Raw genomic sequence first — 57671 nt, 5'->3', positions numbered from 1 at the left:
AACGCGCATTTATGCAAAATCCATAGTCACCGATACTTTCCTCACGGGTGATATACAGTCGGAATTCTGTCAGCTCATGTAAGAAAAACCGACGCATGATCGCTTTACGCTCAATACATCGGTTTCTTCATCTGACCTTGACGGTCATATTCAGTTGTTTAACATCGTACTGTTATAAAATCTATGTCATTTACGATTTTTCTTATGCTGATTTGCCCAGTAAGATTTTACAGGGATTCTTCTTCTCTCTATATCCTCCATAAATTCACTATCATCAACACCGCTGTCAATAGTGAATAATTTTTTGCCATTGACATATACACGAATAGAATTTCCCTTCATCTCGCAATATGTAATATCTTCAAAGCGAAAAGTTCTCTTTCTTCCAAAAGTTGAACGCCATGTGATTTCATCTCCGTTCACTTCCAGTTTCCACATAATCATGTTCAATGAGCCGATTAAAGAAACAATAAAGAAAATACTAAAACCAATTGGTGGCAATAAATCATCTTGTTGAATAGCACTGGCTACCGTAGCTCCCCCAAAAAGAAACACCGCCAATACAAAAAACATAGTAAGTACTTTTTCGGTTTTTATTATATAATGCGTCCTAATTATTCCCTTTTTCTGTTCTTCCTCTCGTTCTTTAGCTCTCTTTTGTTGAAGATTTACAAGATATTTCAAAAGAAGAAGTACAACTAAATAGGGACCTATTTGTGTAATTATATTAAAACACATTCGTAAAAAATCATTCATTTTGCCCTCCATAGTTCCAGATATATAAAAATGATTGTTTGAAATCGAGCATTAAAAACCTCAATTTTTCATATTTTATTATACTTCATCAACTTAAAGAATGGAAGAAAAAATTTTGTGTGCAGAGTTCCTGTTCAAGCCTTGTAACGCACATTTCTGCAAAATCCATAGTCCCCGATACTTTCCTCACGGGTGATATACAGTCGGAATTCTGTCAGCTCATGAAATAAGAAAAACCGACGCATGATCGCTTTACGCTCAATACATCAGTTTCTTCATCTGACCTTAACGGTCATATTCAGTTGTGGCAGATTACAGGTAATCTACAAAAATTATTTTTTCCATATAACTTCACCACAATGCGGACACTTTTTGGGAATGATTAAATTGCTATTTTCATATTGAATTAAAGATATTTTCTTATTCTTGCGGTCACAAATATCTTTAACTTCTTTATTTACAAGACTACCTCCTTCTTCTCCTAAATATCCCAAAGTAGTCTTATACCATGGAAATTTTCCTTTACATACAGGGCATTTCCATAAAAACAGGAAAATGTATTCAAAAAAGAAAGACACCAACCACATCAAAAAGGTTAAGAAAAATATGACTAAGCAAACAAGTCTAATATAATTAGGCAACACTCCTTTTATAGGCAACATTTCTTTTAGGAAAACCGCAATCCCCCCTATAGCAAGTGATGGCACACAAATATATGGCAAAATACGAAATATTTTTTTATTCACTATACTTATCTTGTTTAATGAAGAAATATTTTTATATACAAATTCTACCTTACTTTTTTCCATATATACTGCCTCCCGAAAAGCTCACTTCTAAAATTATCTTTTGTCTATTATACTTCATCAGCCTAAAGAATAGAAGAAAAAATTTTGTGTACAGAGTTCCTGTTCAAACCTTGTAACGCACATTTCCGTAAAATTTATAGTCTCCGATACTTTCCTCACAGGCGATAGGCAACGGTCAAAACATCAGGTTTGCACCTGACATTTTAACCGCATATCAGCCCTGATTATCACAGTATCCCTGCTGGCTGTTCAGCCCATGCTTTTTCGCATATTCACTGGCTTTCTGTCTGCGTTCCTCGCTGTAAGGCGGCAGGAAGCGGATAGACAGACGGGACTTTGCCAGCACATAAGAAACACCGCCTTGAACATTGGATTTTTCCAGTCGGCAAAGGTCAGGGTACTTCTTAGCAAAAGCAGCCAACCTCTTTTTCAATCCGGCGTTGTGGGTGTAGATATTTGCCTTGTCCTCGCCCTCATTAAAGAGAACGATTGTTTCTTTCTCAATCTTCGTCAGTCTCGTCATAGCAGCCCTCCCTACGGTTTTTCAACACCCTCAGCCTGCGGTAAAAGCAACGATACCACCTTTCAACACCCTCAGCACTCAGCTTGACGGAAAGCATATAAAACAGCTTCTTCGCCGCCGGATCGGGTGCAAGGGCAGCCACCATACGCAAACGCTCGACAGTTGCTTTCAGGTTCGGACAGCCAAAGGCATAAAGGGCTTCCATTTCATTCCGGTTCATCTTCATTGTGTTTTCCTCCTTAAAGTTTGATAAATGAAAAGCGACAGACACTTCATAAGGAAATACCTGTCGCTTCGTTGACGATATAAAATTGTTGGTTTTGGACTTGATAAAATCAGCAGTAAATCATTTCCTGTCTGATGATTTCTTCGGCTCGGTTACGGATAGAGTTCATGGACTGTACCCACAACATCTGATTGTCTGCTTTCATGGTTTCGGTCACACCCTCGGCTTGTTTCATCTGCTCAATGATAAGGCTGCACCTTTCCGCTGCCTGTTCGTTCAGGTCAGCAAGGTAAGTATGCAGTTCGCCGGATAAACAGAGGGCAGATAACCTTGCAGGGCGGTACTGCTCCAAATATGTCCTGTGCAGTCTGCCCCACATACCGATAGGGCGGTGTTCCTCCGGCAGCTTCAAGTCCGGCACATAGTAATCGCCCACAAGAACATAGTCCAGACCATTGCTTTCATCATGGATTCGTGGTTTCAATTCTGTCATGCTATTTTTTCTCCTTTCACTTTTTGCCGATTTGATTTGCTTGTGGCGTTCTGTTCAAAACACACATTGCTATCAGAGCTTTTTTCTTCTGGTATACGCTCATGCTCCGCAAATTCTTTTGATTTCTCACGAATCTTTTTCATATACTTACGATTGGATTCTCGTTTTCTGCGAAGTCGTTCCGCCTCTTTTTCAGCAGCAATCCTTTCTTCCTCTGTTGGTTCATGCTGCTCCACAGGTACTTGAAATTGCCCGACATAGTTAAGATATATCTCCACCTCTGTGGTGCGGTCTGCACCTTTTCCTTGTGGCTCGTGAACCAGAATTTTGTCGATAAATTCATTTATCATGGCAGGAGTAAGTTCTGTAATGTTCTCATACTTTTTGACCAGCTTTAGAAAACGCTCCACATTATTTTGACCGCCTATAATCCGTTGCATATCAGCGGTGTCAGTCTCAATAATCTTGTTCAGCTCGTTCTGCTCATTTTCATAATCAGTAAGCATACTCTGAAAAAGTCTGTCCGGCAATCTTCCAATCACATTATCTTCATAGATTTTCCTGATAAGCATATCCAGTTCGTGAACTCGCTTCTGATTTCTTTCAATGCGGTTTTTTACAGTTTCAGAAATAGCAATATCTTTCATCGCCGATTCTTCTTGCAGAGAATAGACAAACTCCTGCTCATTCAAAGAAACATAATGGCTTTCCTTTTTTATCCGAATAAGTACTGCTTCTTCTTTATCCTAATCTTCCACATTATTTATCAATCACATTACAGATATTTTTTCATCCTTTAATCTCATTAGCAAAACTTCTACATTTTCATTATATCTGTCTATTTTTATTGGTTTTTCTCCTTTTACATAAATAATTATGTACTCCTTTTCTATTATACTTTTGTGTTGCTCAACCTTTGTAATCTCTTTAAATTCAACTGTCCGCATTTTCTTTAGAAAATCTTTCTTATAAAGTTTGTCTTGTACTTCCAGTTGATCATACCAATAGACACCGCTGTAATAAAGCAACAGTAAATCTATCACTCCCAGCAACAGATACATCCAAATTTTCCCATCTCGAGTCAAAAATAATACAATTGTAAAAAAAGTATAAATGCAGAAACCTATGATAGGCAATATTTTCCGGATAATCATTGGCTCTACGATGCAGTGCTCTTTCGTAGATGGAATCAATTCTTCTTCATCTATCCCCCTTTTTTTCAAAATAATTAGTAAATCATAAACATCTCCTTCTGCATCCATTTCATACTGGAATATCTTTTTCTCCCCTTGATAAAAGCGATATTGATTTCTTCTCTTTCCTACGCATCTTGTAATATCTTCAATTCTATATTTCCTTGTAATTCCTAATGCAGAACGGTAGATAATCTCTTGTGTGTCATATTCTATCTTCCATATGTATCCATATAATGTCAGAACAATTCCTAATACTGTAAATCCTATAGATACCAACAAACAAATCAACATAAAATAACAATTTTCTATCTGTTGTACAAATTCCCATTTGAAGATCTGACTTAAAATAAAAGCAATAGTTGTACAACCAAAAAATATTCCGCATGGTAATCCTACTTTCAAGATGCTGGGTGCTGTAATTATATATTTTTTTGTCTGCTTTCTGGATTTCTGCTTTTTTGTTACCTCAACGTCTTTCTGTTCCTTATATTTTTTCATAGCGTATTCAGCTATTCTTATGGATAAAAGAATGCTGATTACTGGTACAAGTTCTTTAATATTCATAGCTGGTCTCCTATCCCATTACTCCACAAATTTCTAACGTTTCTTCACCATCTTTATCGACCTTAATATTGTTGCTTAATATCAACATTATCCAATCATCACTGTTTTCTATTGGCAAAAAATCTTTTAACATATCTTTAATATATCCTTTTATATTTGCATGCCCTTTAATTACATATATGTCAGTTTCATATTCCAGCTGATTAGCAAGTAGTTCTTTACTATTTCCAACTATTGATGATTGAGCGTATTTTTTTAATAATTCTTTGTGTTTTAAGGCATACGAACTATCAACTCTTCGTCTGAGTCCGCTTGGAGTCTTCCCACTTGCTTTTATTTCATCTAATACTTTTTTTCTCGCATCTCTTGTCTTTGCATTTGCAGATATTTCCTGAGCAGTCGGTGTTTTTCCTGCCTTAGCATTTCGTATACTGGTAAATTTATATGCAATCCCACCAACAACACCACTAACCATCGCATCTTCTGCCACCTGTCCTATATCTATTTCCCCACTTTCCCCATACTGCTTCAACACACTGTTAATTCCTCCTCCAACTCCAGCCGATAATCCTACAGCTACTGATCCTACACCCGGAATCGCACTTACTCCTGCAACAATTCCGCCTTCAATAGCACTTCCAAAAAAAGAACCAACATTAAATTTTTTCTGTTTTCCTCTCGCAATATTTATCCCTTGCGATATTAAATTTATTCCTGCTCCTACACCTGCTCCAATAGCTGCTGTAGCTAAAATCGCTGTTATCAGAAATTTTCCATTCAGATCAATGTATGCTAACGGGTTTTCAGCACAGTATTGATACTTGTTAATAGAGTAAGGGTGTCCCGTAACTCCGCCTACGAAATCTTCACTAACAAATCTTCCGACTTCCGCCTGATACTCTCTTGCCTGCGCATAATAGGTTCCTGCTACATTGTCTCTCTGGTAGCCTGTATAGCCAAACACTTGCAAGACTCCCTGGTTCCCATACAGATCCTCTCCAAAAGCTCCGTATCCATAGGTTTCTCTGGTAAATCCGCTTTCATCTTCAATACGTAGTGGGCTTCCCAGTTCGTCCTGAAGGTAATAGTTCCTTTCCCCATTCTCTTCATACGCTGCCACATTCCCGTCCCAGAAGTATCTCTGGCTCCGGTTTTCCTCTGTCCGCTCCAGAAGGTTATAATACTGCCTGGTCAGGTCCAGGGTATAGGTGATCTGCCGGCTGTTTCCGATTTCCATGCCGATCCTGCTTTGTGGGTCCAATTTCTCCAGCTTCTCTTTTGGAAGGACACCTTCCTGCTTTCCTATCCGGTGTCCCAGTCCGTTGTACTGGTATCTTGCCTGTTTTCCTGCCGCATCCACTGCTTCTTCCAGACGGTTGATGGCACCATAGACATACTGTTTTTTCCATGCCCCATTTTCTTGGATGCCGGTTAGGTTTCCTCTCTTATCGTAGCCGTACTCTTTCCAGACTTCTCTATGCTTTTCGCTCACCATCTGGTTGAGGATATTGTACTGGTACGAAGTCCTTTCGCCATTTTCTTCTTTCCATGTACGGTTTCCAAAGGCATCATATCCATACGCTGTCTGTATCTGTCCGTCCTTTTGGATTTCTGACAGTCTGCCCAATGCATCATACCCATAGCTGATGATCCGGCCTCCCTCTTTTAGTTCGAAAAGTCGTATCTGCTCATCATAGCCATAGTGCACGGTTTTTCCATCTGTATACAATTACATTCCTTCAGGATATATGATATTTTTCCCTTCTTTTTCCATTCGTTTCATAAAGTTAGAAAAATGCTCACACATTCCATCTACAAAAAAGGCTTTTTTCTTTCCCCCTTCCACATATATTTTCATTCCTCCTCTAGTCACTTTCCCATAACTAATATCAGAAAATTTCCAATGACGTTTAAAAATAAATGCTTTCACCACAGTAATATCATCACCATCTACAATGATATCCCATACCCCTTTTATAGGAGCTACCATGAGTAAAAAACCCGGAATTATTACAACTAATATAAAAATCACCATAATTGGTAATGGGATGTCCTGATTTTCTACTTGAGCAAAAACCAAGGCACCAATGACTATTATCATTACTATAGTTCCCAATCCTGCAAAATCTAGTGGAGCTCGTACGACAAATTTTTTCAATGCTCCTGTTTTTTTCCTACTTTTTTTTGCTAATAAGTCCATTATTCCCGTTACAATAAATGCTACAATAAGAATTCTTAAAAAAAGCATACTCTTTCCTCCTACTATTCTAGGCATAATACAGCTTCTAGTTCCTCGTTTGTAATAGTTTTTAGCATTTTATCTAAAATTTGGTTGGTATAATTTTTTATTTCATTTGTTTCCGTTACCCATTCCTCCCCTTGATTATAAATATCATTTAATATACGTTTAAGTTCCTCTTTTATATTTATTCCTGGCATATAACTTGATTGTAAATCTGTAACTTTATCAATTACTTCCATTCCAGATACTCCTATAAATCCATTCATATATGTACTAAATCTTGGTTTAACAATCTTGTTATTTTTCCAAGCATTTCTAGCACGTGTAATTTGACTTCTATAGTACCTATCAGATTTAAAAATTTTATTTCCCCACTTAGTACCTTTTATTTTCCCAAAATTTCCCTCTATTTCTTTGATACCGTCTGTCGTTTTTTCATTTAACCATTTTTTTGCCAATTGACGCTGTAATAAGTACCTGACACCTCATCTCTTTGGTAGCCCGTATAACCAAACGGCTGTATCTTCCCCTGGTTCTGGTACAAAAATGGTATTATTTTCTATTCTTTTTTAATTGATTGACATAATAAGATTTTACTGGTATTCTTCTCCTTTTTATATCTTCCATAAATTCTGTTTTGTCTATATTGCTATCAATCGTAAATAACTTTTCTCCATTTACATACACTCGAATAGAACCTTTTTTTCTTTCACAATATGTAATGTCATCAAAATAAAATGTCATCTTTTTACCAAATGTGGAACGCCATATGATTTTATCTCCATTCACTTCAAGTTTCCACATTATCATATTCAATGATCCGATTAAAAAAACAACAAATGCAATACCAAACACAAAAAGAGGGAAGAAATCTTCCTGTTGAATAACACTTGCCACCACCAAACCACCTGTAAAGAAGATTCCTATAATAAATATAATAGTTAATATTTTTTCTGTTTTTACTACATAACAAGTTCTAATAATACCCTTTTTCTGTTCCTCTTCCCTTTCTTTAGCCTTTTTTTGTTGAGCTCGTCCAATATATCCTAAAACAGCGAACACAGCCAAATATGGCATCATTTGTATAAATATTTCAAAAAACATATATGTTCCTCCATTTTCATTTTACTTCCTATGCTTCACATCGTTCAACATTATTTATTCCTTGTGTGGTTCCTAATTGTAATATCATTACTTTTTCCTGCAATTTTTTCCCAAAATTTTCCCCTATTTCTTTGATACCGTCTGTCTTTTTTTCCTTTAACCATTTTTCTGCTAATGAATCCTGTAGTTCTTCAAGTTCAGATACCTTTTTTATTGCACGTTGATAACTTTTTCCATGTTGCCGTTTTTTGTCATATCCCGCCTTATGTAATTTCGCCTTATATACATCGTCATTTGTTTTTCTCAATTGTTCTTGAACCGTAGGTCCTTTCCCTTTAATTTTATATTTTCCAACACCATAAGTTACGGCATCAATACCTCCAGCTATCACTACTGAGTTCCAATCAACCTCATTCAATTTTTTATCGTCTGCATAAATTTGAGATGCAACACTAGTAGCTGCTCCTGTAGCACCCGTAGCAAGTATGCCACCAACTATTCCAATTCCACTTCCTGCAATTCCACCTTTTACAGCACCACTTACTGCATCTACCGCCACTTCTTTCAAGTTTACCTTTCTATCCAAAACCACTTGTGTTACTATTGATGAAATTCCAGATACTAAAAAACCAATCCCTGCTCCTGCAATTATTGTTGGAAATTCCCCATCATAATCCACATATTTAAAAGGATTATCCCAACAATATCCATATCTATTAAGTGTTTCTGGATACTCAATAAAGCCGACAATCAAATCCTGCCCTGCAAACCTTCCGTTCTCTGCGAGATATTCTCTCGCCTGGGCATAGTAGGTTCCTGCTATCTCATCTCTTTGGTATCCCGTATAGCCAAACGGCTGTATTTTCCCCTGGTTCTGATACAGGTCTTCCCCAAAGGCTCCGTATCCATAGTTCTCTTTGATTGTTCCAACGCTGTCCTCAAGCCTCAGCGGGCTTCCCAATTCGTCCTGAAGGTAATAGTTCCTTTCCCCATTCTCCTCATACGCTGCCACGTTCCCATCCCAAAAGTATCTCTGGCTTTGGCTTTCTTCTGTCCGCTCCAGAAGGTTATAGTACTGTCTGGTCAGATCCAGGGTATAAGTAATCTGACGGCTGTTTCCAATCTCCATGCCGACTCTTCTCTGCGGGTCCAGCTTCTCCAGTTTTTCTTTTGGAAGGACACCCTCCTGCTTTCCTACCCGGTGTCCCAGCCCGTTATACTGGTATCTTGCCTGTTTGCCTGCCGCATCCACCGCTTCTTCCAGACGGTTCATTGCTCCATAGACATACCGCTTCTTCCATGCCCCATTTTCAAGAATAGCGGTTAAGTTTCCTCTCTTATCATAACCGTACTCTTTGCGGATTTCCCCCTGTCTTTCGCTTACCAGCTGGTTCAGGGCATTATACTGATAAGAGGTTTGTTCCCCGCGTTCTTCTTTCCATGTACGGTTTCCAAAGGCATCATAACCATACTGTGTCTGGATTTCTCCGTCCTTTTGGATTTCTGACAGCCTGCCCAGGGCATCATACCCATAACGGTACTGTCCGCTCTCACGCTCCAGCCCTCTTCTTTCCTTGGTGATTCCGGTCTTATTTCCCAAAAGGTCATACAGATAGGTGTAGCGGTCAAGGATGCCCTCCTGGTCTTGATGCAACAGTTCTGTCAGCTGGTCTTTTTTGTCGTAAGCATAGGTGGTCTTTGTTCCATTCGGGAACTGTTTTTCACACAGTCTTCCCACCGGATCATACCCATAGGTAATGACGCTGTCTCCTTCTTTTAATTCCGAAAGCCGGAGCTGCTCATCATAGCCATAGAAGACCGTTTTTCCATCCGGATAGGTAATGCTTCTTCTCTCTCCTGCTTTTCCATAGGTATAGGATACTTCCCTTCCATCCGGGTACTGCACCTTTTGTGCCCTTCCCAGTGCATCCGGGGTGATCCTTGTGCTTCCCAGCCAGTCCTGTATCTCAATCAGCTGCCGGAGCGGATTATAGGACAGTTTCACTTCCTTTCCGTCTGCATACTGGATACCGGATAAGTCTCCCTGTTTTGTATAAGCATACTTGGTCAGATACCCTTCCTTATCCAGTTTTCCAAGAAGCTGCCCCTTTTTATCATAGGTATAGGTTTCCTTCTGTCCCAGTGCATCGACAGTTTCTGTGACCTGTCCCCGCAGGTCTCTGGTATAACGGGTGATCTGACACAACCGTTTCCTTCCATTCTGTCTCTCTGCTTCCAAAAGTTTTGCATCCATACCGGATACTTCTGTATCCTCCTTCAGGATTCCCTCTGCACCATACTGGCGGATCTCAATGAGCCGGTCACAGACATCGTACCGATATTCCGTTTCATTTCCAAGGGCATCCGTCACCTTCGCAAGCTGCCCGCTTAAGGTATAAGCATACTGTTTGAAATAATCAATATCAATCATAAGCAGAGACAATGGCTTACCTGCCAGTTTCTTTTTATTTTTTTTCATATACCCTGTCAAATACTCACGGTTATACAATCTGCTCATGTGATCGGTGTAGCTCTTTTTTCGCCATTTTATCAGCAAAAATACAATATCAGCTAATATAATAATTCCTATGACACTTATAACTGTAATGATGATTTTTCTGATTTGATGCTGTTCCGTCAAAGAATAATATTGATGAATTTTTTCCGAATATTCTATATAATCAGTACTTAACTGCTGATTTTTAAGTTCAATCACTTTCACATATTGTTCACGGGTTGCGATATATGCATCCGTATTATTTTCCTGCATATAAATATCTGCCATATCAGAATAAGCATTTTTTTCGAGTCCAAGCCCCGCATCTGCTGAACATCTGACAATCTGCTGATACAACTCTAATGCTTCATCAAATCTTCCCTGTTCCTTATACCATCTTGCATAGGAATAATCTAAATACACATCCTTATTCAAAGAATATTCCACATCATCTGTGTTCAGCAACTCCTTTGCAGTTTCCAGTTCATACTCTGCCTGTTCAAGATTGCCCTCATCTATATACAGCTGTGCTCTTAGATTTCCCCGCAGAATTTGGATATCATCTTTCTGTGCTTCTGGTAATTTAGGTATCAATTCATCTAGCTCCTCCAGCACAGAAAGCACTTTTTTATGCTGTCCCAGCTCAAGATATGCGGTTCCTTCATTGACCAAAGCAAGACTGGCATCTGCCACCAGGTGATCATCCTCTCTTTTTCGGAAAATCTCCAAAGATTGCTCATAATATTCGATTGCTGCTTGATACTGTTCCAATCCATAAGCATTATCTCCAAGCACTGCAAAAAATTTTGACATGTATTTGGAATGATTCGGAATCAGAGGAGAGGATTCCAAGATCTCAAGGCCACGCCAACAATATTGTAAAGCAGCGGAATAATCCCCTGCTATCGAATATAATTGCCCAATGTTTCCATACAGCCTAACCTTACTTTCAGCTTTCAGTCCCTTCACATTTATCACATACTCTTCTAAAAGTCTGGCACCTTGCTTGTTATCCTCCTGGTTTTCCAAAAATATGGATGCGATTCTCCAGCATAGATCAACGTTATTTCTATACTCTTTTGATTGTGCCATATAATGTAACGCTTTTCGACTGTTTTCTGCGAAATCTTCTATTTCTCCTTCATCATATTGAAGCGATTCATTCAGTAGAACGTATGTATAGATTTTGATAAAATCATCGTCTTGTTCTTGAATTTTTTCCGCCGCTGAAGTAAACTCTTTCACCGCCGTCCGATAATCCTCCTTTGCATAAGCAGTTACACCTGCCAGAAAATCATGCTGACTGTTTTTTTCTGAAGACTGGAGATATGTTTTTATCTCGCTATATTGCTTTGTTTCTATCTCCTCTCCTTCTACGATAGCCTTTGCATAAGACAAAAGGGATTCCGCTTCACTTTCACGTGGTTTACTGATAAGCAGAACAATTGCCAACAACATTACTATTCCTACTATCAAAAATCTAATTTTCTTTATCATTCGTATCTCCTGACAATTTTTTCATTCATTTTTATCTCCCTCTATCTTCGGATGGAAACGGCCATACGGTGATAGGTATGGCGGATTCCACGGATAACCTTTCCGTATTCCAAAATATTTTCAGGCAAAGCCATTCCGCCATATCCCGCATCTCCAAGATGATGCAGATCTGTTCCTGTCATTTTACACATTAACGCAATTTCTTTTATCGTATCTGTGTCCGCTCCCTCCTGAGAGGTTCCGATTGCTGTCAGTGTCATCTTTCCAAGACTGTGCGCGCACACTACTAAACTCCTCACATATTCCATCGTAATCCCCGGCACTGTTCCAGGCGCCGGAAGCAAGATAATATCAGCTCCTGCCTCTGCGAAAGCACGTACATCTGCTTCCGTTAAAATATGTTCTCCACACTCAGATAAAATTCCGGACGCATGCATTTTTCCGGCAATCAGCACCACCTGTTCTCCCAAATGCTCTCTGTAAAGCTTCAAGGTATCCGTAATCGCCGCATTTGTGACCCCAATTCCCGGATTTCCGGTTAGCACAATGAAATCCACGCCCATTTCCACTGCTGTTTTTGCATTTTCAAGTGTCGCTACACGTCCGCCGGAAAGTTTCCACATCTCATTTGTCTCAACACTGCTTTCTTTTCCTTGTTCCAATGGCTCCAAATTAATTCCGACAGGTCTTCCCGTCAATTGTTTTATTTTTCGAATAACTTCTCTATCCTCTGTCTTAGGCAATCCCTGAATCACTGGATGATTGACATCAAACATATTCAAAAGAATCATATCTGCTCCCATCGACGCCACAAATTCTGCGTTTGTCACATCCCCCAGCATCGGTTGTAATATCCCGATTGTCTCACACACAAGAACTCTTCCCTCACTTGCGGAAATTGCCTCAAGAAGTTCTTTCTTCTTCATATTCTCAAAATCTGATGCCGTACAATCTAAAAATCGTTTCATAATCTTCACCATTCCTCTCGTTTTAATTCATAGTCTATAATTATTGCATTTCACCAGCCCACTCAAATCCTTTTTTAGCTGCAATTACAGCGATGATTTCATTGATTACCGCCGCTGCCGCAATTGTTCCCTGAATAATTTTCGCACAGTCCGGTGCCAGTCCTGCTAATACAGACACTGCAATTCCAGTAAACACAAGCGATACTCCTGAATGCGGCAAAAGGGTAAGTCCAAGCTATTTTTTGACACTTTCAGGTGATTTTGTAACACTCGCTCCAAAATATGCCCCAAAATATTTACCTGCAGCACGGACAATGATATAAATCGCAGTAAACATACCTGCACCTAAAATCAAATGATAGTCCAAAGGAGCTCCAAGATTCAAGATCACAATAATCATCGCAATTCCTAAAATCGGGTTGAATCCCTGCATAATCTGCTCCAGTCTCTCCTCTGTAACCATATTGGAAAATGCGGCTGAAAAAGCCATTCCCATCAACATAAAGTTCAAAACCGGGCTTGGCATCACGAAATGGTTAAACACAAATCCAACAGCCGATGTCACTAAAATCATCCCGATTAAGGTAGCCATCGTTGCAAATGCATTCTATTCTCTTTTCAATAGCATTCCTGCAAAAAATCCTATCACCGCTCCTATTATTAACGGAAGGATCACAACCAAGGCAATCATATACGCCGGAAGTTCACCTGACGACGGATTCCCCACAACGATTGCAATTGTCGTAAAGAACACAATACATCCTACAATATCATCCAGCGCAGCCATCGGAATCAGTGTTCCGGTAACCGGTCCTTTTGTGTTAAACTCTCTGACGATCGATAATGCCGGCGCCGGCGCAGTCGCCAACGCGATTCCTCCAAAAATAAACGCCAGATAGACCAGAATATCCGATAAATAGAATACCACGCCGAATACCAACGAGACAACAAAAAATGTTCCCAGTGACTGCGTAAGTGTTGTGATGACAATCGATTTTCCGGAACGTTTGATTTTGTTCCAGACAAGTTCCGTTCCTATCATAAGACCGACTGCACATTCCAATACATGTACGACAATCTGATACCAGCCTGCATCCAAAGTTTCCTGATTCATCACTGCAAACGCATGCGGTCCGAAAACCATCCCCGTAATCAGCCATCCCAAAATGGACGGCAATTTTAATTTGGAAACCAGCTTTCCGATGCCCAACGCAAGAATTACCATAATCAATAAACGTAATATTTGTACTAACATTTTGTATCCACTCCTCCTGTCTCTTTTGCGATTCCATATAACATAATGTTCAGCATTTGTTCTAATTTTGATTCATGATTTTCTATAACCGATTTTATTTCATTGTCTTTATCCGATTTCTCGCGGAAATATCTGTTAAACATTTCTTGAAACATAATAAAATATTCTAGCGCAAAATCTTCTGAAATTCCTTCTCTCAGTTCCAGACGCCCGAGCAGATTTCGATACCGTTTTGCAAGATACATGTCATATCCCTTTTTCAACTGCCGGATATCCCCTTGGAGATGCTTCGGAGGCTGCAGGATACTGTCAAAGAATATATTGCAGCAATACGGATTCTCTGCGAAAAATACTTGTCTGGAATGTAATATTTCCTGCAATTCACTTTGTACGTCCGTAAAATCGTCCTCTGTCCTTTGTAAATATTCCGTCATCTGTGCATAACACTGCCCGACACATTGCAAATACAGCTGATCTTTATTCTTAAAGTTGTGATAAATCAAACCTTTTGAAATCTGATTTTCAATGCACATCGTATTGAGCGATGCCGCATCATAGCTTTTTGTTCCAAATTCTTCCATTGCAGCCGCCATAATTTTTTCTTTTGTTCGTTTTGTTTTTTCACTTTGTTTCAAAATAATCCCTCCAATAAAATAAACCATATAGTCTATTATGCAAATAATAGACTATATGGTCAATATATTGTCAACTATTTTGTCACTACTCCATCACAAAACTTCCAAGATCGTATACCTCTATCTCGCCATCTGTTTCAGACTGTAAAAATCTTACTTTCTGGTTCAATTTCTCACTGTATACTCTTGTCGTCATCACTTCCTCACCATCATTAATAAAAATCTCAATGGCAGAAGTATCTGAATACACAGTCATATTCTTAAGACTGTCCAGCTTCACTGTGCGCTGTTTTCTTCCATGCCCGCTTTTTCCAAGTTCCAGCTTCAGAATGTGATCCTTGTAAGTCAAAGTCACATCGTCCCTGAGACCGAGTATCATCGCAGCATTCTCATCGTCTCTCTTTACAGACAACTCAAAACAGCAGTCTGTCGTCGTCCACTCACCAAAAGATGTAATACTTGTGACCATTTTATTTTTTCTCAGACTTTTTAATTCTTCTAATGGCTTCTGTATTAGCTTTCCATCTTGATATGTTAAAACTCTCGGCATTGTCAGTGCATGGATCCAATCATATTCCACTGTTGCATCATTGTCATAATCCGCATCAGGAATTCCCATCCAGCCAATCAGAATTCTTCTGCCGTTTTCATCAAGAAACGTCTGTGTGGCATAGATGTCAAACCCTTTATCCAATTCATGAAATTCCCCAAGTTTATATTTCTTATTTTCAAAATCCATCTCAATCGGGAAATATCCGCATTGATACACATTCTGATAATCATGTCCGCTCTTTGGAACCCCCTGCGGGCATGCAATCAAAATTTCCTGTCCATCTACTTCAAATAAATCCGGACATTCCCACATATAGCCGAATTTTTCTTCTGGCGCAATCCGGTCAAAATACTTCCATGTCATCAAATCTTCTGATTCAAACAGAAGCACACAGCCTTTTGACTCACAATCCCTTGCTCCCTGAACCATATAATATCTGCCGTTCTTCGCAAATATTTTCGGGTCTCTCACATGCTTTGACATATCTGCCGGATAGTCTGAATTCGTCATCACAAGTTGTTTTTCACCTGCATGCACGCCATCCTCACTTACCAGATGAATCGTATTCTGCTCTCTTCCTTCTAATATATAATCGTAGTCCTTGTCTTGCAATTTTACATTTCCGGTGTAAAAATAATGGATTTTGTCTCCGTCCACAAATGCCGACCCACTGTATACACCGTCTCTGTCCCAGTCACAATCCGGAAACAGGAACGGCTCGCACTCCTGAAAATGAATCCAGTCTGTTGTCGTATAATGTCCCCATAGTTTCGTTCCCCAGCCTGCCAAAAACGGGGTGTATTGGAAGTAAATATGATTGATGCCCTGAAACTCACACAAGCCATTTGGATCGTTCATCCAACCGGTCGGCGGCATCAGGTGAAAATGTAAGCGGTTCTCATCTTTCTTCACCGTCTCTCTCATATATTGATAATCCGGTATTTGCTTTACATAATCTTCTCTGTTCATCATAATATATAACCTTCTATTCCTTCTACTTTTATCTTATTTGTGACTCTTTTTCCATGCTATTTTTCCAAAACAGATTGTGCAGATCGCTCCGATCGCCAATGCGATCAAATGTGCGATAATATAGTTCAGATATCCGTGATTTGCCGGGTTTGCAATCGCAATTCCCGGAACAGCAGTTGTCCCGAATCCAAATGCCGTCAATTTTGAGAAATACACATACGCACCTGCCGCAGCACCGCCGATACATCCTCCAATCAAAGGATAACGATATCTTAAGTTTACCCCAAAGATTGCCGGCTCACTGATTCCAAATAACGTAGAAAGGAAACTTGGAATACACAATTCTCTGGCTTTTAAATTTTTCCAGTTTACTGCCAGATATCCAAGCACAGCTCCACCTTGTCCCATCAGGGCAACTGACATCAGTGGATTGATAAAGTTCGTTCCCGTACTTGCAATGAGCTGCGCTTCCACGGCGCCGATAATATGATGCAGTCCCGTAATAACTACCAGCTGCTGAATTCCTGCAAACAGTGCATAACCGAATACTCCAAGGTTGTTCGTTCCCCATACCATTGCATCTGTAATTCCATTAGAAAGAATTCTTCCCACCGGTCCGATAACTGTAAATAACAGAACGGTAGAAATAAACACCGTCAGCAATGGCGCAACTAAAAGTTTGATCACATCCGGTATCTTTTTGTTGAAAAAGACATCAAGCTTTGCAACCACATATCCCATCATAAGCGCGATAATAATTCCGCCCTGGAATCCCACCAATTCAATCTTGAATCCAAACAAACTGATGATTTCCGGCTGCGCCAATCCCTGTGCTGCCTGATATGCATTTGCCAAAGATCCATCTAACATAATCGCTCCTACAACCATACCAAGCACCGGATTTCCGCCGAATCGCTTGGTCGCTGAATAGCAGACTGCCATCGGTAAAATAGAGAAAATTCCGTTGGATGCGAGACTCACCAGTTTATTGATCGCATATAGTGTATCGTATTTTTGAACAACTTCCAGACCTCCAAGCACACCTGTCAGTCCCATAAGAAGCGCTGCCGCCAACAGCGCCGGCATAATTCCGATAAATACATCCGACAATGCCTTTACCACTGCCTGAACCGGGTTTTGTTTCTTTGCACTTTCTTCTTTTAATTCCCCAAGAGACATATTTTCTGTATGCGTATATTTTGCAAACACTTCATAGACATCGTTTACCGTTCCTGCACCGAAAATAAGCTGCAGCTGGTTTCCTGCCACAAATGCCCCTTTTACTTTATTGATATTTTCTAATTTTTCCATATCCGCTTTATCATTGTCCTTCAAGACAATTCTAAGTCTTGTTGCACAGTGTGCAGAGCCTTGGATGTTATCCATTCCTCCTACACCATTCACAATTTCTTCCGAAATTTTCAGATACTCTTCTGATTTGTTCATTTTATTACCTCCTATGTTTTGGAACCGGTTTCTTTTATACATATTATATTTTCTACATTAACAAATGTCAATAAACATATATGATAAAAAATATTTTTGGAATCGGTTCCAAAAATACACTCTTTTTTTTGTATAAAATACACAAAAAGAGTTCGAACCCGAACTCTTTTCACACAACCTATCTTGCCTGTTTTACACTTTTTCTTTCTACCAAATGATACGGTATAATCTGTACTCTGCTCACCGGTTTCCCCTGTATCATCTGAATGATCGTCTCCGCACTGACTTCTCCCCAGTTCTCCCAGTCAAATGCAACGGTAGTCAGCGGCGGCGTCAGAAGCTCACTTGTCTCATAATTGCCAAATCCCATAACCGACACTTCTTTTCCGATCGCAATATTTCTCTTTGCCAGCGCTTTGTACACTCCCTCTGCGATTCTGTCTGTCGCACAGATAACTGCATCGGGAAGTGCTCTTTCCTGTAATAATCTTTCCATATTTTTCACTGCATCCTCATAGAAAAACGTCGTCTCCACCAACTCGATCTGTGGAACCTGGCATGACTGCAGTCCATCTGTCACACCTTGTTTTCTCTGTTTTCCAACAGCAGGGTCTTCTTCTCCCACCCAGAATACAACTACATCCTGAACTCCTTTGCTTCCCAGATATTTTCCCGCATCCAGACCTGCATGATAATCATCGTATACAACTGAACTCCCATATGGAAACCGTTGCCCCAAAAACAGGATTGGAATCTCCGACTGTTCTACAATCTCCCGATGCCGGTTCGTGATACCGGTTGACAATACCATCATCCCATCTACATTCATTCTTTTGAGTCTTTCCATACACCGTACTTCTTCTTCTAAATCATTTCCTGTATGCATGATCATCGGCGTATAACCTGATTTTTTCAAATATGCCACAATCACTTCTACAAGACGCGGTGTTGTAACCGAGTTAAATCCCGGCACAACCAGTCCGATAATCTGACTGTTCTTTGCACTCAGTCTTGCAAATACATTCGGCTCATAGTGATTCTCCTCAATTACTTTCTTTATTTTCTGACCGGTCTCATACCGTACGCTTCCACCATTCAGGTAACGAGAGACCGTACTTTTTGCCACCCCAGACAGCTGCGCAATATCATTGATTGTCATTTTATTTCCCATCTCTATCCGATCCTTTTACATTTCTATTCTCCCCCTATTATACACACTTTTCCCTTGTTATTCTATATAAAATTGTCTATAATAATGACATCACTAGAAAAGGAGATGTATCACAATGAGAGCTTACGAGCGACTTTTAAAATACGTCGTAGTACGTACACCAAGTGATGAGAACAGCGAGACCGTTCCTTCATCACAATGCCAGTTCGATTTGGCAAATATTTTAGTAGAAGAGTTAAAGGCACTTGGCATCGACAATGCGTATGTCGATGAAAAATGTTTTGTCTATGGAAAATTAGCTGCTACACCGGGTTACGAGAACGCTGTCAAACTCGGATTTATCGCACATATGGATACGGTATCTGATTTCTGCGATCACGATACCACACCTGTTATCACAGAGAATTACAACGGAGAGGACCTTGTACTCGGAGCAAGCGGTCGCGTATTAAGCGTGAAAGACTTCCCTCACCTTCCTTCTTTAAAAGGGCGCACTCTGATCACAACAGACGGAACAACCGTCTTAGGAGCAGACGACAAAGCCGGTATCGCTGAGATTATGACTATGTTAGAGCGAATCATTACAGAAAATATTCCACACGGACAGATCTGTGTTGCATTCACACCGGATGAGGAGATTGGTACTGGCGCACAAAGCTTCAATGTAGAAATTTTTGATGCAGACTTTGGATTTACTTTAGACGGAGACACAGAAGGTGAGATTCAATATGAGAACTTTAATGCCTGCAAAGCAGATTTTGAAATTACAGGCTTTAACGTACATCCAGGTTCCAGCAAGAATGCCATGATCAACGCAAGCCTTGTTGCTATGGAGATCAATTCTTTGCTTCCTGGCACAGAGACTCCTCGTGACACAGAAGATTATGAAGGATTCTATCATCTGATGAGTATGACAGGAGAGGTTGCCTCTGCATCACTGCACTATATTGTGCGCGACCATGACGCTTCTCTGTTCGAGGCAAGAAAGAATACTTTGAGACATATTGAAAAGATCATGAACGAAAAATGGGGTGAAGGAACTGTGCGTCTGACACTCACAGAGCAATACCGCAATATGGCAGAAGTGGTCGCAACCTGCATGCACCTGATTGAAAATGCCCAACTTGCCGCAAAAGCTGCCGGAATCACACCACTTGTAATTCCAATTCGCGGCGGTACAGATGGATGCCAGCTAAGTTTCCGAGGACTTCCTTGTCCGAATCTTGGAACAGGCGGTCACGGATATCACGGACCATATGAACACATCACAGTTGAAGGAATGGATCTCGCAACAGATATGGTTTTAGAATTAGTAAAATTATATGCAAAATAAAAACAACGACGGGGAAGCGTGACGCTTCCCCGTTTCTATATTATCAATGCGGTTTGAATCCTTCCCCGCGCACTTCATTTGATTCCATCGTCACTAAGAATGCCGCTCTGTCCACTTCTTTTACCGCTTTTTGTACCATGTGCATCTGCTTGCTGCTGCATGCACACATCACAACTTGCTTTTCTTCTTTTGAGTAGCTTCCTACTCCTTTTAGCAGTGTAGAGCCTCTCTGTGTCAGTTCATCAATTTTATCCGCAACTTCCTGACCATGTTCTGTCACAATCAATGTCAGTTTTCCCGCATCCATACCATACATGACCTTATCGACTACTACCGACAAAATATAAGTCGAGATCAAACCATAGATAATCTTATCCACATTTCCACCGATCAGCACACCACTTGTAAGTACAATGGCAAAATCCAATACAATAATAATCTTTCCAAGTGACAGATGTGGTCTCAAAACTCGAATCGCCATAATGACGAAATCTGCACCACCTGTGGAAGAATCTCTTAGATAAATAAGTGCATATCCAAGTCCTGAAAAAATGCCCATGCAAATGCAGGAAAGCATCAAGTCTCCCTCATATACCGGAAACATCGGAGCGACAACGTCCATAAAAATCGTAGAAATCACCATCGTCTTTAAGGATTTCAGCAAAAAAGTCTTTCCCAACAGCTTATAACAGATGATAATGATAGGAATATTTAAGACTGCCGTCATAACACCAATCGGAATCCCAAAGAAATGATAAAATATAATCGCAATACCGGAAATACCTGCTACCGGAAATCCGGACGCGACCGCAAAATTATAAACCCCCACTGCAATAAAAAAACTTCCTACTATATCTGCCACTATATCCAATCCAACTTCTTTTACTTTACCCGGTCTCATATAACTCATACCGCCCCTTTCTATATCATATGTCATCTTTTAGCATTTTTTCCCAAACAAAAAGCACCTACGAATCATACAGATATAATTCGCAAATGCTCTTCTAAATATTACTATACTCTTCTATAAAAAAACTGTCAATACTATTACGCCTAAATTATGGAATTTTTAAAAGCCAAAATCATCTCATTTGTCAGACTGATATTTCTTTCTGTCACAGGAATCTCCTCCCGCTCGAACCATTCCGCCAATGCCAGCTCCTCTTGGTCCAATGTAATTTCCGAGTCTCCGTCCAAATTCGCAAAAAATCCCATCAAAAGCGTATCCGTAAAGGACCATGGCTGACTTTTGTAAAACCTGATATTTTTTACTTTCAGCCCGACTTCCTCCATCACCTCACGTTTTACCGTCTCTTCAATCGTCTCTCCAATCTCGGTAAACCCTGCAAGCAATGCATATTTTTTATAATCACGGTCCGCATATTTTGACATCAAAATCCGGTTCCCATCCGTGACTCCGACGATGACCGCTGGCGAAATCTTCGGATATTCCATCTGATGACAATTCTCACAGTATAACATCCGCTCTTTTTGATCTTTCTTCAACGGTTTTCCGCATTTGCCACAGTATTTTCTGCTTTTATACCAATTATAAAGCTGGAATCCCGTAATTCCTGCAAATGCCAGATGCCGTGGTTTTGCATGTCTGAACTGCTCCTTATGTATCATCTGAAAATTACCTGCTGCATCATAAGTGAGATGTTCTGTCAAATAAAATCTCATCTGGTCAATTGAAAACAGATACGTATACTGCTCATAAATATCTGGATTTAATTTTTCCAACTCACCAAATGTTGGAAATGCTATCTCTTTCCCTTCATATTTCACAAGCACTTCCATATCGTGACAGTAAAGCACAAAACTGTCTTTATCCGGTGCTTTTGGATCATATGCATTATTATAAACATATGGTTCTATATCTTGTATCATCTTTTCCTCAGCTCCTTTTTGTGTTCTAAAAGTCCATAACAATTGTATCACACTTCCTCCCAATCGCAAACGGAAAAATCATTTTGCATTTTCCCGATGTTTTTTCTATAATAAATAAAAACGACCAAAACAGAAGGAGGAATATTTCCATGAAAATTGTTTTTTTAGATGCGAAGACGATCGGAGACGATATCGACTTATCCGGATATGAGGAACTGGGCGAAGTGGTCAAGTATGACTTTTCTTCCTCAGAAGAAGTCCCTGCGCGCGTGATCGATGCAGACGTACTCGTCCTGAACAAAGTTCAGGTGAATGAGCATACCATCGGCACTGCCCGCAATTTAAAGCTCGTCTGTGTCACTGCAACCGGAACCAATAATCTCGACAAGGATTACCTTGACAGACGCAATATTGCATGGCGCAATGTTGCCGGATATTCAACAGAATCCGTTGCGCAACATACATTTGCCATGTTGTTCTATCTTTTAGAAAAGCTCAGATACTACGATGATTATGTAAAAGAGGAACGCTACGTTGGCGACACCATTTTTACCCATTTTGCAGAGCGTTTCTGCCAGATTAATGGAAAGACCTGGGGAATTATCGGACTTGGCAATATTGGACGAAGGGTCGCAGATATTGCAAAGGCATTCGGTGCAGATGTAATCTATTATTCTACCTCCGGAAGCAACACACAGGACGGATATACACGGACAGATTTTGACACACTCCTTGCCACCTCCGATATCATTTCCGTGCATGCTCCACTCACTCCAAACACAGAGCATTTAATTGATGCGAAAGCGCTTTCTAAAATGAAGCCTTCTGCCATCTTTCTGAATCTTGGCCGTGGTCCGATTGTCGTGGAAGAAGATCTTGCTGATGCTCTGGAATCCGGTCAGATTGCAGCCGCCGGTCTGGACGTGCTCTGCACCGAACCAATGTGTGCAACAAATCCGCTCCTTCGGATTAAAGACAGTAAAAAGCTGCTGATCACACCGCATATTGCCTGGGCGAGCGTGGAGGCGCGCACCAGTCTCATGAACATTATATTAGGACAGATTCAAGACTGGAAGAAAGAGACAGAGGCGATGTAGCATCGCCTCTGTTTTAATCACTGTTCCGAATCCGTTCTACCAATGCCTCTTTTTTGAAGAAATAGAATACAACTCTCGACACAATAATCGGAATCACTACAAGCAGGACTGTATACACAAGAAAATACCACAGCGGGAAATGATAGTGCATATATTCCGCTTCAAAATGTCTCATAATCTCAATCATACCGATTCCGCCAAGTGTTCCTCCCACCAAGGTGAGCAGGACATTTCCGCCAGCCAGCAAAATTCCTTCACTCTGTACCATCTGATATAATTGTTTTTCCGACATTCCGATGGACTGCAGCATCGCAAATTCCTGTTTTCTTGTGACCATATTGGTGATCAGTGTATTCAAAAGATTTAAAAGACTGAATAAAATAATAAACGCAGACAACCCAAGCATCGTTCCATGCAGCATGTGGAATTGTTCTTCCACTTTGTCTCTTTCCTCCTCGATTGTCTCCAGTGCAAGTAGCGGATTCTCCTCCACAAGTTCCCGGATAGCTTTCCCCACTGCTTTTTCTTTCTCTTTTTCCGTAGATACACTCAACAAATCTGTGAGATTTATGTTTCCCATAATCTCTTTCACACTTTGTTCCGGCAGAATCAGCCACTGCCACTTCGGAGATGGCTCCTCATAATCACTTGGCAGAATCCCTGCAACGGTAAATTCCTCCGTGACATTTTCTGTCCCATTAAAGAACGTAATTTCTATTTTATCCCCGACTGCAAACTCCCATCCGAATAATTCCTGCACTAGATCATTCTTGTTTATGATCAGTTCTTTCTTTTGTGCCATCTCGGCATAGTCCAAACTGGTTCCCATTGCCCGATTCATATCTTTTAATATCTTTTCAGAAAAGGTGTTTACCGAATCATCCACATTTTCTCCGTTTGCCTCCCATTTTACCTCTGCCCGCTCAAAACGATGTACTTTTTTCACCCCTTCAATTTGTTCTATCTGTTTGATAAACTCCAAGCTCAATGGATTTTTCATCTGTATTCCGGTTCTTCCATGTGCCATCGTCTCTACCGCATTAGAGGAAAAACCAATCTGATACTCTCCATAAGAAAATTCTCCGCTTCTTGCGTACTCATCCAGACTGGTTCCCTCTATAAACGTGGCTCCCAACATAAACAAAATACCGCCCACTCCGAGTGAAATCATCGTCAACATTGATTTTTTTCGGTTCCTCTCAGAATTGAGTTTTGCAAGCCGTATGGGGCTTAGCTTTCTGTAAAGTTTTTTTGTCTCCTTTTTTCCCTGTTTTTCGGTCTCCCCGGAATATTTTGCCGCCTCTATTGGAGAGATCGCAGACGCAAGCTTTGCAGGTTTCCGAATAGAAATCAGCACTGTGATCAGATCAGCAATCGTGACACCTATGGCGGTCACAATGGTGTTCTTCCAATCCCATCCATCCCTTTGTGCCAAGTACGCCGCTGCTGCCCCTAATAAAAGACCAATTGGAATTCCACGCATACTGAGCAAAATTCCTTCTCTTCGAATCATTTTCCGAATCTGCTTTCTTGTCATGCCAATCGTAGAAAGCTGACCGAATTGACGAATTCTTCCGATTACCGACAGATAAAATACACTGTAGATTACAAGAACGCTGACAAATAAAATTCCGATACCGATCACTATAACCATCACAGTCTGCTGCAAAGCATTGGAATCTCCGGAAAGTGTGTTTAAAAATGCATTGTTCTCATTCACCTGTTTTCGCTCAATTCCATACTTACTTGCGAGGTCACGAATCTCATTTAAAAATCCGGTCTGATCGTATTGTTTTGCATTGTGAATCCGTACAAGTGCTGTATATGGTACTTGCGAGAGCTGCGAACCATTCTCTGCGTACTGCTCAGATAAAACAACGGAATATACTTTTGACTTTCCTTGCTCTTTCAAAAATCCTGTGACAGTGAATGTCTCCGTCGTTCCATCTAAAAAAGTAAAAGAAAGCTTCGTTCCAAGCTTTTCAAGCTTTCCAATCCTTTTTAAGTATGATTTAGGAACCGCAATCTCATCTTCTTTCTGCGGCATCTTTCCTTCGGAAAGTTTCAGCATCTCCAGCTCTTTGCGGCTTTCTTCCATATACTGAAAGCTTAAAATATAGTCTTCCACTTCAATACTTGGTCCCGTCTTCATTTTTGCTACACAAGATACCTGCTCATCCTTTGCAAGATTTCCAAGCTGCCATCTAACCATTCACAACTCCACAATAAATGTGTATCTGTATTTCCAGATCCCAGATAATCAATTTTTCCAGTTGCCTTAGCATCCCAAAAAGAAATCGCCTCTATTTGATAATCAATTATATTTTCTTGTTTTTCGCTACTTACCAATAAATCTTTTGCACGTCTGACACTCTCCAGGGCTTCTTCTCGATATCGTTCCGGATTTGGCAATACTTCGTTTGTATCATATAAGCACAATTTATTGTCTGTATATAAATGTGGTATACAAAGTTCTTTTTGATCCTCGATATAAATTTCTGGAAATTCATAAGGATAATATTGTGGAAATTTCATGCGTAATTCATACTGGTTTCCTTCAGTTTGAATGAAAATCTTTATTTGTTTTTCTTTCTCCATATATTCGCAGGAAATTCCACTTTCCACTAAATATTCATATACATCTTTATGCAAAATGTTTATCCTCGTTCCCTAATTTTATTGATCCTGCCGTACTCTCTGCTATATCTTTATCGGCATCTTCTCCAGTTGGAAATCTTTCACCAAAAACTTTTTGAAGAATATCTGTCGCGTCCTTCTCGTTACTCTTTTCATTTATTGCAGCATCTAATTTCTTTTTTAAATTATTAAGTCCTTTTAAGATTTCATTTTTTGAAGTCTCACTAACATCTGCAAACAAATCCTCATCAGTAGGAGTAACTGGTTTATAACAATGGAAACTATCCTCTAAAAAATCAATAATATTCGTAACAGTGTCCAATAAAGATAAATCATCCCGTTTTTCAGTCACACTAAAATTATTGCATACTAAAATTGTTATTGCCATTCCTTTAATATCAATGTTCTTATAATCTTTCCATGCTTTCAAGTATTTTACCATGCGACGGATTTCCTGCCCATTTTCATTAACATATCCCTGAAACCAAGCTGTAAATGCTTTAGGATCGCTTTCAATCCACCCTTTAGATTTATGAGCTAAATATGCTATACTATCTCCAGCACTATTCTCACCCATGATATAAATTGGTAAATCAATATGATACTTATCTTCATATACAACTCTAATACAGGTATTTTTATCGATTGGTGAATTTGAAGTATGTTTTTCTACAGCCTCTTTTACCCATGTATGTACAGTCTGAGCAGCTGGCCAATCATCCTGATCTGTTGAATATCCTCTCAGATAAACTCCATTATCTAGGTCAAACTCATCGCCATCTAAGGGCATAATAGCTGTTTTCATGGCATAAGATCCCTGTGTACAATGTTGAGGTTTTTTTCTCCCCTTTTCTTCAAACTTGTTGCCAATTTTATTTCTTAACTATAAATGAGCAAATTTGAAAAATTGCACAAAACTACACTGCGAATTTCATAAATGAATCAAAATCATTACTTTCCTTTGCGCATTGAAAAAGATAACGATACTTTTCCAGCTGAATGGTATCACAGATTTCGTGATATCCAGTTTCAAACGAGCAGAATCTACCAGTACCTACTGCACACATGAAATGTGCCAGTGACATAAGCAGCCAGTACCTTTTGATCCCCTGTGCAGAGCGTATCTGATAGCCGTCCAGTGCCAGTTTCTCCTTACATTGGCGGAAAAATACTTCAATCGGCCATCGACACACATACCAGGAAAGAATCTCCTGTGTAGATAGGGCTACGTTTGTACTGATGAAAGCACGCAATGCTTTGGGATTACCAAATGCTTTTTCCGGATAACTCAAAAGAACTACCGCATTTTCTATGCCGTTGAGGTTTCCCTCGTACCGGTACACAAATCTCTCCAAAACCGCCCCAAAAACTGTACTAAACTTTTCCCCTAAAAGCGTCTGGAAAATAAGCACAAGCAACAAGGCTGGAAAGAGAATTTTGCCTATTACAAATAATACTCTACACCTTTCCGGCTGCGGATGAAATCCTGTACCTCTTTCAACTCTTCTGCTATCCGGCAGGACGGAAGCGCACACATCACATCTTCGTGATACTTGCCGCCTTTTACCGCCCGAATATCTAAAATAGACACCACACAAGTATCAGTTTCTGTACGAATGGCTCTCCCAAATCCCTGGCGCAGTTTCTTCTGCATATCCGGCACAATGATGGACTGAATATAGGTTTCCAGGGAATCATAGGTTTCCTTCTCTGCTTCACTGATGGGATCCGGCACTGCAAAGGGCAGTTTCACAATGATAAGGGAAGACACCATATCTCCCGGAAAGTCTACTCCTTCCCAACAAGAGCCTGCTGCAAACAGTACCCCATTCTCCATGGTCTTAAAGCGCAGGATTTCTTCCTGGGAGTGTCTCCATACTTCCACCATGGGAAATGGCAGGCTATCTCTTAAAATCTGATACACACTTCCCATCAGTGTATAAGAAGTAAACAGTACCAGCGTATGCCCATAAGTGGAACAGATCAGAGAATGGATATGGTTTGCCACCATCACCGCCTCTTCCCGGCTTCCTCTCCTGCAATGATCCAACGTCTTTGGCAGGTATAGCAGACAATTCTTTTCGTAGGAAAAAGGGGACTCTGCCACATATTCCTGCACTCCTGCCCTTCCCTCCAGCCCGGTGATCTGCCTGGTGCGTAAAAAGCCTGTTCCTGCCTTTAGTGTCCCACTGGTCAAGATGGCGGACATTCCTTCTTCCCAGTTCCATAACATCTTCCGGAGCAGTCCTGGGATTTCCCGGCTAGCTGCACACAAAACGGGAAGCTGCTCTGTATCCAAATGCAGATAACGAACATATTTCTCATCGCTGCTACAAAAACACTCCAGCACATCCTTTGCTTCTTCCAGCCGGTTCCATATCCACTTTGGAACACTTCGCTCCAGCTTTTCTAAAAGAAATTCCAGCATCTCTACGCCTTCCCACAGAGAAACCACACTATTTGTTGTATTACGGAACGTTTCCCGGATTCCTTTTCCAATTCGGTGTTCTGCACCAACAACATGCAATGCGTCATGCATGACTGTCCGCAGGATTTTTGCCTCTTCTTTCTGATGCTCCCGTTCCAGATAATATGCTATTTCCCGGATATCATCCATACACAGGTTTTTTCCAAACATCTGCCTTGCCGCTTCCGGTAACTTATGAGCTTCATCTACAATCAACGTCCGATAATCAGACAATAAAGGCTTGTATCCTTCTGCTCTGTGATATGCATCTGCCAGTAAATAATTATGATTACAGATTTGAATGAACACATCCTGTTTCCTGGATTCTTCCAGATATCTCTGATAGCGGCACATCTGCCTGCCCGGACATTCTCTTGGACAGAATTTCGGCACACAGACCAGCCTTCTGTCAAACCCGCTCAGATTCTTTACGCTATCCATATCGTAATGCTTTCGCAAGGACAGTAATGCTGCTTTTTGAACAGCATTCTTCTGTTTATGGCGGATTGCTTCGATTCGTTGTTCCAGCCTATTGTCACAGACAAAGTGTTCTTTCCCTTTTCGCACCACTGCCCGAAGCGGGGACTGAATGATTCCTTGCTCCAGCAGCACCCTGGACAAAAAGGGAATATATTCTGTTAAAATGGCTTTCTGCAATGCAATGCTGGAGGTGGACACCACCACCGGGCGCTGTTCCAATGGATTTCCTCGCCCTGTCAGCATGGAATACTTCCGCAATAATACACAGGCTACCAGATAGGCATAGGTCTTCCCAATTCCTACCCCTGCATCACACAAGGCAATCTGTTCTCCCAGCAGAGTATCCAGCATTTCATGGCATAGACGGATCTGCTCTTCCCTGACTGCCAGTCCCTGTTCCGGAAATAGCACCCGGAAGATCTTCTCCACTTCCTGATGCGCTCTTTTTTGATTTCTTATCGTTTCTTCTTTTCTTTGGTACCGTATTTGTCCTCGACTCCCCGGCTGCCACACCACATCTATGGTAGGGAACATTACAGGCGGATGCTTCGCTTGGCACCGCTCGCAGATTTTCTGAAAGTCTTGCTGATTACAACTTAGAGTCCATCCTCTTCCTTATGGGAAGAAATTCGTATCATTATCCCCCTCCGATGCTCCTGGCGAAAGACCTGCGAAAGTCCATTCACAGCTATAAGGAGTCGCTCAGAATGAGAACAGGCACTGACAGTTTTCTCACGAAATGATCCGCCATAGTCTTTGGACAGACCTTTCCATAACAATCCAGCAGTGCTTGTCCCCATCCGTCCTGGCGCTTATGCTGTCACGCTTCTATCTTTGGGAACGTACCTGTAATGCTGGTATGTGGTTATCAAGGAACGAGGGGCAATTACCCCTTTCATATATAGAGCCGATGAGATACCCCATTTTTCTTCACTTCTTCAAAACTTTTTTAATTTTTTTCTTTAATCGCTCAATCCGTGTATAAATGGTCTTTTCCGGCAGTCCCATCTGGCCTGCAATTTCATGAACTGAAAATCCCCACATCTTCAGAAGTAAAATCTGCAGTGTTTTCTTATCCGACTCCAAAAGAACCTGTAACAGTTGCTCATTTTCCACACTGTCAAGTAACTGTTGAATATTAAGCACCACTGAAGATGGTTCTTCCAATTCCCTGGTGTATAATTCTTCTTGATTAGAAGAAAAATGTTCCCAGAATCTCCGCTCCGCATTAAAGTCCTGCCAGTCTAATTCACGAAGTCTTTGGATTACCTCTTCACTGACACCGGATTTTCGCAAAATCCGTTCCTCCTGCTCCTTCCACTGTTTCCATTTAGATTCTTCTTTTGCTTTATGAAATGTCACCTTTCTTTTCCTCCGATCTGAATTTTTTTGAAATCAAATCGGAGTGGCGGTGACCTTGCCTTCTCACAGGCAAAAGACTGTATGAACCGGAGTTTTCTCCACAAAAAGAAAGATGCCGCAATCCTGTTTTGAATTGCGACACCACCAAACGCTGCATATGAAGTTAGGTTTTTCTCTTTTGTAGCTCTTTCCGGCACATACACTGCTCCTTTATGTCATGGAACGAAGCCCATTTTTTACATAAAGAAGTAGTATACAAAACGAATCTGTCATCAGACTGTCAGTTGTCTGTCAAATAACTGTCAGTTTTCCTGTCATTTCTTTTCTATTACAGTTACAACCAAATCTCGCCATATAAAAAGCAGGCTCCATTTTCAGAAACCCGCCTTCTATGATTCCTTATATACTTTTAAACAATATCCAACCTCTTTTACACTGCTGATTATATGCTCTGCATTTACATCTACTTTTTTCAATTTCTGTTTCAGTCGATGTACCATGCAGTAAATAATATTTGTAATATCCCCATGTGGGTACTCCTGCCATACCAGTTGATAGATCTGACTGTATGTATATACTCTTCCCGGCGTAGTTGCTAACAGATACAGAAAATCAAACTCCCTTTTTACAACAGGGATTCTTTTATGCTCCCATTCTACTGTTCTTTGAAGTGGAAGGATTTTCAGTTTTCCCACCATAACAGGGATTTCTTCTTTTCTTTCCGATTTCCATTCTGTATAGCGGCGAATCAATGCATACGACTGCAGACTGACTTCTTCCGCTGTATACGGTTGTGTCAATACCACATCTGCCCCCCAAGTAAATGATTTTATTTCGCATTTCAGAATGATCCGGTAATAAAACAATCATAGGTGTTATCACCAGCTTTCGGATTGCTTCTACAAGTTGGCATACTATTTCCAGTTCTCGTTTTACTGCAATTAAAATCAAATGATAAGAGAAAACTGTCAGGTTGGAAAGGGCATCCTGGATACTTTTCATTTGATAAAACTCTGCTCGTTGTTCCAACAAAATCAAACTTTCCCATGTCATTTCTCCTTCATCAGCAATTACTATAATTCTGTTTTTCTTCACACCCCCATCTCTCTGTTTCTCATATTACAATTCCTCCACATGACTTTCTGTATAATGATAAAAATAGTTTTCATTTTTTAATAACGCCAGAAAAAATATTTGCTGCACTTCACATGAATTATTGCTTCATCCGGTATAAAATGAGTTTCATCAAAGACCTATCCTCATTTACTTACAAGTCCCGCAATTGATGTTCCATAAGCCAATAAACATTTCCATATCGAAAAAGTCTTTGATATATATACGAATAGTTAAATCTTTCCTTGTCTGCATTTGAATTTAACACCTATATATGTATTCTTCATATTCTCCCAGAACTATTTTTAAAGCGGTATTGTAATATCTACATTTTACATCATAAACCGATTTTCCCACGGACACAAAAAATCTTTTTCCTGCTCCAGAATTGAGTGACCTATAGTTTTTTTGCTTTATCATCCCATTTTTACAGTGCCTTTATCACAATTTCAGAAGAATGCACACCCATTTTTCGGATACAGCATAATTTTTCAACAGAATTATATTTTTGTTCTAAATTCTGGATAAAACAAAACTTTTGTCTTTTAAGACAATTATAAGTACTTGTTGGAAGCATCAAATACTCTATTGGTGCCCAATTCCCGTTTCCGATTAAAAACTTCAAATTATTCCAAAAAGATTTGTACAATTCGTAACACCGTGGATTTTTTTAAGTTTTTATATATCCCCTTGTAAAACTACTTTTTTCATTTTTTCCAAGTTATAAGCTGCTTAGAATATAATGGGCATTCTACCAAACTTAACGTTTTAACGTATGTACTGCAAAAAAGGTCTATATATTCTTCCAAGGTTATAATCGAATTTTCGTAGTATAAACTCATTGAACTCATTTCCACTTACTACACATTCGTTCCTAAATTTTAATTCTTCCACATGATTTTCTGCATAATGATAAAAAATAGTTTCCATCTCTTTACAAGACCTAAAGAAATATTTATTGCCTTTTAAAAAGAAGTAATTAAAATCCTTTTTAACCATTAATCTGATAAATTTATACTTGTATCCGCAATAGATGCCATTTCTAAATCATGCGTTATGATAATACAAATTTTATCTGCAAAAATCAAATGAATCGACTCTTTCAGTAACCCACTAGTGTACTGTATTGTTGACATTTAACTAAATATTTATAGCTATTATAGCCGCTTCATGTTAAAATAAAAGAAAACAGCGGTGATTTATATGGCAAGACCAAGAAAATATGTCATTAAACTTACAGATGATGAATTGAAGACATTAAAATCTATAATTCGCAAAAGTAATACATCTAAAACTATTCGAAGCAGATGCCAGATTATTATTGATTTGGATGAGGCTCATGGGAAAGTATTAACCCATGAGCAATCCGCAAGATCAAATGGTGTTTGCCTGACAACTGTAACGAATACAGTGACCAAATATTTTTCCGGTGGCATTGAAGCGGTTACCGAGTTCAAAAGAAATATCAATTCCGACAATGCAAGGCGTATCCTTGATGGACGTGCAGAAGCACGTATTATTGAACTTGCCTGCGGTCCTGTTCCAGAAGGTCATTCCAGATGGACTTTGCGTCTGCTGGAAAAAGAAGCCAAAGTAGTGCTTGATACACCGGTTAGCAAAGATGCTATCCGTAGAGCCTTAAAAAAAACAAACTTCGACCTCACAAAAATGAATACTGGTGCATTCCCTCAAGAGAGGACGCAGAATTTATAGCTTGTATGGAGGATGTTCTCGATGTATACGAACTTCCATATAACCCACAACGCCCCGTTGTTTGTATGGACGAAAAACCATATCAGTTACTTGGCGAGGCAAGATCCCCACTTCCTATGCGCCCCGGCAATGACCAGAAAGTAGATTCTGAGTATGTCAGAAATGGTACATGCAGCATTTTTGCATTCGTAGAACCGCTTGGTGGAGCTCATCATGTAAGTGTTCGGGAACATCGGACTGCAATTGACTGGGCAGAAGAAATCAAATATCTTGCCGATGTCATGTATCCAGATGTAGAAAAAATAATTCTTGTAATGGATAATCTTAATACACATAAACCAGCATCATTGTACAAACGTTACCCTTGTAGTGCTATAATACCTGCTGATGAAGCCAGAAGAATCATGAAACGGTTGGAGATTCACTACACACCAAAACATGGCAGCTGGCTTGATATTGCAGAAATCGAACTTAACGTCATGACCAGACAATGTTTGAACAGAAGGATTGATAATATTTCAAATCTTCGTAAGGAATTATCAGCATGGGAAGTTGAACGAAATACCGTAGCCGCAAAGGTAAACTGGCAATTTCGAACGGAGGATGCAAGAATTAAATTGAATTCCTTGTATCCGACATTTACTACTGCATCTGAATAAGATGCAGTAGTAATGTTAAATATCAACGATACAGCACACTAGATTACTAGGACAGATTTAAATTTGGCACTAAAGTTTCTTCTTTGTCTGGACATAAGTATGAATCCTCTCTTTCATACTGATTTTAGTATATCAGATTCATTAAAAAATTTCCGAAAAAGTGTCTTAATTTATGAGACCATTATAATACTATTTATTTTGATAATTGATTCGTTCTCCTTGAATTACCGGATAACAAATCAATTTGTTATTATCCAGATTTTCCACATGCATATCTACTGCACTGATCTGATGATTTTCATAAGTATTATAATAATAGATACCTTTTGCCACATTACAACAAGACGTATACAAAGTGATTTCACATTTTCCATCAGCCACCTCACAACATCCACGTTGCTGATCCACAGATCCAAGAATATGGAAGAACTGACTAACACTTTCTGCCTCTGATTCACCTGAAATTGCATTTACTTTTGTAAAAGCTACACGCACAAAACGAGAGGAAGATGAAAGATCTCCCGGAAGACCTAATCCACCCATACCTCTACTATATGCATCAAGAGCCAAATTTTCGCAAAAAGTGTTTTCTGGTTGCTTTGGGGATAAATACATATAATTGTTTAATTGAAACATCTGTTGTGGAAATGGCGGATTATTCGTAAGCACTCCTACCGGATTATCATAAATATGCAGACCATCTGACATAGATTCTACAGTAATTGATTCATTTTCATCAGAGATAATCCAATGCAATTGTGCTAATGGCAGTTGTTCACTGAAAGGAGTATTAACAATATTAATTCGATCAAGAAGCTCACGAACTTCTACTAAAGAAGCACACTGACTTAAAATCCACGAAATAAATTCAAACTGTGCAATATTTTCCACATTAGACTGAACCTCAGAATAAGCAGCATTTCCGACAAAATTCAATCCTGCCATTGCTACTCCTTTTTCATTCATCGCATCATAGTACAAAGGATAATCCTCTGCTACATGGGCCATTCCAATAATTGCATAATGATGTTCCATATCACCAACATGACGAAAGCGAAACGAATAATTACGTGGTGTAATTACTATCTGATCACCATAAGAGAATTCATAATCGAGTGTTCTTCCAAAATAAAAATCTTTTGTTTTATAAGTTGCTGCTGTACACATAAACGTTTATCCTCCTAAATAATTCGAAATATGTCAATAAGATTTTTGCTGAACAATAGTATAGCACACTTCTTTTGTTTTGTTTCAAATTCACACATAATCATCCATCATGAAATTTCATCAATCTTAATCATGATCTTAGTTATATAATCCTCTTCGTCAGAGATTACAAAATCATTTAATCCTGCTTCATAAGCATAACCATTAAGCTGTAAATTATTTTTCTGGCATAATCCAGCATTTTTTGATATAGAACCGGCAATCTATCCCAAGTACCTTTCTGGTATCTGCAGAGATATTTTCTTCCAGACTTTGTAAAACAATCTGAAGACATTTTTGCGTTCAGAGTAGTTGTATAGAGTCCTTCGTATCTGTAGAAATTCGTCTTATACACATTATCAAGAGAAATAAAACTTCCCATTCCCATCCGGATCTGTTCAATTCCCCATGTATCTTTTAAGTGATAAATGGCTTTTGATATATCATCTTCTGAAAAATTATATGGATAAAGTAATAGTTTTTCTGCTTTGCATACTTCAACCCTGATTTCCTGATCTTATAAAGTTTCACAAAGAACAATTTTCTCTTTCTTTTCTTGCATTACGGTTTTAATATTTTTTAACTTTTGAATTTGCCGATCAATTTCTTTTTCTTTGGCATCATCGATTGCTAAAAAACTTGCAGGTGATGGAGCTTTTCGATATGTTTCTATTTCAGTGATGTTCATATTTAATTCCTTTAACACACAAATATACTCTATAGTGGTTTAGTTGTCAAGACAAAAATCTAAGATTCTTATAATGAACTGATATGGTTTATAGTTACTAAGGAACCAGGGAGAATGGTATCACATTTGCCTGACCCATATATGCATTAAGCTACATAAGGCAGAATCATTGCTGGATAGTAGCATTCAGCCAGTGTTTTATAATCAAGGGCAGAATGACATCGTTCAAAGTTGTAAGTGTGGATATAGCGTCCGATGTCCGCTCTAGTATAACATAAATTAAGTTGTTGATAGTTTCGATATCTGGTATAATGGACTTAATGAATACAATTACGGAGGTCAATTATGCCAGCATTATCTTATAGTATAACAATATCAGATGAGGAATCTGCCTATCTGAAATCACTGATTAAAACCAGGACTATCCAAGCACAGGTTGTTGACCGTGCACGCATCCTGCTATGGAAGTCTGAAGCCAAAACAGACAAAGCCATTGCAGATGGCCTGGGCATTAGTGTAAATACTGTCCGGCGTTGTATTGACCGTTATCTCAACGGTGGAATTAATTTGGCCATATTTGATAACGACCGTTCCGGTCGCCCGGTTGAGATTACCGACGATGCAAAATCATGGATTATCAGTATAGCCTGCCAAAAGCCCTGCGATCTTGGTTATGCCGCGGAATTATGGACACTGGCGGCACTGCACAAACACATACAGGCACATGCGGAAGAAGCTGGCTATCCACGCTTAAAGACAGTTACCAAACCATGGCTTCAAAAATATCTCAAAAAGATGGATATAAAACCATTCAAAATCAAGTATTATCTTGAGCGGAAAGACCCTGATTTTGAGAATAAGATGCATGACGTTCTCCTAGTTTACAAACAGGTTGAGATGCAGTTTGGCGATGATGGAACGATCACCATACCAGAAAATGGGCATTTGACACATACTATTTCCTATGATGAAAAACCCGGCATTCAGGCTGTTGCCAACAAATATCCTGATCATAATCCGACAGAGGAAAAGGGGTATATCCGCCGGGATTATGAGTATGTGCGGCTTGGAACGCTGTCTTTGCTTGCAGGAATTGATCTTCTGACGGGGAATGCAATTCCGTTGGTCAGCCAGACACACAAAAGTTCTGATTTTATCGAGTTTCTAAAGATTCTCGATGCAAAATACCCAAAAAGTGACACAATACGGTTGATACTGGACAATCATTCAGCGCATACATCAAAGGAAACACGCCGGTATCTTGCAGGGTTACCGGAAGACAGATTTGTGTTTGTATTTACACCGACACACACCTCATGGCTGAACATGATCGAAAGCTTCTTCAGCAAGATGACAAAACAGATGTTAAAGGGCATTCGTGTTAATTCAAAGGATGAATTGGCAGAGCGAATATACCGCTACTTCGATGAAATCAATGCTGAGCCAATCGTCTATCATTGGACATATAAAATGGATGAAATTGATCCTGATGAAGCAGCAACTATTTAAACTATCAACAACTTAATTTATGTTAAATATCAACGATACAGCACACTAGCTATACTCGAACTGCTTCCTTTATTTTCAGAATTTTCGAACCGTTAAACAAAGACTTTATACCCTCTTATAGATAATCGGAACGTCATATCCAAATGTTCTTTTTCCATTCACTTCCATACTTTCGAATACTTCCAAACACGTATCCGAAAACTTTTCCCATAGTTTAAATATCATAACGGGTGAGAACTGACTAGTACTGCCTCCCTCCCAGACACCGTTTCTCTCATAATATAGTGCAGGAGTAAATTTTTTGGATTTTTTTAATTCAATATATTCCACCTCTTTCATAAATTCATATGAAAACGTGTTCTTATCTTCCCCATTTGGAATTTCATAGGATGAAAGTAAAATTCTATCTTCTTTCTCTGTAATCAAGAAAAGATGCGGTGACGCATGACGCTTTCCTTCATTTTCATAATAACTTTCTTCTACAATAAACATGCCCTTAAAATCAGCAGGAAGATTTTTAATTTTATCATTGCAAACCGTATTTACGTGCTGTGCATAAGGGTATGTCTTTCCTGCCTTTTTCATTGCATCAAATTGCTCCTTATTATCAAATCGTCCTGTTATCAGTTTTACAAATTCTTCTATTTTCGTCATAGCTTACCTCCAAAATATATCACAATCTCTTGGAATCTTCGGCCCGGCAAAATCGAGGCCTGCTAATTCAATTTCTAGTTACACCCACAATTCAATGGTGGTTTATTATCAGCTCTCCTAAGGTTACTGTTACTGCTCGTCCTAAAAGACGGATATCACAAGCACATAGGATCCTTTTTTTATTGCCCCCACACACCTCTGCTTATTCCATTCTCCCCAACATAGCTAGGGGATTAGGCTTTTCATTAACGAAAGACTATCGATATTATATCCTACAAAAATAACAATATTTTGATAATCTAATCCATTTTTCTTAAAACTGGGGGATACATCCCTACCCACAGATTTCTCCAAAATTTATACGTAAAAATTGACAATCCTTAATTATAAGATAAATTATTTCTGGTCAAGTACGGACTGGATCTGTTTCATCAGCTGATCGTAGTTTGACTGATCATCGATTCCGCCCATGAATGGCTCGCCAATGATATTTCCGTCTTTATCTACGAGAACGGTTGTAGGGAATGCCATGATGTTTCCAGCATATTTTCCAACTGTTGAATTAGAATCGAAAGTCAGGTTCTTGTAGGAAGCGCCCTGAGCTTTCAGAATTTCTTTTGCTTCTTTGATTCCCGCTTCATTGTTGTCTAAAGTATCCGTGTTGATACCAACAACTTCGCCACCCATTTCTTTGAGTTTCTCATTTAATTCATTCAGCTTAGAGAGCTCTCCGACACATGGCTTGCATCCACTGAACCAGAAGTTTACAACTGTAACTTTGTTTTTAGCGAAAAGACTGTCATCTACATCGTTTCCATCCAGATCTTTTCCTTTGAAAGCTTTGAATACAGCTGTGGATTCGTCTGATTTGGAGGAAGAACTGTCAGAGGAATCGGATGCAGCAATCTCTTTCTCAAGCTTGGCAATTTCTTCTTCAATTCCGCGGATTGTCTCGATGTCTTTGCACAGAGTTTCATATTCTTCTTCAGAGAAAGAGTCTTTGTTAGATTCCACTGTGCTTGCGAGGGAATCAGCATAGTTTTCGCTCATGGCATCACCGGCAGCGTTCTTGTTCATAAGACCAAAGGCTTTGTCCCATGCATCTTTGTGATCAGCAAAAAGCTGGTTTTCCTGCTGGTAAAGGTCGTTCAGTTTTTCGTTCAGCTCGTCTGCGCTGCCAGTTTCTGTTGTGGAAGAAGATTCCTGTTTTGTGTTTGTATTGTTTGTTGAGGAAGAGCTTCCGCAGCCTGTAAACGCAAAAAGTACAGAAATGGCAAGGGATGCAGCAATTACCTTTTTTAATTTCATTGAGTTTGTTCTAAGTGTTTTGTTTTTCATGAGTTTAAATCTCCTTTTCAATTTTATTTTGTTCGTTTTAGTTTATTTATTGTCAGCCTTTTTTTTGTTTGAAAATCCGTAATGATAGCAGATTGCATCAGTCGGACAGGCTTTCATACATTCTCCGCATCGGATACACTCCGGATGGTTTGGTGTGTCTACTACATTGACATCCATCTTACAGACACGACTACATTTCTGGCAGCCAACACATTTCTCATGATCAACCTGAATCTTAAGAAAAGATACCTTGTTAAACAGTGAATAAATAGCACCCAGCGGGCAGATCCATTTACAAAATGGACGGTAAAACAAGATGCTCAGGATGATGAAAAGCGCAAGGATTGTGAACTTAAATGTAAATAAATGTCCGAGTGCGGCACGGATTCCTGAGTTGGCAAGTGCCAGCGGAATTGCGCCTTCAAGTACGCCCTGTGGGCAAATGTATTTGCAGAAGAAAGGATCTCCCATACCAAGTGAATTGGTTACAAATGCCGGAAGTAGTATAACAAAGACGACCAGAATCACATATTTCAGATACCGCAGAGGCTTCAGTTTTGCGGTGGAAAATTTCTTGCCCGGAATCTTATGCAGCAGATCCTGGAACCATCCAAACGGACAGAGGAATCCACAGATAAACCGTCCTAACAGAACACCTAACAGGATGAAAAATCCGGTGATGTAGTAGGTAAATTTGAATTTTGAAGAACCGACCACGGCTTGAAAAGCTCCAATCGGACAGGCACCTGTGGCGGCAGGACAAGAGTAACAGTTTAGTCCCGGGACGCACATCGTTTTTACATTTCCCTGATAAATTTTCCCTTTAAACAGATTCGGGATGTGAATGTTGGTCAGTAGTGTAGCAGCTGCCTGAATCCATCCGCGGAAGCGGACCAGAGGGTTTTTGTTTGATTTCATTTTCTTATCCAATTCCGACACACTCCATACATAATTTTATTGCTTTGCTGAGTACTACAGCGGCTTCGCCGCGGAAAATTCCGCCAAAGAAAAGAACCAGACCGGCTGTAAGTAAAAGAATCTGTGATGCTTTTTCAGATTTCATAAAATACTCCTTTCAATGTTCAAAGTCAGTTTATTGACTTTTCGATGTTGGCATTATACAATAGGAGGTGTAAAATTTCTGTTAAGAAGATGGAGAAAAATAAAGTGAGATTATTAGTCGTTGAAGATGAGAAGAAATTATGTGACATGATCGCGAAAAGTCTGCACCAGAGCGGCTATGAGGTGGATGTATGCAATGACGGAGAAGAAGCATTGGATATGATTTATGCTGAAATGTATGATCTGATCGTGCTTGATCTTAATCTTCCTGGGGTGGATGGGATGGAGATTCTTCGGGAACTTCGTAAAGAAGATGAAGAGACAAAGGTATTGATCTTGTCTGCGAGAAGTCAGATTGCAGATAAAATTGAAGGGTTGGATGCAGGTGCGAATGATTATATGGAAAAACCATTTCATTTGCAGGAACTCGAGGCACGCGTGAGAAGTCTGACGAGACGAAAATTCATACAGAAAAATGTCTGCCTGGAATGCAACGGCATTCGGTTTGATATAAGAGAACGAGTGGCGTATGCAGAAGAGAATCCGGTTGCGTTGACGAGAAAAGAAAATGGGATTCTAGAGTATCTTCTTCTGAATCAGGGCCGGCCGGTCAGCCAGGAAGAGTTGATTGAGCATGTTTGGGATTCTTCTGTGAATAGTTTTAGCGGCTCTATTCGTGTGCATATGTCTTCTCTGAGGAGAAAACTCAAGGCGGGACTTGGCTATGATCCGATTGTAAATAGGATTGGCGAGGGTTATAAGATAGGAGGAGATAGCAAAGCATGAGAAAATTATCACTCCAGTGGAGACTGACAATCCTTACTACAGTGTTGATCACAGTATTGTGCGGATGCCTTACATTTTTCTTATATAAGAATGGAGTCTATTATATCGATACACTTCAGGAAACAGTTACAGATCAGGGAAAAACACCGGAAGCACTATACATTGAGATTCCGGATAATGAGTGGGACAATTTTGCATCACAATTTGCTACGGAGGTGTATAATTCGAAATCCGATTATAGAAACAGAAGTCTACTGATCACAGGTGTTGTAGCGTTACTTGGTGGAGCGGTGACATATTTTATTAGTGGCCGTGCATTAAAACCGCTCAGAGAGTTTTCTGAGACAGTTGAAAAAGTACAGGCACAGAACCTGACGGATTATACGATCGAAGAGAATAAGATTGCAGAGCTGGACATACTTCGTACGTCTTATAATAAGATGCTTTTGCGACTGTCGGAATCGTTCGAGACACAGCGCCAGTTTACCGGGAATGCAGCACATGAGCTGCGGACTCCTTTGGCATTAATTCAAGCACAACTGGACCTCTATCATGCGTCAGAAAATCCGGAGAATGGGGAAGCGGCGCAAGAGACGATCCAGATGGTGACAGAGCAGAACGAGCGTCTCAGCAAGTTGGTCAGAACACTTCTGGATATGAGTGAGTTACAGACAGTAGCGCGCAATGACAAGATCGAACTTTGTGGACTAATCGAGGAAGTGCTGGCAGATCTGGAACCGTTGGCACAGGAAAAAGGTGTTACACTGATACAGAAATCGCAGAGTACAGTAGATGAAAAAGAAGAGAATGCAGGCGAGGGTCTGATGCTGACAGGAAGTGATATACTGATCTATCGGATGCTTTATAACCTTGTTGAAAATGCGATTAAATACAACCATACAGATGGAAAAGTTACGGTATCGGCAGAACGAAAGAGGAAAGAAGTTGTTCTGACGATTGCAGATACAGGAAATGGAATCGATGAGACATTCCGAGAGCGGATCTTTGAACCATTCTTCCGGGTGGATAAGTCAAGAAGCCGAAAAATTGGCGGTGTAGGTCTTGGACTTGCAATGGTACGCGAGATCGTGCAGGTGCATGACGGGGAGATTGAGGTTCATGGAAATGAGCAGGGCGGAACGACATTTGAAGTGAAAATGAGTATAGAAAGACTAACTATTAAAAGTCAAGTCTAAAATGAAAGTTTTTTGAATGAATTGCAGAAATGCATTTCAGATATATTTGAACCTTGAAAACTGTATGACAACAAGAGCATCTTTATAGGTGCTCTAAAAGGAGATATTTACAGAAAAAAATTAAGCAGTTGGCAGATATGCTTTTCCTGATTTCTCCATTGCAAAAATCAATCGCACAAGCTTCTTAGCGGCATGGGATATGGCAACATTATAATGCTTGCCTTCCGATCGTTTCTTTTCAAGATATGCACCAAAAGATTTATCCCCGTGACAGACATATTTTGTGGCATTGTAAAGGGCATACCGGAAGTATCTGGAACCTCGTTTCTCCATATGGGAATAACAGTTGTCTAACTGTCCGGATTGATAAGTGGAGGGAGACATTCCTGCATATGCGAATATCTTATCTGCGGAATAAAACGAGAGAAATCCCCAATCTCAGCGATGATCATTGCGCCCATCCGGTAACTGATACCGGGAATGGTAAAGATTGGCGATTGGATTTCTTCATCCATGATTCGTTTGATGGCTGCTTCAATCTCGTCAATCTCAATCGCTAATTCCCGAATAAGTTTTATGGTGTGCTTTAGTTTCAAAGACTTGGCAGGCATATGAGAACCGATAGAACCTCTTGCAGCGTCACGAAACATGACAGCAGTATCTTTTCCATATCTGCCTTTCGAACTATCAAAGAGTAGGTTGGAAAGCCTTGTGAGATGTGCATTTGCAACAGCATCTGCACTTGGAAATCCACAAAGCAAAGCATAGACGGATGCCATATGAAGCGTAGGAACAAGTCTTTCCAGCTCCGGGAAAAGAATACAGACAAGTCTTGAAACAGAACTTTTCAATTTTGCCCGTTCTTTGACCTTATCAAAACGATAACGGGTTAGTGACTTTAATTCCTCATTGTGGTAAGATGTATCTGAGTAGAGCCGATTATCCCATAAGTATTCAATCAAATCTGCCCTTGTACAGATGACTCCGTCATGCTCAAAAAGATAATACATGATCCGCAATTCATTTTTTGTAAGCTCTGCCTGTTTTCCACCTGCCTCTATAGTTCCTGTCTCCAACCACAGAGATATTCCCTCATGAGTAAGGTATCTACTCTGTTTCTTTTCCAATCTGTTCTATCGTAAAGGAAGCAAAAATATTCTCAAAATGCTTTATTTCTATATTTATATCCAGCAACAAGTCAACAAGAGTTTTTATCGCAAGAAACTCCTATACTTTTACATTTAACTTTTTTGATCTTTGTGAGAAAATATTTTCAAATTCAGTGGCCATATTCTCTTGTATTCTTGAATATATATATTTATTGCTTTCATATTTTCTCATCCCCTGCACACCATTCAAATTTATTTACAAATCAATCTTTCTTCTGATCTATCAAATCATAACTCAGATCCAAAAAATCCAATATCTTTGCTTCGCTCACCCTTCCATCCAACAACATTGTAATCCAGTACTTTTTATTCATATGATATCCCGAAAGAAAACCATAAGTCTGTGTGTTCTATGTCCAAAAGCACTTATGCCAAGCTGGAAACCAACCGTATGAACATCAAGGTATCGGAACTTGTTGCCCTTGCTAAAATCTTCCACACCGATATCAACGTATTCTTTTCCGAGCTTCTCTAAACCGGAAAAGTAGCCACTTCTTAAATTTCTCTTGTTATATCGCTCTTTCTTATTCTCTCCGTTTTTCTCAAACCAACCCAATCATTCTATCTTGGTATATTTTTTGTCTCACTTTTACAACCGATTGTATTCCTAATCCCGTGTAAAATCAACAGAAAAAGTGCAAAAAGTGAGACGAACCTGTCAACACTATTTGCAGAAGGGATTAGAGATATGCCAAAACCGAAAACATCCACCGGGGAGAAAAATCTGATCAGCCAAAGGCTCATTGAACTCCGCCGCCAGCATAATATGTCACAGCGCCTCTTAGCCTACCAGCTTCAGCTGAATGGGTATGATATGGATAAAAATGTGATTACTAGAATTGAGACCAATAAGCGTTATGTCACAGATGTAGAATTAAAAGCGCTTACTGAGATCTTTCATGTTTCCTATGAGTATCTCATCGAGGGAAAAGAAGAAAAGTCATAGCTTCCATTGTATGAGGCTGTGGCTTTTCTTTAATTTGCTTTTTAACTTTTGAAATTATTCCATGGTTCTTTCACTTTCTTAACGTTCTAAAGTAATCCTTGAGGTTTCTCCCTTCCTGTCTAATTCGGTTGCCTTTATTCAGACCAATGCTTCTTCATCTCATACACCAAATCCAATACTTCTTTGATTCGTTCCCGCTCTGTTTCTCCATGCGTATATTGCATTTCGCTAGCATATCTGCAAAGCCCCTGGAGTGTAATCTCCTCAAAAAGTTCCGGATAACCTGCTACAGGTTCTTCCAGTCCCCAATACTCTCCTATTTCGTTTGCAATCTTTTCCAGCTTTAATCGTTCATCCTCATCATGGATTTTCCGTTGTCCTGCATAAATCAATAGTCCATACTGTGTTGCCTGCATAAGCTTCTGTTCTGTTGTAAGTTCTTTACTCATTTTACATTTCTCCTTTCCTTTTCGACTACAACACTACCCTATCCTCCAACAAAAAGCTATTCACACATACCAACAAAATATTACTTGTAAACCTGTCTATTATTGACAATAAAAAACCTGCTACAAGGATGTCTTTCCTCATACCAGATATCAATACTTTCTTCCTACTGCATACACATTTTTTCTCATTACTTGTGTATCATGTACCTATATTGTCATGCAATCCTACTGTATATACGCTATGTACAGTAAGCACATGGGGTTCAGTTTACGTCGGCAAGAATAATCGCAGGTTTAGTCGCAAGGGCTCTTGCAATCGCAACTCTTTGCTGCTGTCCACCCGACAGATTATTCGGCATGCTGGTCAACTTTTTCTCCAGCCCCAACAATGTAATAATGTTGTCAATATATCCTTTATCCGGTCTGTTCCCGTCAAGTTCAATTGGCAGAATGATATTTTCATACACATTCAAGATCGGCACCAAATTATAATTCTGAAATACAAATCCAATCCTTCTTCTTCTGAAAATCGTAAGCTCATCCGGTTTCATCTTAGAAATATCCTTTCCGCCCACAATCACTCTTCCGTATGTTGGTGTATCCAGTCCTCCGAGCATATGTAAAAGTGTAGATTTTCCGCTTCCAGAAGTTCCGACAATCGCAGTGAATTTCCCCTCTTCTATCTCTAAACAGATGCCATCCAATGCCTTGATCTGATTCTCTCCTTCCCCATAATATTTTTTTAAATCTATCGTCTGTAAAACAGCCATCATCATCTCTCCTTTTCTTGATTCTGTCTTTATCTTAGCATCTGATTATTTCAATAATATCTCAAACGCCCGATGAATCATTTCAATTTTGAGACAATTCTTCCTGCTCATTTGGCAGATAGATGAAAAATGTACTCCCTGCATCTTCCTTTGACACTACTTTCATATAGCCGCCCTGCTTTGTTATAATCTCTCTTGCCAAATACAAACCGATTCCGACACCTTTTTCATTGTGTACCTTTTCCTCTCTGAAAAACCGCTGAAACACATCATTCATATGTTCCGGGGCAATTCCGATTCCGGTGTCACTCACTGAAAGACGTACAAACATTCCAAGTACCTCTGCCTCAACCCGAATCTTTCCATATTCCGGTGTATACTTGACTGCATTGTCCATTACATTGAATAATGCCTCCGCTGTCCACTTCCGATCATAGCATATCCGTAAGTTTTTCGGACAGTCAATCTGAAGGTCCAGTTTCTTCTTTTCCATCGGAATCGACAGATTCTCCACAACCTCCACAACCATATCAAAGAGACTGTTCTCCTCTTTTTTCAGCTTGATCATGCTGTTCTCCAAACGAGACATTTTCATCAGTGAGCGCACAAGAAAATCCAGCTTTTCCACTTGCTTTTGCATTATTTTCAGAAACCGGTACTGTTGTTTTGCTGGAAGGTCATGATTCAAAATCGTGTCATTGTACATCGTGATATTGGCAATCGGCGTCTTCAACTGATGGGAGATATCTGATACCATTTTTTGTATCTCCTCTTTCTGCTTCACATTCTTTTCCTCTGCAGACTTTGTCACCTCGGATAACTGCTCAAGCTTCAACTGGATTTTCGAAAATAAGGTATCCTTATTCAGTTCTTCTGTTTTGAGTTCTCTCCCATCGATAATCGCATCAATGGCATCTTCCACTTTTTCCGCCATTCTGACAAACCGCTGCCGGAAATAAAACCATAGACCGGCAGATATGATAACAACTACAACAATTGCTGTCACAATAGTCACCCATTCACTTCTACTCATGGCTTTCTCCTATCCATTTATATCCAACCCCGTAAATGGTCTTAATATATGCATATTCTTCATCTGCAATTTTGGCACGAAGCCTGCTGATATTGATCGTCAATGTATGTTCATCCACAAAATTACCATCCTGATCCCACAGCTTTTCTAACAAAATCTGCCTTGTCAACACCTGTCCCGGATTCAGGCAGAAACGGTGCAGCAATTTAAACTCTGTGGGCGTCAATGTCAGAAGCTTTCCGTGCTTTTTTACCGTGTGGCTCTCAAAATCAACTGCCAGATTTCCACACTGCAACACTTTCTCCACCGTGTCATCGCCCTCACACCTTCTCAAGATTGCTTTAATCCGCTGTATGACAATTTTGATATTAAATGGTTTTGTAATGTAATCATCCGCCCCGTTTTCAAAGCCCTCAATCATATCTTCATCCATATCCCGCGCTGTCAGAAACACAATTGGCACTTTACTTTCTTTTCGAATTTCTCTGCTGACTGCAAATCCGTCTCCGTCCGGAAGATTGCCATCAAGCAAAATCAAGTCAAATGATTTTTCTTTCCATAATTTTTTTGCCGTCTTTGCTCCAAATGCCGGAGCCGCCTCAAAACCTTCCATCTGAAGATTATAGCAAAGTCCCGCATTCAGCATTTCGTCATCTTCTATCACTAATATTCGTTTCATATACAAGCCTCCGTCTCTGAATTCCATTGCTTTATGGACAACATTATACTCTATTTACTTCACTTTACTCAACGCCAACATAAACAATTTTCTATCGCATCTGCAGCATTTAGTTTCTTCTTTCTTTCATTCCCCTTATTTTTGTATCATTTTTACAACCGATCGTATTTCTAATCCCATGTAAAATTCAATAGAAAAAAGTGCAAAAAATGAGATATTTTTACGCACACTATTTGTAGGAGGGATTAGAAATATGCCAAAACCAAAAGCATCTACCGAGGAGAAAAATCTGATCAGCCAAAGGCTCATCGAACTGCGCCGCCAGCACAATATGTCACAGCGGCTCTTAGCCTACCAACTTCAACTGAATGGATATGATATGGATAAAAATGTGATTACCAGAATTGAGACCAATAAACGTCACGTCACAGATGTGGAATTAAAAGCATTCACTGAGATTTTCCATGTTTCCTATGAATATCTCATCGACGGAAAAGAAAAGTCATAGTACTCCAATGTGGGAGGCTATGACTTTTTTCAGAAGGACTTTTTTCAGAATTTTCAATATTTTCTTGACATTTCAAAAATTGCATGGTATGGTAAACGAGTAATTTAGATGTTTTATTTGATCACATATTTTTGTAAGCAATTAACTCGTTTGATTTCTTACCAAAATATGTGTTTTTTTATTTCTATTTAATTTACAAATATTATAATTTAGGAGGTACCTCACATGAATACAGGTACAGTAAAATGGTTTGACTCACAAAAAGGATTTGGATTTATCACCAATGAACAAAGCGGAAAGGATATCTTTGTACACTTCTCCGGAATTGCTCTCAATGGATTTAAGACTTTGGAAGAGGGACAGCAAGTCTCCTTTGACACTACTCAAGGACCAAGAGGGGAACAGGCAGTTAATGTAAACTATATAATGTAATCAGAAAAGCTTTGGAGCCTCTCCAAAGCTTTTCTAGTTTACTCACAATTATCCATTTTACTTTTAGAAAATAGTTAAAAATACATACACATTAGTTGTGAATTTGATTGACTTTTCTGACAAAACATAGGACAATATAACCATACTATTTAAGTAAGGGTGGGATTATTATGGAGAAAAAATTGCAAACATTAAAAAACATATTAGATTCCAGCAGATATACAGTTGCCCTGTGTGGTTCTGGAATCTTAAAAGAATGTGGATATCCGGGCATACTCTCTCTTGACGTCGCCTACGATATCGAGAACAGATACGGCGACTCACCGGAATATATCTATTCCAGCGCTTATTTCAGCACCAGACCGGAAAAGTTTTTTAAGTTTTACAAGTCTGAGATATTAGACAAAGATCTTGAACCAAGCGAAACGTTCTACGCACTTGCCGAACTTGAAAAACAGGAAAAATTGCAGACCATTATTTCTAAAAATAGTTTTTCTCTTTCTGAAAGAGCCGGTTGTAAACATGTATATAATATTTATGGGACCATTCACAAAAACATATGCACACATTGTGGGAAAGAATATCCTGTCGAATTTGTAAAAACATCTCCGTCTGTTCCACTCTGCGAAGAATGCGGGCATATCATCCGTCCAAACGTAAAACTATTCGGAGAAATGCTTGACCATGAGATCATCGCTAAAATTGCTGACGAAATTGCGAAAGCTGATGTGCTGCTGCTTCTTGGAACCTCATTGGAATCCTATACATATAAAAACTATATCAAATACTTCCGTGGGAACTCCATTGTAGTGGTTCACCAGAATCCTCATTATTCAGACGTAAGAACGAATCTTGTTTTCCTAGATACTCCGAAAAATGTTCTTCCAAAGATTTTAGAGCGCTAAACCCACACAAAGACCCGCGATTTCCCGCGGGTCTCATCTTTTTTCTTATCTTTCTTATCGCTTTTTTGAAAAAATCTCAGATATCACAACTAAAATACTGCCAAGAAAGATAAACATATCTCCCAAGTTAAACGTGATCTTTTCGAATTTTTTCCACTCCGTGCAAAATCCGAAATAGTCCACTACATATTTTCGCACAAATCTATCGTAAGTATTGCTCACTCCTCCTGCAATGGCAAGTGCAATTCCCTTTTTGCGCATCCATCCGCCTTTCTTCCGAAACAGAAAAACATAATACAACACGAGCAACGCAGTCACAATCCCCGATAGCATTCGCACTCTTTTTGGATGTTCTTCTCCCTTATTCAGCGCCATCCCTTTGTTATGCACTTTTCGAACTGAGATTGTGTCACCGAGAATCTTCTTTTCTTCCCCCTCTTTGTAATGAGTCTCAATGTATGACTTCAAATATAAATCAATCCCACATAAGGTTCCTATCAAAAGCGTCAAAATTACAGCAAGCATCTATACTTCCTCTTCTGAAACCGTCTCTGTCTCCTCTACTGTCTGCATGGCTGAGTCATCTACCCCCTCATCTGCTGTCGTCTCTTCTGCTTCTTCTGTGTCAAAGTGTATCTCTTCTTCTACTTTTGTTCCACATTTTGGACAGTATGCCATATCAGATTCCAATTCGCCTTTGCAGTTCTTGCAAAGTTCCATTCCCTTCAATTGCGCAAGTTCTTTTAAATAGGACTGAACTGCGTCTTCATGTTGTGCAACAGCCTCGCACAGCTCCACAAATACTGTATCAATCACTTCCCCTTTCTGGAAACGGTCATAAACCAGCTTTCCAAGATGCTGCAGATCTCTTTCTTTATTTCGTTCTTCCACTCTGATCTGGCTTTTTATTTTCTGTGTCTCAACAACTTCTTCTGTCTTTTTCGTCACTGCTCCTGCTGTTTCTGTAATTCGTTTTCCTAAATCTTCAAAAAAGTCTCCCATGTTTCATTTCTCCCTTCATGTGTCAAATACGCCTGATTGCATCAAATGCATCATATAGATTCAAAGCTCCGTATCCCCACTCTCGGTTGGGATATGTCTCGCCGGGCTTGCAATCTGTTCCCAGAACTAAAAGATTGCGAATCTGTATGGAATCAATCCTGCTCTCCCCGAGCTGGTACACAATCCACTCCAGCATAAGTGCAACTGCTCCTGCCGTAATCCCGACAGCAACACTGGAACCTGTACGCTCTGTAAATTGATTCCGCATTGCTGCTCCCGTTACATTTACTCCGGGAGCCACAAAATCAGGTTTGATTTTTTCACTTCTAGTATATCCTCTTCCCGATCGAATAGCAATACTATTATCATCTCCATTATAATATCCAACTGTCATCCCGGAAACCGTACTTCCAGGCTCCGTGATCGTATAATCCGGATTTGACTGCAGAAAATAAACTTCTCCTTCCAAAAGTTCTGTGATCGGAAGCCACATATGGAACACGCCATCTGCCAACTCCACAGGCTCTATAAAAATCGTCCATATTCCGGGGGCCGGATCTTTTACTCTAAAAAATATCAATTCCGAATTTGATTTTTCCACAAGTAATTTGTAATTGATAAAAATAGTCGTTCCCTCAAACACAAAACGATATACCTCCATCACTCCCCGACGGATTGGCACCCGTGGAATTCTTTCTCCCGAAGGCGATATAATGGAGACTGCCACAATATTGGGGATGTCCGTCCACAGTTCCATCGTAAATCCTTTCATTCCGCCGTCCACACGGACTTCTGCCTTTTTGATATCGTTTACATTCTCGGCTTTTCCATAAAAATGGTGCCGTTGATTCGCTTCGTTTCCTCCCCCGATCACAACTGCCCGATTTGCTATATTGGCATACATCTCTAAAAGTCCTGTGATTGGAAGTGTCGCATTATGTCCTCCCATATTCGAGCCAAGTGCAATACAGATGACTAGCGGCATATCATATCGATTCGCCAGTTCATTCAGATACCTCATTCCAAGCATGATATCATTTTCCTGATAACACTCTTTTTCTTCTGTGATCAGGTAAAACTCTTTCAGATATTTTTTTGCCGGTTTTAACTTTACAATCGCAAGCTTCGACTCCGGCGCTGCTCCCAAAAACTGATTTTCCACATCAGCTCCGCCTGCTGCAACACTTGCAAGAAAAGTCCCATGCCCGCTTTCATCCTGAGTTGGAACAAGCGCTTTTGGATTATCACTACTAAGAGCCGCATCAATCATCTCCTTCGTGTATTCTGTTCCATACAAAAAGTTTTGCGGCGGCTGTCCATCCTGAATACTCTGATCCCAGATTCCCAAAATTCTGGTACTTCCGTCAATATTTCGAAAAACAGGATTTTCATAATCAATTCCGGTATCTATAAATCCGACCAGCACTCCATTTCCTTTCAGTCCCAATGTGGGATAATTCTGTATCTGTAAGATTCCAGACTGGCTTAACGCCTCTGTATCAATCAGGGTAAAGCACTTCGGCACCGAATTGTACGTATATTTTTCAAAATTAATGGGATCTGCCATCGTTCCATCTACATAGATTGTTTTATATAAGTATTCCATACTCTGTTCGCAAAGTTCTTCTGAAGAAATAGAGTCAAATATATTTCCTCTGAGCTGGTTCACAATAAAATCCCGATAATTTTCGGATATGATTCGATTTCTGCAAATCTCTTCCTGCGGCATAATCGCTCCATCATTTTTTATCTAATATATGAAACACTTTGTGATTCATGCAAAAAGCCGACATATTTCTATGCCGGCTTCCAACCTATTTTCGTTCTTCTCCACGGGATTTCATCACCTGTTCCAACTCTTTTGCCAGACTTTCTGACTCCGTAATCGTCTCACTTACCGGAATCGGAGGTGCCTTTTTAAATACAATTTTCAGCAACACCGGTGTGATAATGGTCGTAAAAATTACAACGATGACAACCGGTCCAAGGAAATTGCCCCCGAGAAGTCCAAGCGCCGTTCCCTTACTTGCAACGATCAGCGCCACTTCACCACGGGAAATCATACCAACTCCGATTCTTTTTGCCTGATAATTCTGGTAACCACATACCTTTGCTCCAATTCCACAGCCGATTACTTTTGTAACGATTGCCACAATGACAAGCACCACTGAGAACCAGATAATCGCCGGTGTCATCTCTGGCAGCACTACTTTCAATCCAATACTTGCAAAGAATACCGGCGACAACAACATATAAGAAATCGTATCAAACTTAATTCGCACAAACATCGATTTGTTTGTATTCGAGATAATCAATCCTGCAATAAATGCACCTGTAATATCAGCTACTCCAAATACAACTTCCGCAATATATGCCATCAGCAAACAGAACACAAACGCAATAATCGCATGTCTTTGCAATCCCTTCTCGGAAGATTCTGTCCATCGTTTGTATACTTTGTAAAAAATCACTCCGATAATTCCCGAAAATACGAAGAAACCTAAAATCTTTAACAGCACTACCGTAACATTTACAGAAGAATCTGCCATGCTTGTCACGATTGTCAGCGCAATGATTCCAAGAATATCATCTATGATGGCAGCTCCTAAAATTGCATTTCCCGAACGTGTCTTTAACTTTCCAAGCTCTTTTAATGTCTCAACCGTAATACTTACCGATGTTGCCGTTAAAATGATACCGATAAAAATATTCTGTAAAAAGATTGAGCAGGATGCATCTGATGCGATCAAGTCAGGTCTATTGAAGAACCAAGCTGCCGCGAATCCCCCAATAAGCGGAACAACCACACCAAATAATGCAATTATAAAAGAAGCTTTCCCACTTTCTTTTAACTCCTTGATATCTGTCTCCATACCGGCGCAGAACATCAATACAATAACACCTATCTCTGCTACCTCATGAATAAAGTTGGTCTCTGTGATCCATCCCAATGCCGCCGGTCCTAACAGCAATCCTGCCAATAGTGCTCCCACGACCTGTGGCATCTGTACTTTACGTGTAGCAAGTCCTAGCACTTTCGTCGAAAGCAAAATAATTGCCAGATCTAACAAATAACTGTAACCTTCCATAAACTCCACACTCCTTTTCTCTTTCTGTCTTTCTTTTTTGCCAAATCTAAACTACACTTTACACCTGTTTTGAACATTTTACAACCACTTTTTTCACTTTTTTTGTGCACTTTTTTCTTTTTCAGGCAACCGTAAATCAGGGGCAGAAAATTTATTTTTCCACCCCTGAATCTTAGCCGGTAATCAGCTCCTGTCCTCTCATCGCAATAAGTGGACCGCCCGTTCCTTCTATATATTCTTTTGTGATAGTAACCTGACCAATATTGTCATCTTTCGGAATCTCATACATAATATCGAGCATAAATTCCTCAATGATTGAGCGAAGCGCTCTCGCTCCGGTATCTTTCTTCATCGCCTTTCTTGCAATCGCATGCAATGCTTCCTCATCAAAGTTCAATTTTACTTCATCAAGTTCCAAAAGCTTCTGATACTGTTTTAAAATTGCATTCTTTGGCTCTTTTAAAATCTTGACAAGCATGTCTTCATCCAATCCCTGAAGGGTAAAGATAATCGGAAGTCGCCCGATAAATTCCGGAATCATTCCGAAATTGCGAATATCCTCCACTGTTACTTTCGACAAAATATCTTTATCATTGTTGTATTTATCCTTCAAATCTGCAATAAATCCCATCGATGCCTGTTTATTCAATCTCTCTTTGATGATCTGTTCCAAATCCGGGAACGCTCCCCCACAGATAAACAGAATATTTTTCGTGTTGACCGTCGTGAGCGGCACCATTGCGTTCTTGCTGTTCGCGCCTACCGGCACCTCCACGTCACTTCCTTCCAACAATTTTAACATTCCCTGCTGTACGGATTCTCCGCTGACATCTCTCTGGTTCGTATTTTTCTTCTTTGCAATCTTGTCAATCTCATCAATAAAGATAATTCCACGCTCTGCTTTTTCCACATCATTGTCCGCTGCCGCTAACAATTTGGAAACCACGCTTTCAATATCATCACCAATATATCCTGCCTCTGTCAATGATGTCGCATCTGTGATCGCAAGCGGTACATCTAAAAGTCTCGCGAGTGTCTTTACAAGATATGTCTTACCGCTTCCGGTTGGTCCGATCATCAACATATTGGATTTTTCAATCTCAATCTCATCCATCGTATTTGTCGCAACTCGCTTGTAGTGGTTATAAACAGCCACTGAGATTGCCTTTTTTGCATATTCCTGTCCAATCACATAATCGTCTAACTGTGCTTTAATCTTATGCGGTGCCGGAATGTCACGGATATTAAACACAGGTTCCGCCTTCTTTTCTTCCGGCTTTTTCTTCTTCACCTGCTGCCTTTTTGGTATCATATTCTCCATGTCCGACAAATTTAAAAACTGTACGCCCGGCATATTCATCAGCTGACTTAAATCAAACTTATTATTGTTCATCATATCAAAACTTTTCTGCATACAGTCTGAACAAACGCAAATATCATTCGGGAGATCGATCATCTTTCCTGCAACACTCTCCGGTCTGTGGCACATAAAACAGAATTTCTCATACTCTTCATTCTCTTTTTTCTCTTCCTTCACTACTTCCGGAACTTCTTTTTTCTCGCTGTCTATATCTATATCCATCTCATTTATATTATCTTTTTCTGCCATAGTTATCCCTTCTTTCCTACATATGATTTTATTATATATGAGATATTCTTATCACACAAGTGAACTTTTTATAAACTAAAAACGGTGAGAGCTATTCTCCCACCGCAATGTATTCCTCAATATACTTCGATGCCACCGCACCGTCCGCCACCGCCGTCACAATCTGCCGGAGCGGTTTCTTTCTCAAATCTCCAACCGCATACACTCCCGGAATATTGGTCCGTGTCGTCTCGTCTGCGAGCACATACCCTCCTTCATCGAGGTCAATCTGTCCTTTGACAAGCTCTGTGTTTGGCACATTTCCAATTGCAACAAACACTCCGTCACAATCAATTTCAGACACTTCGCAATTTTCCTTATTTTTCACTTTCACTCCGGTGACAAGATCATCTGCAAGCACTTCCACCACTTCTGAATTCCAGATAAATTCCAGATTTTCTGCCTCGTTCAGGGAATCCATATATGTCTTGGATGCTCTCAACTCATCTCTTCTGTGCACCAGATATACTTTTTTACAGATTTTAGATAAAAACAAAGCATCTGCAACCGCAGTATTTCCACCACCTACGATCACAACTGTCTTTCCTCTGTAAAACATTCCATCACAGGTTGCGCAGTAAGATACGCCGCGACCTCTCAGTTCTCTTTCATTTGGAAGTCCAAGCTCTCTCGGATAAGCTCCCATTGCAAGAATAACCGTCTTCGCCTCGTATGTTCCATCTGATGTAACGATAACTTTCGGCTGTTTTTCTAAATCCACACTCTGCACTTCCGCGATCTTTGTCTCCACGCCGAACCGCTCTGCGCCCTGCTTCATCTGCATTCCAAGTTCAAATCCATTGATTCCTTCTGTAAAGCCCGGATAATTTTCTACGATCTCTGTCGTCCCCATCTGTCCGCCCGGAGCGAATTTTTCTACTACAAGCGTGGTTAAGTTTGCCCTTGATGTGTAAAGCGCAGCCCCGTATCCTCCGGGACCGCCTCCGATGACAATCACATCATAAAAATTTTTATTTTCCATCTCACATCTCCTACAGTTGTACACCGTGTCCGAGCAGCCAGCTCTCAAGCTCTGCTTTTGACATCGCTCCTACATTGGTTCCTTTCACTTCTTTTGCATCCACAAGCTTCAATGTCGGAATGCTCATCACACGATACTCCTGAGCCAGTTCCGGATCATCATCGATGTTGATTTTTACGACCTTTACTTTTCCTTCATGTGCTGCTGCCACCTCATCTACAATTGGCGCAAACATCTTGCAAGGCATGCACCAGTCTGCGAAAAAGTCAATTAATACCGGGACATTTGATTCCAAAACCTCTTGTGTATAGTTGCTGTTTGTTACTTTCATTACTGACATATCTATTTCCTCCTACAATATAATTTTCTGTTTCTTGATGACTCTATCATACAAGATCTGACATTCTCTTTCTGTGACATTGTCACACTTTATCTTCTACTGTCTTTCGCAAGTTCATACAGACGATCTTCATCTATGATTTCAATGCTCCCGCGCGACAGGCTGACAAGCTGTTCTTTCTGAAAATACTTCAGCATTCTGGTAATCACCTCTCTTGCCGTTCCCAGATGGTGCGCGATCTCTTCATGTGTCATTTTCAGCATGCTCTCTCCTGTAATCTCCATCTCTTCCACAAGCAGTGCGGCAAGTCTCACATCCACACTTTTATTTAAAATCTGTTCCATCACCCACATCACATCTGAAAATCTCGACGCCATGAGGTCGTTTGTAAAATTTGCAACCGGAAGAGAGGTATGTATCAAATTCTGATAAACAGAGGTCGGTATTGTCAGCACCTTAGAATCTTCTCTCGCCTCTATAATCACCTCGAACTGAATATTATTCATAATACAGGATGCCGCAAAAAGACAGGCATCTCTTTGAAACATTCTGTATAATGTGATCTCTTTCCCGTCTTCCGACAGCGTATATGCGCGAAGTTGTCCTTCTTCCACAATGATCAACCCTGTACAGTCCTCCGAACCATTGTGTATAATGGTTCCTTTTTTCACATTCTGTACCAGTATCCTGTTTTTCAGTTCCTCTTGTTCTTCTTTTGTAAGTTTCGCCCAAAATGGAACGAGTTCTTCTATCTGCATTCTTTATTCACCTTCCAGCATTTTTAAAAATGTCTCTTCTGAGATAATCGGAACCCCCAGCTCTCTCGCTTTTTTATTTTTTGAAGAGGTTGACTCTATATCATTATTAATCAGATAGTTTGTCTTAGAAGTGACAGAGCCCGTCACCTTTCCTCCTTTACTTTCAATTACAGCCTTTACTTCATTTCGATTTGCAAAATGTTCCACACTTCCTGTAATTACAAAGTTCATATTTTCAAAAATCTGAGCCTCTTTGCTCTCTTCTTCCTTTGGTATCTCCAATTCTGTTAAAAGTCTTCGGAATTCTTCCACATGCTGCTCTTTTGCAAAATAGGAAACAAACGCTTTCGCAATCACGGGACCGATTCCCGATATTTCACTCAATTCTTCCTCTGTAACATGAAGCATTTTCTCTATATCAAAGTTCAGTTCTTTACAGATTACCTTTGCGTTGGCAAGTCCGATATTCGCTATTCCAAGACTGTAAATGAGTTTTGGCAGTGTTGTCACACGTGCTTTTTCAATACTTTTTTGTAGATTTACATAAGATTTTTCGCCAAATCCTTCCATGGATTTAATCGCATCTTTATACTGCTCCAAATGAAAAATATCTGAATAATGATTGATAAATCCCTTTGCGATAAATTTCTCTAATGTCGCCTCTGAAAGTCCATCAATATTAAGCGCATCTCTGCTCACAAACAGCGCAAATGATTTCAGATGCTTTGCCCCGCACTCTTCGTTCGTACAGTAGAGCGCCTTTGCATCACTGACTTTTCGGATCTCTGTCTTACCATGACAGACCGGACATTCCTCAGGAATATCTTTCACACCGCTTCGCGTCAGGTTTTCTGCAATCTGCGG

General features: G+C 39.9%; 61 protein-coding genes and 4 pseudogenes (1 of these 65 only partly in view). 12 read left to right on the top strand and 53 right to left on the bottom strand.

Going from position 1 to position 57671, the window contains the following annotated elements; genetic code table 11:
• Nucleotides 1–186: 186 nt before the first annotated feature.
• From BQ5364_RS04755 to BQ5364_RS04670, 20 genes are all read right to left on the bottom strand, one after another.
• Nucleotides 187–756 carry a DUF6560 family protein gene (locus BQ5364_RS04755; RefSeq protein ID WP_235837120.1) on the bottom strand — a complete coding sequence of 190 codons (570 nt, stop codon included), beginning with the start codon at nt 754–756 and terminating at the stop codon, nt 187–189.
• Nucleotides 757–1088: 332 nt separating this feature from the next.
• The gene (locus BQ5364_RS04750; protein WP_003023125.1) at nt 1089–1565 is read right to left on the bottom strand and encodes a hypothetical protein; all 477 of its coding nucleotides are present in this window, start codon (nt 1563–1565) and stop codon (nt 1089–1091) included.
• A gap of 214 nt (nt 1566–1779) precedes the next feature.
• A complete protein-coding gene (locus tag BQ5364_RS04745; RefSeq protein WP_071143748.1) occupies nt 1780–2088 on the bottom strand; it encodes a molecular chaperone in 309 nt (102 codons plus the stop codon).
• The gene (locus tag BQ5364_RS04740) at nt 2066–2314 is read right to left on the bottom strand and encodes a ferredoxin (RefSeq protein WP_071143747.1); all 249 of its coding nucleotides are present in this window, start codon (nt 2312–2314) and stop codon (nt 2066–2068) included. The genes BQ5364_RS04745 and BQ5364_RS04740 overlap by 23 nt, the downstream gene beginning before the upstream one ends.
• A gap of 109 nt (nt 2315–2423) precedes the next feature.
• Nucleotides 2424–2807, bottom strand: a complete 384-nt coding sequence (locus BQ5364_RS04735; RefSeq protein ID WP_071143746.1) for a TnpV protein — start codon at nt 2805–2807, stop codon at nt 2424–2426.
• Nucleotides 2804–3499 (bottom strand): DUF4368 domain-containing protein, encoded by a 696-nt coding sequence (locus tag BQ5364_RS04730; protein WP_235837119.1) that lies wholly within the window; start codon nt 3497–3499, stop codon nt 2804–2806. The genes BQ5364_RS04735 and BQ5364_RS04730 overlap by 4 nt, the downstream gene beginning before the upstream one ends.
• Nucleotides 3500–3577: 78 nt before the next feature.
• Nucleotides 3578–4567 (bottom strand): DUF6560 family protein, encoded by a 990-nt coding sequence (locus BQ5364_RS04725; protein ID WP_015541022.1) that lies wholly within the window; start codon nt 4565–4567, stop codon nt 3578–3580.
• A 10-nt stretch (nt 4568–4577) separates the two neighbouring features.
• The gene (locus tag BQ5364_RS04720) at nt 4578–6296 is read right to left on the bottom strand and encodes an RHS repeat domain-containing protein (protein WP_071143745.1); all 1719 of its coding nucleotides are present in this window, start codon (nt 6294–6296) and stop codon (nt 4578–4580) included.
• The gene (locus BQ5364_RS04715; protein ID WP_071143744.1) at nt 6297–6815 is read right to left on the bottom strand and encodes a DUF6560 family protein; all 519 of its coding nucleotides are present in this window, start codon (nt 6813–6815) and stop codon (nt 6297–6299) included.
• A 14-nt stretch (nt 6816–6829) separates the two neighbouring features.
• Nucleotides 6830–7267, bottom strand: a complete 438-nt coding sequence (locus BQ5364_RS04710) for a hypothetical protein (RefSeq protein WP_004614534.1) — start codon at nt 7265–7267, stop codon at nt 6830–6832.
• Between the two features lie 94 nt (nt 7268–7361).
• Nucleotides 7362–7913: a DUF6560 family protein gene (locus BQ5364_RS04705; protein ID WP_004614535.1), complete on the bottom strand. Its 552-nt coding sequence runs from the start codon at nt 7911–7913 to the stop codon at nt 7362–7364.
• A 28-nt stretch (nt 7914–7941) separates the two neighbouring features.
• Nucleotides 7942–11907 carry an RHS repeat-associated core domain-containing protein gene (locus BQ5364_RS04700; protein WP_071143743.1) on the bottom strand — a complete coding sequence of 1322 codons (3966 nt, stop codon included), beginning with the start codon at nt 11905–11907 and terminating at the stop codon, nt 7942–7944.
• A 41-nt stretch (nt 11908–11948) separates the two neighbouring features.
• Entirely contained in the window at nt 11949–12875 is a 927-nt protein-coding gene (locus BQ5364_RS04695) for a DUF7916 family protein (RefSeq protein WP_207646111.1), read from the bottom strand.
• A gap of 40 nt (nt 12876–12915) precedes the next feature.
• Nucleotides 12916–13095 (bottom strand): hypothetical protein, encoded by a 180-nt coding sequence (locus BQ5364_RS18625; RefSeq protein WP_331463006.1) that lies wholly within the window; start codon nt 13093–13095, stop codon nt 12916–12918.
• 15 nt (nt 13096–13110) lie between these two features.
• Nucleotides 13111–13467 (bottom strand): cation:proton antiporter, encoded by a 357-nt coding sequence (locus BQ5364_RS18620; protein ID WP_004614539.1) that lies wholly within the window; start codon nt 13465–13467, stop codon nt 13111–13113.
• Nucleotides 13468–13482: 15 nt separating this feature from the next.
• Nucleotides 13483–14130, bottom strand: coding sequence for a cation:proton antiporter domain-containing protein (locus BQ5364_RS18615; RefSeq protein WP_004614540.1), 648 nt, complete (start codon nt 14128–14130; stop codon nt 13483–13485).
• Nucleotides 14124–14765 carry a TetR/AcrR family transcriptional regulator gene (locus BQ5364_RS04685; protein ID WP_071143742.1) on the bottom strand — a complete coding sequence of 214 codons (642 nt, stop codon included), beginning with the start codon at nt 14763–14765 and terminating at the stop codon, nt 14124–14126. The genes BQ5364_RS18615 and BQ5364_RS04685 overlap by 7 nt, the downstream gene beginning before the upstream one ends.
• A gap of 85 nt (nt 14766–14850) precedes the next feature.
• Nucleotides 14851–16290, bottom strand: coding sequence for a glycoside hydrolase family 32 protein (locus tag BQ5364_RS04680; protein WP_004614542.1), 1440 nt, complete (start codon nt 16288–16290; stop codon nt 14851–14853).
• A 33-nt stretch (nt 16291–16323) separates the two neighbouring features.
• Nucleotides 16324–17736 (bottom strand): PTS transporter subunit EIIC, encoded by a 1413-nt coding sequence (locus BQ5364_RS04675; protein ID WP_071143741.1) that lies wholly within the window; start codon nt 17734–17736, stop codon nt 16324–16326.
• Between the two features lie 178 nt (nt 17737–17914).
• Nucleotides 17915–18907, bottom strand: a complete 993-nt coding sequence (locus BQ5364_RS04670; protein ID WP_071143740.1) for a LacI family DNA-binding transcriptional regulator — start codon at nt 18905–18907, stop codon at nt 17915–17917.
• Between the two features lie 115 nt (nt 18908–19022).
• On the opposite strand from BQ5364_RS04670, the gene pepT reads away from it, so the two are divergent.
• Nucleotides 19023–20240, top strand: coding sequence for a peptidase T (gene pepT / locus BQ5364_RS04665; protein ID WP_071143739.1), 1218 nt, complete (start codon nt 19023–19025; stop codon nt 20238–20240).
• 43 nt (nt 20241–20283) lie between these two features.
• On the opposite strand, the gene BQ5364_RS04660 is transcribed toward pepT, so the two are convergent.
• A complete protein-coding gene (locus BQ5364_RS04660; protein ID WP_022250713.1) occupies nt 20284–21141 on the bottom strand; it encodes a YitT family protein in 858 nt (285 codons plus the stop codon).
• Nucleotides 21142–21293: 152 nt separating this feature from the next.
• A complete protein-coding gene (nudC, locus tag BQ5364_RS04655; protein ID WP_044988195.1) occupies nt 21294–22130 on the bottom strand; it encodes an NAD(+) diphosphatase in 837 nt (278 codons plus the stop codon).
• 149 nt (nt 22131–22279) lie between these two features.
• Between nudC and BQ5364_RS04650 the strand changes: the two genes are divergently transcribed.
• A complete protein-coding gene (locus BQ5364_RS04650; RefSeq protein WP_071143738.1) occupies nt 22280–23227 on the top strand; it encodes a D-2-hydroxyacid dehydrogenase in 948 nt (315 codons plus the stop codon).
• 13 nt (nt 23228–23240) lie between these two features.
• On the opposite strand, the gene BQ5364_RS04645 is transcribed toward BQ5364_RS04650, so the two are convergent.
• The 9 genes from BQ5364_RS04645 to BQ5364_RS18905 form a co-directional block, all read right to left on the bottom strand.
• Nucleotides 23241–25439 carry an ABC transporter permease gene (locus tag BQ5364_RS04645; protein WP_083382685.1) on the bottom strand — a complete coding sequence of 733 codons (2199 nt, stop codon included), beginning with the start codon at nt 25437–25439 and terminating at the stop codon, nt 23241–23243.
• Nucleotides 25385–25825: a ubiquitin-conjugating enzyme family protein gene (locus BQ5364_RS04640; RefSeq protein WP_004614554.1), complete on the bottom strand. Its 441-nt coding sequence runs from the start codon at nt 25823–25825 to the stop codon at nt 25385–25387. The genes BQ5364_RS04645 and BQ5364_RS04640 overlap by 55 nt, the downstream gene beginning before the upstream one ends.
• A 46-nt stretch (nt 25826–25871) precedes the next feature.
• The gene (locus BQ5364_RS04635) at nt 25872–26735 is read right to left on the bottom strand and encodes a CBASS cGAMP synthase (protein WP_235837196.1); all 864 of its coding nucleotides are present in this window, start codon (nt 26733–26735) and stop codon (nt 25872–25874) included.
• A gap of 46 nt (nt 26736–26781) precedes the next feature.
• A complete protein-coding gene (locus BQ5364_RS04630; RefSeq protein WP_083382683.1) occupies nt 26782–27207 on the bottom strand; it encodes a hypothetical protein in 426 nt (141 codons plus the stop codon).
• A gap of 101 nt (nt 27208–27308) precedes the next feature.
• The gene (locus BQ5364_RS04625) at nt 27309–29345 is read right to left on the bottom strand and encodes an ATP-dependent DNA helicase (protein WP_235837118.1); all 2037 of its coding nucleotides are present in this window, start codon (nt 29343–29345) and stop codon (nt 27309–27311) included.
• Between the two features lie 396 nt (nt 29346–29741).
• Nucleotides 29742–30173 carry a sigma-70 RNA polymerase sigma factor region 4 domain-containing protein gene (locus tag BQ5364_RS04620; RefSeq protein ID WP_004614559.1) on the bottom strand — a complete coding sequence of 144 codons (432 nt, stop codon included), beginning with the start codon at nt 30171–30173 and terminating at the stop codon, nt 29742–29744.
• A gap of 389 nt (nt 30174–30562) precedes the next feature.
• The gene (locus BQ5364_RS04610; protein WP_009320151.1) at nt 30563–30979 is read right to left on the bottom strand and encodes a winged helix-turn-helix domain-containing protein; all 417 of its coding nucleotides are present in this window, start codon (nt 30977–30979) and stop codon (nt 30563–30565) included.
• Nucleotides 30980–31014: 35 nt separating this feature from the next.
• Nucleotides 31015–31221, bottom strand: coding sequence for a hypothetical protein (locus tag BQ5364_RS04605; RefSeq protein ID WP_009320153.1), 207 nt, complete (start codon nt 31219–31221; stop codon nt 31015–31017).
• 492 nt (nt 31222–31713) lie between these two features.
• Nucleotides 31714–31866 (bottom strand): hypothetical protein, encoded by a 153-nt coding sequence (locus BQ5364_RS18905; RefSeq protein ID WP_369123812.1) that lies wholly within the window; start codon nt 31864–31866, stop codon nt 31714–31716.
• Nucleotides 31867–32489: 623 nt separating this feature from the next.
• Between BQ5364_RS18905 and BQ5364_RS04600 the strand changes: the two genes are divergently transcribed.
• Nucleotides 32490–32999 carry a helix-turn-helix domain-containing protein gene (locus BQ5364_RS04600; RefSeq protein WP_004614566.1) on the top strand — a complete coding sequence of 170 codons (510 nt, stop codon included), beginning with the start codon at nt 32490–32492 and terminating at the stop codon, nt 32997–32999.
• Nucleotides 32969–33658 carry an IS630 family transposase gene (locus tag BQ5364_RS04595; protein WP_117787421.1) on the top strand — a complete coding sequence of 230 codons (690 nt, stop codon included), beginning with the start codon at nt 32969–32971 and terminating at the stop codon, nt 33656–33658. The genes BQ5364_RS04600 and BQ5364_RS04595 overlap by 31 nt, the downstream gene beginning before the upstream one ends.
• A gap of 189 nt (nt 33659–33847) precedes the next feature.
• Here BQ5364_RS04595 and bsh read toward each other — a convergent pair whose 3' ends face one another.
• The 3 genes from bsh to BQ5364_RS17690 all read right to left on the bottom strand — a co-directional run bounded on the left by bsh (nt 33848) and on the right by BQ5364_RS17690 (nt 35570).
• The gene (bsh, locus tag BQ5364_RS04590) at nt 33848–34825 is read right to left on the bottom strand and encodes a choloylglycine hydrolase (RefSeq protein ID WP_071143735.1); all 978 of its coding nucleotides are present in this window, start codon (nt 34823–34825) and stop codon (nt 33848–33850) included.
• Between the two features lie 178 nt (nt 34826–35003).
• The gene (locus tag BQ5364_RS04585; RefSeq protein WP_009320157.1) at nt 35004–35246 is read right to left on the bottom strand and encodes a hypothetical protein; all 243 of its coding nucleotides are present in this window, start codon (nt 35244–35246) and stop codon (nt 35004–35006) included.
• Between the two features lie 135 nt (nt 35247–35381).
• Entirely contained in the window at nt 35382–35570 is a 189-nt protein-coding gene (locus BQ5364_RS17690; RefSeq protein WP_118038717.1) for a hypothetical protein, read from the bottom strand.
• 327 nt (nt 35571–35897) lie between these two features.
• Here BQ5364_RS17690 and BQ5364_RS04580 point away from each other — a divergent pair, with 327 nt between their 5' ends.
• Nucleotides 35898–37061 carry an IS630 family transposase gene (locus BQ5364_RS04580; RefSeq protein ID WP_004615245.1) on the top strand — a complete coding sequence of 388 codons (1164 nt, stop codon included), beginning with the start codon at nt 35898–35900 and terminating at the stop codon, nt 37059–37061.
• Between the two features lie 105 nt (nt 37062–37166).
• Here the strand turns inward: BQ5364_RS04580 and BQ5364_RS04575 are convergent, their stop codons facing one another.
• The 4 genes from BQ5364_RS04575 to BQ5364_RS04560 form a co-directional block, all read right to left on the bottom strand.
• On the bottom strand, nt 37167–37715 hold the full coding sequence (locus BQ5364_RS04575; RefSeq protein ID WP_004614572.1) for a hypothetical protein: 549 nt from the start codon (nt 37713–37715) through the stop codon (nt 37167–37169).
• A 396-nt stretch (nt 37716–38111) separates the two neighbouring features.
• On the bottom strand, nt 38112–39053 hold the full coding sequence (locus BQ5364_RS04570) for a TlpA disulfide reductase family protein (protein ID WP_004614573.1): 942 nt from the start codon (nt 39051–39053) through the stop codon (nt 38112–38114).
• A gap of 42 nt (nt 39054–39095) precedes the next feature.
• A complete protein-coding gene (locus tag BQ5364_RS04565; protein ID WP_004614574.1) occupies nt 39096–39983 on the bottom strand; it encodes a 4Fe-4S binding protein in 888 nt (295 codons plus the stop codon).
• Complete coding sequence (locus tag BQ5364_RS04560) at nt 39976–40116, bottom strand: CD1871A family CXXC motif-containing protein (protein ID WP_004058840.1); 141 nt, start codon at nt 40114–40116, stop codon at nt 39976–39978. Before BQ5364_RS04560 ends, BQ5364_RS04565 begins: the two co-directional genes overlap by 8 nt.
• A gap of 44 nt (nt 40117–40160) precedes the next feature.
• On the opposite strand from BQ5364_RS04560, the gene BQ5364_RS04555 reads away from it, so the two are divergent.
• Nucleotides 40161–40901, top strand: coding sequence for a response regulator transcription factor (locus BQ5364_RS04555; RefSeq protein ID WP_004614575.1), 741 nt, complete (start codon nt 40161–40163; stop codon nt 40899–40901).
• Nucleotides 40898–42097, top strand: a complete 1200-nt coding sequence (locus tag BQ5364_RS04550) for a sensor histidine kinase (RefSeq protein ID WP_004614576.1) — start codon at nt 40898–40900, stop codon at nt 42095–42097. Before BQ5364_RS04555 ends, BQ5364_RS04550 begins: the two co-directional genes overlap by 4 nt.
• A gap of 120 nt (nt 42098–42217) precedes the next feature.
• On the opposite strand, the pseudogene BQ5364_RS18820 reads toward BQ5364_RS04550, so the two are convergent.
• Nucleotides 42218–43029 (bottom strand): annotated as a pseudogene (locus tag BQ5364_RS18820) (transposase); the annotation flags it as partial.
• A 440-nt stretch (nt 43030–43469) separates the two neighbouring features.
• Nucleotides 43470–43613: pseudogene (locus BQ5364_RS17310) on the bottom strand (MmcQ/YjbR family DNA-binding protein); the annotation flags it as partial.
• A 2-nt stretch (nt 43614–43615) separates the two neighbouring features.
• Here BQ5364_RS17310 and BQ5364_RS18815 point away from each other — a divergent pair.
• Both BQ5364_RS18815 and BQ5364_RS04535 read left to right on the top strand, forming a co-directional pair.
• A pseudogene (locus BQ5364_RS18815) lies at nt 43616–43741 on the top strand (helix-turn-helix domain-containing protein); the annotation flags it as partial.
• A 213-nt stretch (nt 43742–43954) separates the two neighbouring features.
• Nucleotides 43955–44212 carry a helix-turn-helix domain-containing protein gene (locus BQ5364_RS04535; protein ID WP_004840644.1) on the top strand — a complete coding sequence of 86 codons (258 nt, stop codon included), beginning with the start codon at nt 43955–43957 and terminating at the stop codon, nt 44210–44212.
• Between the two features lie 134 nt (nt 44213–44346).
• Here the strand turns inward: BQ5364_RS04535 and BQ5364_RS04530 are convergent, their stop codons facing one another.
• The 4 genes and pseudogenes from BQ5364_RS04530 to BQ5364_RS04515 form a co-directional block, all read right to left on the bottom strand.
• Nucleotides 44347–44661: a hypothetical protein gene (locus tag BQ5364_RS04530; protein ID WP_004614604.1), complete on the bottom strand. Its 315-nt coding sequence runs from the start codon at nt 44659–44661 to the stop codon at nt 44347–44349.
• Nucleotides 44662–44933: 272 nt separating this feature from the next.
• Nucleotides 44934–45431, bottom strand: a pseudogene (locus tag BQ5364_RS04525) (ABC transporter ATP-binding protein); the annotation flags it as partial.
• Between the two features lie 82 nt (nt 45432–45513).
• Nucleotides 45514–46464 (bottom strand): sensor histidine kinase, encoded by a 951-nt coding sequence (locus tag BQ5364_RS04520; protein ID WP_004614607.1) that lies wholly within the window; start codon nt 46462–46464, stop codon nt 45514–45516.
• Nucleotides 46457–47143 carry a response regulator transcription factor gene (locus tag BQ5364_RS04515; protein WP_022250569.1) on the bottom strand — a complete coding sequence of 229 codons (687 nt, stop codon included), beginning with the start codon at nt 47141–47143 and terminating at the stop codon, nt 46457–46459. Before BQ5364_RS04515 ends, BQ5364_RS04520 begins: the two co-directional genes overlap by 8 nt.
• Nucleotides 47144–47396: 253 nt before the next feature.
• Here BQ5364_RS04515 and BQ5364_RS04510 point away from each other — a divergent pair, with 253 nt between their 5' ends.
• The 3 genes from BQ5364_RS04510 to BQ5364_RS04500 all read left to right on the top strand — a co-directional run bounded on the left by BQ5364_RS04510 (nt 47397) and on the right by BQ5364_RS04500 (nt 48988).
• Nucleotides 47397–47651, top strand: a complete 255-nt coding sequence (locus tag BQ5364_RS04510) for a helix-turn-helix domain-containing protein (RefSeq protein WP_071143732.1) — start codon at nt 47397–47399, stop codon at nt 47649–47651.
• Nucleotides 47652–47876: 225 nt separating this feature from the next.
• Nucleotides 47877–48083 carry a cold-shock protein gene (locus tag BQ5364_RS04505; RefSeq protein WP_004614611.1) on the top strand — a complete coding sequence of 69 codons (207 nt, stop codon included), beginning with the start codon at nt 47877–47879 and terminating at the stop codon, nt 48081–48083.
• 170 nt (nt 48084–48253) lie between these two features.
• A complete protein-coding gene (locus BQ5364_RS04500) occupies nt 48254–48988 on the top strand; it encodes an SIR2 family NAD-dependent protein deacylase (protein WP_004614612.1) in 735 nt (244 codons plus the stop codon).
• A 54-nt stretch (nt 48989–49042) separates the two neighbouring features.
• Here the strand turns inward: BQ5364_RS04500 and lspA are convergent, their stop codons facing one another.
• The 9 genes from lspA to ligA form a co-directional block, all read right to left on the bottom strand.
• Nucleotides 49043–49513: a signal peptidase II gene (lspA, locus tag BQ5364_RS04495; protein WP_004614613.1), complete on the bottom strand. Its 471-nt coding sequence runs from the start codon at nt 49511–49513 to the stop codon at nt 49043–49045.
• Nucleotides 49514–49990: a zinc ribbon domain-containing protein gene (locus BQ5364_RS04490; protein ID WP_004614614.1), complete on the bottom strand. Its 477-nt coding sequence runs from the start codon at nt 49988–49990 to the stop codon at nt 49514–49516. It lies immediately after the preceding gene.
• Nucleotides 49991–50012: 22 nt separating this feature from the next.
• Nucleotides 50013–51719, bottom strand: a complete 1707-nt coding sequence (locus BQ5364_RS04485) for a S8 family peptidase (protein ID WP_004614615.1) — start codon at nt 51717–51719, stop codon at nt 50013–50015.
• 85 nt (nt 51720–51804) lie between these two features.
• Nucleotides 51805–53079: a cation:proton antiporter gene (locus tag BQ5364_RS04480; protein WP_004614616.1), complete on the bottom strand. Its 1275-nt coding sequence runs from the start codon at nt 53077–53079 to the stop codon at nt 51805–51807.
• A gap of 172 nt (nt 53080–53251) precedes the next feature.
• The gene (clpX, locus tag BQ5364_RS04475) at nt 53252–54688 is read right to left on the bottom strand and encodes an ATP-dependent Clp protease ATP-binding subunit ClpX (protein WP_004614618.1); all 1437 of its coding nucleotides are present in this window, start codon (nt 54686–54688) and stop codon (nt 53252–53254) included.
• A 91-nt stretch (nt 54689–54779) separates the two neighbouring features.
• Nucleotides 54780–55709, bottom strand: a complete 930-nt coding sequence (gene trxB / locus BQ5364_RS04470; RefSeq protein WP_004614619.1) for a thioredoxin-disulfide reductase — start codon at nt 55707–55709, stop codon at nt 54780–54782.
• A gap of 10 nt (nt 55710–55719) precedes the next feature.
• The gene (gene trxA / locus BQ5364_RS04465) at nt 55720–56049 is read right to left on the bottom strand and encodes a thioredoxin (RefSeq protein WP_022250564.1); all 330 of its coding nucleotides are present in this window, start codon (nt 56047–56049) and stop codon (nt 55720–55722) included.
• Between the two features lie 89 nt (nt 56050–56138).
• Nucleotides 56139–56807, bottom strand: coding sequence for a Crp/Fnr family transcriptional regulator (locus tag BQ5364_RS04460; RefSeq protein ID WP_004614621.1), 669 nt, complete (start codon nt 56805–56807; stop codon nt 56139–56141).
• A gap of 3 nt (nt 56808–56810) precedes the next feature.
• Nucleotides 56811–57671 carry the end of an NAD-dependent DNA ligase LigA gene (ligA, locus tag BQ5364_RS04455; RefSeq protein WP_004614622.1) on the bottom strand. The gene runs 1101 nt beyond the window's last position, so only the last 861 of its 1962 coding nucleotides appear in the window; its start codon lies off the right edge, out of view; the stop codon is at nt 56811–56813.

Origin of the sequence: Coprococcus phoceensis (assembly GCF_900104635.1) — a bacterium.
Lineage (GTDB): Bacteria > Bacillota > Clostridia > Lachnospirales > Lachnospiraceae > Faecalimonas > Faecalimonas phoceensis.
This window is presented reverse-complemented; position numbering and strand designations above follow the sequence as displayed.

Excerpts from the sequence above, each read along its gene's own strand:
- BQ5364_RS04520 (WP_004614607.1), bottom strand. The coding sequence starts at position 46,464 with ATGAGTAGAAGTGAATGGGTGACTATTGTGACAGCAATTGTTGTAGTT.
- BQ5364_RS04640 (WP_004614554.1), bottom strand. The coding sequence starts at position 25,825 with ATGGAGAAAGAAAAACAAATAAAGATTTTCATTCAAACTGAAGGAAAC.
- BQ5364_RS04550 (WP_004614576.1), top strand. The coding sequence starts at position 40,898 with ATGAGAAAATTATCACTCCAGTGGAGACTGACAATCCTTACTACAGTG.
- BQ5364_RS04580 (WP_004615245.1), top strand. The coding sequence starts at position 35,898 with ATGCCAGCATTATCTTATAGTATAACAATATCAGATGAGGAATCTGCC.
- BQ5364_RS04500 (WP_004614612.1), top strand. The coding sequence starts at position 48,254 with ATGGAGAAAAAATTGCAAACATTAAAAAACATATTAGATTCCAGCAGA.
- BQ5364_RS04460 (WP_004614621.1), bottom strand. The coding sequence starts at position 56,807 with ATGCAGATAGAAGAACTCGTTCCATTTTGGGCGAAACTTACAAAAGAA.
- BQ5364_RS04650 (WP_071143738.1), top strand. The coding sequence starts at position 22,280 with ATGAAAATTGTTTTTTTAGATGCGAAGACGATCGGAGACGATATCGAC.
- BQ5364_RS04530 (WP_004614604.1), bottom strand. The coding sequence starts at position 44,661 with ATGAGTAAAGAACTTACAACAGAACAGAAGCTTATGCAGGCAACACAG.
- BQ5364_RS04535 (WP_004840644.1), top strand. The coding sequence starts at position 43,955 with ATGCCAAAACCGAAAACATCCACCGGGGAGAAAAATCTGATCAGCCAA.
- BQ5364_RS04745 (WP_071143748.1), bottom strand. The coding sequence starts at position 2,088 with ATGACGAGACTGACGAAGATTGAGAAAGAAACAATCGTTCTCTTTAAT.
- BQ5364_RS04485 (WP_004614615.1), bottom strand. The coding sequence starts at position 51,719 with ATGCCGCAGGAAGAGATTTGCAGAAATCGAATCATATCCGAAAATTAT.
- BQ5364_RS04755 (WP_235837120.1), bottom strand. The coding sequence starts at position 756 with ATGAATGATTTTTTACGAATGTGTTTTAATATAATTACACAAATAGGT.
- lspA (WP_004614613.1), bottom strand. The coding sequence starts at position 49,513 with ATGCTTGCTGTAATTTTGACGCTTTTGATAGGAACCTTATGTGGGATT.
- BQ5364_RS04735 (WP_071143746.1), bottom strand. The coding sequence starts at position 2,807 with ATGACAGAATTGAAACCACGAATCCATGATGAAAGCAATGGTCTGGAC.
- bsh (WP_071143735.1), bottom strand. The coding sequence starts at position 34,825 with ATGTGTACAGCAGCAACTTATAAAACAAAAGATTTTTATTTTGGAAGA.
- BQ5364_RS04505 (WP_004614611.1), top strand. The coding sequence starts at position 47,877 with ATGAATACAGGTACAGTAAAATGGTTTGACTCACAAAAAGGATTTGGA.
- BQ5364_RS04670 (WP_071143740.1), bottom strand. The coding sequence starts at position 18,907 with ATGGGAAATAAAATGACAATCAATGATATTGCGCAGCTGTCTGGGGTG.
- BQ5364_RS04510 (WP_071143732.1), top strand. The coding sequence starts at position 47,397 with ATGCCAAAACCAAAAGCATCTACCGAGGAGAAAAATCTGATCAGCCAA.
- pepT (WP_071143739.1), top strand. The coding sequence starts at position 19,023 with ATGAGAGCTTACGAGCGACTTTTAAAATACGTCGTAGTACGTACACCA.
- nudC (WP_044988195.1), bottom strand. The coding sequence starts at position 22,130 with ATGATACAAGATATAGAACCATATGTTTATAATAATGCATATGATCCA.
- BQ5364_RS04625 (WP_235837118.1), bottom strand. The coding sequence starts at position 29,345 with ATGTTCCCTACCATAGATGTGGTGTGGCAGCCGGGGAGTCGAGGACAA.
- BQ5364_RS04605 (WP_009320153.1), bottom strand. The coding sequence starts at position 31,221 with ATGGGAAAGTTTGATTTTGTTGGAACAACGAGCAGAGTTTTATCAAAT.
- BQ5364_RS04660 (WP_022250713.1), bottom strand. The coding sequence starts at position 21,141 with ATGAGACCGGGTAAAGTAAAAGAAGTTGGATTGGATATAGTGGCAGAT.
- BQ5364_RS04490 (WP_004614614.1), bottom strand. The coding sequence starts at position 49,990 with ATGGGAGACTTTTTTGAAGATTTAGGAAAACGAATTACAGAAACAGCA.
- BQ5364_RS04705 (WP_004614535.1), bottom strand. The coding sequence starts at position 7,913 with ATGTTTTTTGAAATATTTATACAAATGATGCCATATTTGGCTGTGTTC.
- BQ5364_RS04680 (WP_004614542.1), bottom strand. The coding sequence starts at position 16,290 with ATGATGAACAGAGAAGATTATGTAAAGCAAATACCGGATTATCAATAT.
- BQ5364_RS04575 (WP_004614572.1), bottom strand. The coding sequence starts at position 37,715 with ATGACGAAAATAGAAGAATTTGTAAAACTGATAACAGGACGATTTGAT.
- BQ5364_RS04515 (WP_022250569.1), bottom strand. The coding sequence starts at position 47,143 with ATGAAACGAATATTAGTGATAGAAGATGACGAAATGCTGAATGCGGGA.
- trxB (WP_004614619.1), bottom strand. The coding sequence starts at position 55,709 with ATGGAAAATAAAAATTTTTATGATGTGATTGTCATCGGAGGCGGTCCC.
- BQ5364_RS04645 (WP_083382685.1), bottom strand. The coding sequence starts at position 25,439 with ATGGTTAGATGGCAGCTTGGAAATCTTGCAAAGGATGAGCAGGTATCT.
- BQ5364_RS04570 (WP_004614573.1), bottom strand. The coding sequence starts at position 39,053 with ATGAAAAACAAAACACTTAGAACAAACTCAATGAAATTAAAAAAGGTA.
- BQ5364_RS04740 (WP_071143747.1), bottom strand. The coding sequence starts at position 2,314 with ATGAAGATGAACCGGAATGAAATGGAAGCCCTTTATGCCTTTGGCTGT.
- BQ5364_RS04725 (WP_015541022.1), bottom strand. The coding sequence starts at position 4,567 with ATGAATATTAAAGAACTTGTACCAGTAATCAGCATTCTTTTATCCATA.
- clpX (WP_004614618.1), bottom strand. The coding sequence starts at position 54,688 with ATGGCAGAAAAAGATAATATAAATGAGATGGATATAGATATAGACAGC.
- BQ5364_RS04555 (WP_004614575.1), top strand. The coding sequence starts at position 40,161 with ATGTTGGCATTATACAATAGGAGGTGTAAAATTTCTGTTAAGAAGATG.
- BQ5364_RS04700 (WP_071143743.1), bottom strand. The coding sequence starts at position 11,907 with ATGATAAAGAAAATTAGATTTTTGATAGTAGGAATAGTAATGTTGTTG.
- BQ5364_RS04695 (WP_207646111.1), bottom strand. The coding sequence starts at position 12,875 with ATGAAACGATTTTTAGATTGTACGGCATCAGATTTTGAGAATATGAAG.
- BQ5364_RS04600 (WP_004614566.1), top strand. The coding sequence starts at position 32,490 with ATGGCAAGACCAAGAAAATATGTCATTAAACTTACAGATGATGAATTG.
- BQ5364_RS18615 (WP_004614540.1), bottom strand. The coding sequence starts at position 14,130 with ATGTTAGTACAAATATTACGTTTATTGATTATGGTAATTCTTGCGTTG.
- BQ5364_RS04560 (WP_004058840.1), bottom strand. The coding sequence starts at position 40,116 with ATGAAATCTGAAAAAGCATCACAGATTCTTTTACTTACAGCCGGTCTG.
- trxA (WP_022250564.1), bottom strand. The coding sequence starts at position 56,049 with ATGTCAGTAATGAAAGTAACAAACAGCAACTATACACAAGAGGTTTTG.
- BQ5364_RS04585 (WP_009320157.1), bottom strand. The coding sequence starts at position 35,246 with ATGGGAAGTTTTATTTCTCTTGATAATGTGTATAAGACGAATTTCTAC.
- BQ5364_RS04675 (WP_071143741.1), bottom strand. The coding sequence starts at position 17,736 with ATGAACAAATCAGAAGAGTATCTGAAAATTTCGGAAGAAATTGTGAAT.
- BQ5364_RS04715 (WP_071143744.1), bottom strand. The coding sequence starts at position 6,815 with ATGCTTTTTTTAAGAATTCTTATTGTAGCATTTATTGTAACGGGAATA.
- BQ5364_RS04480 (WP_004614616.1), bottom strand. The coding sequence starts at position 53,079 with ATGGAAGGTTACAGTTATTTGTTAGATCTGGCAATTATTTTGCTTTCG.
- BQ5364_RS04750 (WP_003023125.1), bottom strand. The coding sequence starts at position 1,565 with ATGGAAAAAAGTAAGGTAGAATTTGTATATAAAAATATTTCTTCATTA.
- BQ5364_RS18620 (WP_004614539.1), bottom strand. The coding sequence starts at position 13,467 with ATGGCTACCTTAATCGGGATGATTTTAGTGACATCGGCTGTTGGATTT.